General features: G+C 61.3%; 44 protein-coding genes (1 of these 44 running past the window's edge). 28 read left to right on the forward strand and 16 right to left on the reverse strand.

Annotation, left to right across the window (positions count from 1 at the left end; all coding sequences use genetic code 11):
• The first annotated feature begins 540 nt into the window (after positions 1-540).
• Positions 541-3,087, forward strand: coding sequence for an HWE histidine kinase domain-containing protein (locus AC3WJP_RS23200; RefSeq protein WP_493723220.1), 2,547 nt, complete (start codon positions 541-543; stop codon positions 3,085-3,087).
• Between the two features lie 24 nt (positions 3,088-3,111).
• On the opposite strand, the gene AC3WJP_RS23205 is transcribed toward AC3WJP_RS23200, so the two are convergent.
• From AC3WJP_RS23205 to AC3WJP_RS23215, 3 genes are all read right to left on the reverse strand, one after another.
• On the reverse strand, positions 3,112-4,695 hold the full coding sequence (locus AC3WJP_RS23205) for a sensor domain-containing diguanylate cyclase (protein ID WP_493723219.1): 1,584 nt from the start codon (positions 4,693-4,695) through the stop codon (positions 3,112-3,114).
• Positions 4,696-4,880: 185 nt separating this feature from the next.
• Positions 4,881-5,609, reverse strand: a complete 729-nt coding sequence (locus AC3WJP_RS23210; RefSeq protein ID WP_493723218.1) for a CbtA family protein — start codon at positions 5,607-5,609, stop codon at positions 4,881-4,883.
• A gap of 15 nt (positions 5,610-5,624) precedes the next feature.
• Positions 5,625-5,837: a CbtB domain-containing protein gene (locus AC3WJP_RS23215; protein ID WP_493723217.1), complete on the reverse strand. Its 213-nt coding sequence runs from the start codon at positions 5,835-5,837 to the stop codon at positions 5,625-5,627.
• A gap of 506 nt (positions 5,838-6,343) precedes the next feature.
• Between AC3WJP_RS23215 and AC3WJP_RS23220 the strand changes: the two genes are divergently transcribed.
• The 7 genes from AC3WJP_RS23220 to AC3WJP_RS23250 all read left to right on the forward strand — a co-directional run bounded on the left by AC3WJP_RS23220 (position 6,344) and on the right by AC3WJP_RS23250 (position 16,707).
• Entirely contained in the window at positions 6,344-6,796 is a 453-nt protein-coding gene (locus AC3WJP_RS23220) for a (2Fe-2S)-binding protein (RefSeq protein ID WP_493723216.1), read from the forward strand.
• Between the two features lie 9 nt (positions 6,797-6,805).
• Positions 6,806-9,010 carry a xanthine dehydrogenase family protein molybdopterin-binding subunit gene (locus AC3WJP_RS23225; RefSeq protein ID WP_493723215.1) on the forward strand — a complete coding sequence of 735 codons (2,205 nt, stop codon included), beginning with the start codon at positions 6,806-6,808 and terminating at the stop codon, positions 9,008-9,010.
• Positions 9,007-10,227, forward strand: coding sequence for a c-type cytochrome (locus tag AC3WJP_RS23230; protein WP_493723214.1), 1,221 nt, complete (start codon positions 9,007-9,009; stop codon positions 10,225-10,227). The genes AC3WJP_RS23225 and AC3WJP_RS23230 overlap by 4 nt, the downstream gene beginning before the upstream one ends.
• A gap of 54 nt (positions 10,228-10,281) precedes the next feature.
• Positions 10,282-11,250 carry an XdhC family protein gene (locus tag AC3WJP_RS23235; RefSeq protein ID WP_493723213.1) on the forward strand — a complete coding sequence of 323 codons (969 nt, stop codon included), beginning with the start codon at positions 10,282-10,284 and terminating at the stop codon, positions 11,248-11,250.
• Positions 11,251-11,856: 606 nt separating this feature from the next.
• The gene (locus AC3WJP_RS23240; RefSeq protein ID WP_493723212.1) at positions 11,857-13,386 is read left to right on the forward strand and encodes an N-6 DNA methylase; all 1,530 of its coding nucleotides are present in this window, start codon (positions 11,857-11,859) and stop codon (positions 13,384-13,386) included.
• The gene (locus AC3WJP_RS23245; RefSeq protein WP_493723211.1) at positions 13,386-15,608 is read left to right on the forward strand and encodes a sensor histidine kinase; all 2,223 of its coding nucleotides are present in this window, start codon (positions 13,386-13,388) and stop codon (positions 15,606-15,608) included. The genes AC3WJP_RS23240 and AC3WJP_RS23245 overlap by 1 nt, the downstream gene beginning before the upstream one ends.
• Positions 15,598-16,707, forward strand: coding sequence for a hypothetical protein (locus tag AC3WJP_RS23250; protein WP_493723210.1), 1,110 nt, complete (start codon positions 15,598-15,600; stop codon positions 16,705-16,707). Before AC3WJP_RS23245 ends, AC3WJP_RS23250 begins: the two co-directional genes overlap by 11 nt.
• Positions 16,708-17,671: 964 nt before the next feature.
• On the opposite strand, the gene AC3WJP_RS23255 is transcribed toward AC3WJP_RS23250, so the two are convergent.
• From AC3WJP_RS23255 to AC3WJP_RS23290, 8 genes are all read right to left on the reverse strand, one after another.
• The gene (locus tag AC3WJP_RS23255; protein ID WP_493723209.1) at positions 17,672-19,150 is read right to left on the reverse strand and encodes an APC family permease; all 1,479 of its coding nucleotides are present in this window, start codon (positions 19,148-19,150) and stop codon (positions 17,672-17,674) included.
• A 114-nt stretch (positions 19,151-19,264) separates the two neighbouring features.
• Positions 19,265-20,689 (reverse strand): gamma-aminobutyraldehyde dehydrogenase, encoded by a 1,425-nt coding sequence (locus AC3WJP_RS23260; RefSeq protein ID WP_493723208.1) that lies wholly within the window; start codon positions 20,687-20,689, stop codon positions 19,265-19,267.
• 24 nt (positions 20,690-20,713) lie between these two features.
• Positions 20,714-21,523 (reverse strand): ABC transporter permease, encoded by an 810-nt coding sequence (locus tag AC3WJP_RS23265; RefSeq protein WP_493723207.1) that lies wholly within the window; start codon positions 21,521-21,523, stop codon positions 20,714-20,716.
• Positions 21,513-22,463 carry an ABC transporter permease gene (locus AC3WJP_RS23270; protein WP_493723206.1) on the reverse strand — a complete coding sequence of 317 codons (951 nt, stop codon included), beginning with the start codon at positions 22,461-22,463 and terminating at the stop codon, positions 21,513-21,515. The genes AC3WJP_RS23265 and AC3WJP_RS23270 overlap by 11 nt, the downstream gene beginning before the upstream one ends.
• 1 nt (position 22,464) lies before the next feature.
• Entirely contained in the window at positions 22,465-23,505 is a 1,041-nt protein-coding gene (locus AC3WJP_RS23275) for an ABC transporter ATP-binding protein (protein ID WP_493723205.1), read from the reverse strand.
• A 215-nt stretch (positions 23,506-23,720) separates the two neighbouring features.
• A complete protein-coding gene (ydcS, locus tag AC3WJP_RS23280; protein WP_493723204.1) occupies positions 23,721-24,872 on the reverse strand; it encodes a putative ABC transporter substrate-binding protein YdcS in 1,152 nt (383 codons plus the stop codon).
• Positions 24,873-24,951: 79 nt separating this feature from the next.
• Positions 24,952-26,412, reverse strand: coding sequence for a gamma-aminobutyraldehyde dehydrogenase (locus AC3WJP_RS23285; RefSeq protein ID WP_493723222.1), 1,461 nt, complete (start codon positions 26,410-26,412; stop codon positions 24,952-24,954).
• Between the two features lie 135 nt (positions 26,413-26,547).
• Positions 26,548-27,462 carry a LysR family transcriptional regulator gene (locus AC3WJP_RS23290; RefSeq protein WP_493723203.1) on the reverse strand — a complete coding sequence of 305 codons (915 nt, stop codon included), beginning with the start codon at positions 27,460-27,462 and terminating at the stop codon, positions 26,548-26,550.
• A 230-nt stretch (positions 27,463-27,692) separates the two neighbouring features.
• Between AC3WJP_RS23290 and AC3WJP_RS23295 the strand changes: the two genes are divergently transcribed.
• The gene (locus tag AC3WJP_RS23295) at positions 27,693-28,370 is read left to right on the forward strand and encodes a GntR family transcriptional regulator (RefSeq protein WP_493723202.1); all 678 of its coding nucleotides are present in this window, start codon (positions 27,693-27,695) and stop codon (positions 28,368-28,370) included.
• Between the two features lie 69 nt (positions 28,371-28,439).
• Here AC3WJP_RS23295 and AC3WJP_RS23300 read toward each other — a convergent pair whose 3' ends face one another.
• Entirely contained in the window at positions 28,440-28,766 is a 327-nt protein-coding gene (locus AC3WJP_RS23300) for an NIPSNAP family protein (protein ID WP_493723201.1), read from the reverse strand.
• Positions 28,767-28,936: 170 nt separating this feature from the next.
• On the opposite strand from AC3WJP_RS23300, the gene AC3WJP_RS23305 reads away from it, so the two are divergent.
• The 11 genes from AC3WJP_RS23305 to AC3WJP_RS23355 all read left to right on the forward strand — a co-directional run bounded on the left by AC3WJP_RS23305 (position 28,937) and on the right by AC3WJP_RS23355 (position 39,207).
• Positions 28,937-29,818, forward strand: a complete 882-nt coding sequence (locus tag AC3WJP_RS23305; protein WP_493723200.1) for an NAD(P)-dependent oxidoreductase — start codon at positions 28,937-28,939, stop codon at positions 29,816-29,818.
• A 13-nt stretch (positions 29,819-29,831) separates the two neighbouring features.
• Complete coding sequence (locus AC3WJP_RS23310; protein ID WP_493723199.1) at positions 29,832-31,259, forward strand: aldehyde dehydrogenase family protein; 1,428 nt, start codon at positions 29,832-29,834, stop codon at positions 31,257-31,259.
• 87 nt (positions 31,260-31,346) lie between these two features.
• The gene (locus AC3WJP_RS23315) at positions 31,347-31,742 is read left to right on the forward strand and encodes a carboxymuconolactone decarboxylase family protein (protein WP_493723198.1); all 396 of its coding nucleotides are present in this window, start codon (positions 31,347-31,349) and stop codon (positions 31,740-31,742) included.
• Between the two features lie 51 nt (positions 31,743-31,793).
• The gene (locus AC3WJP_RS23320) at positions 31,794-33,134 is read left to right on the forward strand and encodes an MFS transporter (protein WP_493723197.1); all 1,341 of its coding nucleotides are present in this window, start codon (positions 31,794-31,796) and stop codon (positions 33,132-33,134) included.
• Positions 33,135-33,148: 14 nt separating this feature from the next.
• On the forward strand, positions 33,149-34,081 hold the full coding sequence (locus tag AC3WJP_RS23325; protein WP_493735698.1) for an NAD(P)-dependent oxidoreductase: 933 nt from the start codon (positions 33,149-33,151) through the stop codon (positions 34,079-34,081).
• Entirely contained in the window at positions 34,078-34,467 is a 390-nt protein-coding gene (locus AC3WJP_RS23330) for a cupin domain-containing protein (RefSeq protein ID WP_493723196.1), read from the forward strand. Before AC3WJP_RS23325 ends, AC3WJP_RS23330 begins: the two co-directional genes overlap by 4 nt.
• 8 nt (positions 34,468-34,475) lie before the next feature.
• Positions 34,476-35,243, forward strand: coding sequence for a carboxymuconolactone decarboxylase family protein (locus AC3WJP_RS23335; protein WP_493723195.1), 768 nt, complete (start codon positions 34,476-34,478; stop codon positions 35,241-35,243).
• Positions 35,244-35,289: 46 nt separating this feature from the next.
• Entirely contained in the window at positions 35,290-36,132 is an 843-nt protein-coding gene (locus AC3WJP_RS23340; protein WP_493723194.1) for an N-acyl homoserine lactonase family protein, read from the forward strand.
• Positions 36,129-36,896 carry an SDR family NAD(P)-dependent oxidoreductase gene (locus AC3WJP_RS23345; RefSeq protein ID WP_493723193.1) on the forward strand — a complete coding sequence of 256 codons (768 nt, stop codon included), beginning with the start codon at positions 36,129-36,131 and terminating at the stop codon, positions 36,894-36,896. Before AC3WJP_RS23340 ends, AC3WJP_RS23345 begins: the two co-directional genes overlap by 4 nt.
• Before the next feature lie 59 nt (positions 36,897-36,955).
• Positions 36,956-38,296, forward strand: coding sequence for an MmgE/PrpD family protein (locus tag AC3WJP_RS23350; protein ID WP_493723192.1), 1,341 nt, complete (start codon positions 36,956-36,958; stop codon positions 38,294-38,296).
• A gap of 17 nt (positions 38,297-38,313) precedes the next feature.
• The gene (locus AC3WJP_RS23355) at positions 38,314-39,207 is read left to right on the forward strand and encodes an NAD(P)-dependent oxidoreductase (RefSeq protein ID WP_493723191.1); all 894 of its coding nucleotides are present in this window, start codon (positions 38,314-38,316) and stop codon (positions 39,205-39,207) included.
• 102 nt (positions 39,208-39,309) lie between these two features.
• On the opposite strand, the gene AC3WJP_RS23360 is transcribed toward AC3WJP_RS23355, so the two are convergent.
• The 4 genes from AC3WJP_RS23360 to AC3WJP_RS23375 form a co-directional block, all read right to left on the reverse strand.
• Positions 39,310-40,602, reverse strand: a complete 1,293-nt coding sequence (locus tag AC3WJP_RS23360) for a cytochrome c (protein ID WP_493723190.1) — start codon at positions 40,600-40,602, stop codon at positions 39,310-39,312.
• Positions 40,603-40,612: 10 nt separating this feature from the next.
• Entirely contained in the window at positions 40,613-42,385 is a 1,773-nt protein-coding gene (locus AC3WJP_RS23365) for a GMC family oxidoreductase (RefSeq protein WP_493723189.1), read from the reverse strand.
• 57 nt (positions 42,386-42,442) lie between these two features.
• Positions 42,443-43,168 (reverse strand): gluconate 2-dehydrogenase subunit 3 family protein, encoded by a 726-nt coding sequence (locus AC3WJP_RS23370; RefSeq protein WP_493723188.1) that lies wholly within the window; start codon positions 43,166-43,168, stop codon positions 42,443-42,445.
• Positions 43,169-43,381: 213 nt separating this feature from the next.
• On the reverse strand, positions 43,382-44,389 hold the full coding sequence (locus AC3WJP_RS23375) for a LacI family DNA-binding transcriptional regulator (protein ID WP_493723187.1): 1,008 nt from the start codon (positions 44,387-44,389) through the stop codon (positions 43,382-43,384).
• 198 nt (positions 44,390-44,587) lie between these two features.
• Here AC3WJP_RS23375 and AC3WJP_RS23380 point away from each other — a divergent pair, with 198 nt between their 5' ends.
• From AC3WJP_RS23380 to AC3WJP_RS23415, 8 genes are all read left to right on the forward strand, one after another.
• On the forward strand, positions 44,588-47,563 hold the full coding sequence (locus tag AC3WJP_RS23380; RefSeq protein ID WP_493723186.1) for an ATP-binding protein: 2,976 nt from the start codon (positions 44,588-44,590) through the stop codon (positions 47,561-47,563).
• Positions 47,564-47,591: 28 nt separating this feature from the next.
• On the forward strand, positions 47,592-48,242 hold the full coding sequence (locus AC3WJP_RS23385; RefSeq protein ID WP_493723185.1) for a response regulator: 651 nt from the start codon (positions 47,592-47,594) through the stop codon (positions 48,240-48,242).
• Positions 48,243-48,639: 397 nt separating this feature from the next.
• Positions 48,640-49,575: a helix-turn-helix domain-containing protein gene (locus tag AC3WJP_RS23390; protein ID WP_493723184.1), complete on the forward strand. Its 936-nt coding sequence runs from the start codon at positions 48,640-48,642 to the stop codon at positions 49,573-49,575.
• Between the two features lie 251 nt (positions 49,576-49,826).
• Positions 49,827-50,384: a fimbrial protein gene (locus AC3WJP_RS23395; RefSeq protein WP_493723183.1), complete on the forward strand. Its 558-nt coding sequence runs from the start codon at positions 49,827-49,829 to the stop codon at positions 50,382-50,384.
• Positions 50,385-50,430: 46 nt separating this feature from the next.
• Positions 50,431-51,171 (forward strand): fimbrial biogenesis chaperone, encoded by a 741-nt coding sequence (locus AC3WJP_RS23400; protein ID WP_493723182.1) that lies wholly within the window; start codon positions 50,431-50,433, stop codon positions 51,169-51,171.
• A 271-nt stretch (positions 51,172-51,442) separates the two neighbouring features.
• The gene (locus AC3WJP_RS23405) at positions 51,443-53,914 is read left to right on the forward strand and encodes a fimbria/pilus outer membrane usher protein (RefSeq protein WP_493723181.1); all 2,472 of its coding nucleotides are present in this window, start codon (positions 51,443-51,445) and stop codon (positions 53,912-53,914) included.
• Entirely contained in the window at positions 53,911-54,957 is a 1,047-nt protein-coding gene (locus AC3WJP_RS23410) for a fimbrial protein (protein WP_493723180.1), read from the forward strand. Before AC3WJP_RS23405 ends, AC3WJP_RS23410 begins: the two co-directional genes overlap by 4 nt.
• 232 nt (positions 54,958-55,189) lie before the next feature.
• Positions 55,190-57,671: the 5' portion of an autotransporter outer membrane beta-barrel domain-containing protein gene (locus AC3WJP_RS23415; RefSeq protein WP_493723179.1), read on the forward strand. Its footprint extends 731 nt past the window's final position; only the first 2,482 of its 3,213 coding nucleotides appear in the window; its start codon is at positions 55,190-55,192; its stop codon lies beyond the right edge, outside the window.

Genomic DNA, 57,671 nt, shown 5'->3' on the forward strand with positions numbered 1-57,671 from the left:
GGCCCGCTGGGAACGATGCCGTCGGCTATTGCCCACAGGGGCTGCCAGAACAGGACATTGGCCAGCAGCCACGCCAGCCCGCGCTTGGGCAAGCCCCAGAACCGCTGCCTGGCTTGCAAGCGTGCCGAGGGTTGCCTGGCGAGGAACTCGAGGTGTTTGGCGTCCAAGTCGAGACTCCTGTCGCGAATGTCAAAAACGATTCGGGCAGAAGTAGAACAGGGGGGGTATTCGATAAAAATCGGACACTTCCTAGGCTTGTGTAGGACGTGTCCGAAGCTGTGTCAGAAGGTCAGATCAAGGTGGAAATAGCGCGCCGATGCCTTGGTGTAGGTCGAGGTCGAGGTCGAGGTTGACCAAAGCGCCGCCGAGACGTCGGCGATGGTTGATGCCGAATTGCGCTCCGGGTGGCGAGGCCTGTCTGCCGTAATAAAACCCAGGCGGTGACGTAGGCCAGTTCGAGGGATAGAATGCACCCTTTGTGGGTCCTAATACCCTCGGCAGTCATTCGGACGGCCGGTCTTTCGTCTGTCGGCAGGGCCAATGACTTCTGAAACGCGCGTCAACCTGAGCAACTGTGATCGCGAGCCGATCCAGATCCCGGGCAGCATCCAGCCACATGGCTGCCTGCTCGCCTGCGACGCGTCGGCGAGCATTGTCCTGCGCCACTCCGTCAATGCCCCGGACCTGCTGGGTTTGCCGAGGGATTTGAACGGTCGTCGGCTCGATGAGCTGTTCGGCGAAGAAGTCGCCCATACCTTGCGCAACTCGCTGGCGCGGACCAAGGAGGCATCGCGGCCGGCGTTGACCTTCGCTCTGACGCTGGCCACGGGACAGGTGTTCGACGTCGCCGCCCATCTGTTCAAGGGTACCGTCATCATCGAATTCGAGCCGTGCGGCGCCAGCGTCGCCGAGCCGATAGAACTGGCCCGCACCGTCATCGCTCAGGTTCGCGAGATCGATCGTACCGACAAGCTGTTCCGCGATGCCGCGCGGTTTGCCCGGGCCATGCTCGGCTACGATCGGGTGATGATCTACCAGCTCGGCCCCGACGGCGCCGGCAAGGTCATCGCCGAGGCCAAACGCGGCGACCTGGAGAGTTTTCTCGGACAATATTTCCCGGGCTCCGATATCCCCCAGCAGGCACGGGCGCTGTACCTGCGCAATCAGATTCGGGTCATCTCGGACGTCAGTGTCGCGACCGTCGCCCTGGAACCTGTGCTCGATCTGTCCGGCGAGCCGCTGGACCTGTCCTACGCGCACCTGCGCAGCGTGTCGCCGGTGCACTGCGAGTACCTGAGCAACATGGGCGTGGGCGCCTCGATGTCGATCTCGATCATCGTCAACGGCGCGCTCTGGGGCCTGATCGCCTGCCACCACTACGCGCCAAGGGCCTTGACCATGGGCCAGCGGGTCGCGGCCGAGATGTTCGGCGAGTTCATCTCCCTGCATATCGAGACCTTGCGTGCCCGGCAAACGCTGGAAGCCGCCGCCCACGCTCGACTGGTGCTAGACGGCGTGTTGCGCGACGCCAACCGGGCCACGGATATCGACGAATTCTTGCGTTCGCGGCTGTCCGATTTCAAAGCGCTGATCCCCTGTGACGGTATCGGCATGTCTTTGGAGGGGCGCTGGTCGGCCGAGCAACTGACGCCGCCCAAGGGCGCGATGCCGGATTTGCTGCGCTTCGCCGAGAGCGTCGCCGAAGGCCGCACTTGGGCGTCCCATCACCTGTCGATGGCCCATGCGCCGGCCCGCGACTATGCGGTCGACGTCTCGGGGATGCTGGTCATTCCGATGTCGCAGCACCCCAGGGACTACCTGCTGCTGTTTCGCAAGGAGGTGGTCGAGACCCTCGACTGGGCCGGCGATCCGAACAAGACCTACCAGAGCGGCGCGCTCGGCGAACGCCTGACCCCGCGCAAGAGCTTCGCGATCTGGAAGGAGACAGTCCATCAGCAGTCACAGCCCTGGACCGAGCAGGACCGGCAATTCGGCGAGGCCATTCGCGCGGCGATCGTCGAGGTGGCGCTGCACAACAGCGAGCTGCTGGCCAGCGAGCGCGCCAAGGCCGACGTACGCCAGCGGATGCTCAACGAAGAGCTCAACCATCGGGTCAAGAATATTCTCGCGCTGATCGGTGCACTGGTGGCCCATCCCACCGCCGAGGGCCAGACCCTCAATGGCTACGTAGCCACCTTGAAGGGGCGCATCCAGGCGCTGTCGCTGGCCCACGATCAGGTGGTGCGGGGTGACGGCGGTGGCGGCCTGTCGGCGCTGCTGGACGCCGAACTGCTGCCGTACCGCACGCCCTCCAGCAGCATAGAAGTCAGCGGCCCGAACGTCGTGCTCGATGCCCGTGCCTATTCCGTGCTGGCGCTGGTGCTGCACGAATTGGCGACCAACGCCGCGAAGTACGGCGCGCTGTCCCGGGCCGGCGGCAAGCTTTCGATTACCTGGACCACCGATGCTGGTGGTGGCTGCGATATCGCCTGGCGCGAGAGCGACGGTCCGACGGTTCGCCCGCCGAGCCGCAGCGGCTTCGGCTCGGTGCTGATCGACCGCAGCATTCCCTTCGATCTTGGCGGCACCAGCACCGTCAAGTACCTGCCCGAAGGCATGCAGGGGTTCTTCAGGATCCCGGCCAGGCACCTTACCGTGGCTGAACCGCTCGAAGCCGTGGCCCCGGAATCGGCAATCGTTCAGTTGGCCGAGGATTTCGGTGATCTGGCCGATGCCTGCGTGCTGATCCTCGAGGACCAGTTGGTCATTGCAGTCGGGCTCGAGCAGATGCTCGCCAGTGCCGGCATCGAGGATGTCATCACCACCAGCTCCGAGGTCGAGACGACCAAGGTGCTGGCGACCCGCAGGCCCGATGTCGCAGTGCTGGACGTCAACCTGGGGACGGGCACCTCCATCGCCGTGGCCGAGGCGCTGATGCGACGCAATATCCCGTTCCTGTTCGCCACCGGTTACGGCGACAGCGTGATCATTCCCGGCCACCTGAAGCACGCCCCCGTGGTGCGCAAACCCTACGACGCGGCGTCGATTCTCACCCACCTGCAGCAGCTGATTCGTCCACGGGCCTGATCGCCTGGCAATCCTGGCGCCGTGTCAACCCAGGGTGCGCGGTCGCACGAACACTTCCAGCGCACTGTTGCCGATCGCCGAATGCCAGCGGTTGCGGCCGCTGTTCTTCGCCAGATACATGAAGGCATCCGCGGCCTTGATCAATCCGCCCGCGGTGACATCGTCGGACGTCGGCAAACTGGTGGCGATGCCGGCACTGACAGTGACGAAGCCCAGTGGCTGGTCGTTGTGCTCGATGTTCAATTCACGGATCGCGGTGAGGATTTCCTCGGCCAGCAGATTGGCGCCCTCACTAGTGGTATTGGGCAGCAGCACGCAGAACTCTTCACCGCCGTAGCGCACCGCCAGATCCGCCGGGCGCTTGAGGCTGTGGCGAATCGCGCCGGCAATGCTGCGCAGGCAGTCGTCGCCCGCAGCGTGGCCGTATCTGTCGTTGAAACGCTTGAAGTAGTCGACGTCGAGCATGATCAGGGCGATGGCCGCACCCTCGCGCCTGGCCCGGCAGATCTCCTGGCTCAGCACCATGTCCAGCTTGCGCCGGTTGCCCAGCCCGGTGAGGCTGTCCGTCAGCGCCATCTCCTGCATCGCCAGATTGGCGCGGCGCAGATCGTCTTCGGCGCTGATGCGCTTGCGCAGTTGTTTGATCAGGACCAGCCCGAAGGCCAGCAGGGTGGCTATCAGCACCAGCGAATACATGCTGGTCTTGAGTACATCCTGGCGCCAGGGCCCGATGATCGATTCGCGCGACAGGCCCGCTTCGGCGACCAGGGGATAGCTGGTCAGCGCGCGAAAGCCGTAGAGGCGATCGACGCCGTCGATTATGGCCCGGGCTTCGGCGGTGCCGGTGTCGGAGGTCGGCAGATAGCGCTTGAAGATGTCTCCCTCGGCCAGGCTCTTCTCGGTGACGCTCTTGATGAAAGGGCGTCTGACCAGTATCCGGCCGTTACGCAGGGCCAGCACCAGCGTGCCCTTGCCATCGATCTTGAAGTCGCCGTAGTAATCGACGAAATAGCTGACCTTGATGGTGCCCAGCAGGACGCCGGCGAACGACCCGTCGGGGTTGTCCAGGCGCCGTGATACCGGAATGACCAGCTCGCCCGTGGAACGGCTGGTGATCACCTCGCCGATGCGCACGCGGCGATCGCTGTGGGTACGGTGATAGATGAAGTAGTCGCGGTCGGCGTTGTTCACCCCGGCTGGTGTGGCGGTTTTGTCGGTGACTATCCATTGGCCGTCCGGGCCGTAGACGAACAGGCCATTGAGCTGCGGCATGATCCTGGCTTGCTGGACCAGCAAACCATGGGTGCGCACCACATCCAGATGGGTCAGGCCGTCGCCTTCGATCCGCTCCGCCAGGGCGTCGGTGAGTACATCGACCTGGCGCACGGCGTCCTCCGCGTGCTGCGCGGTGGCACGCGCCAGATTGGTCACCGAATCGTTGGCCGTGGCGAAGGCCTGTTGGTAGTCCCGCCAGGCACGCCAGCCCTCGACACCGACGAACATGAAGATCACCAGCGCGATGAACCATACGGTCGGCCGAATGATCGCCGTGGGGCTGCCCGTGGGCGCGTGAGCGTCTTGTGCGGCTTCGGGGGGGCGTCCTGGCATGCAGATTCTCCTGGGGCAGTTGTTTACCGCCGTAACGCCTGAGAGTCTAATTCGGCAGGATTGCCGGAGCCAAGTGAGATGTCAGGCGTTCTCTCTCTGAGGGGCGCCAGGTCAGGAAGTTTTAACGGATCGACGACCGTCACGAGGCTGCATTGCGCAGCCTCGCGATACTTGCCGGCCCGGGATCAGGCGCTGACTGCCTTGCCGGCCGGGTACAGCGCACGCTCGGCAACGCTGCCGAAGATCAGCCCCAGGCTGGTCCACAGCACCAACTGGATGCCCAGCGCGGCGGTGCGGAATTTCCACAGCAGCACAGCGGAAAAGTGCTCAGGAACTTCATCGATGACCGGGAACAGATAGCCGGCCACCGCGACGATCAGCAGATACAGGGCCACACCGGCGATAGCGCCGTTCCACAGGCCGGAACGGGCGATCACCTTGCGCGCGGTATTGAAGGCGATCACCGCTGCAGCCACCGAGACCAGAATCATCAGAAAGAACAGCTTGGTGCGCTGGCCGATGGTGTCCGGATCGCCGACCGAAGGCGGGTTGGGCGGATAAATCAGGCCAGGGACGACGAACACCACCACAAACGCCGCCAGTGCCAGCAGCGCGGCCAGGCCACGGGGGCCGACCCTGCCGATGCGGCCCAGGGCGTACGCGAACACCAGGGCGAAGATGCCGCCCAGAGCGACGCTGTACACCACGACCCCGGTCAGCAGGCCGAAGCTGGCCTGGACTTCGCGGCTGACCAGTTCTGGCTCTTCTGCTTCACCGTGCATGTGCGCCATGCTGCCTTCGAAGGCGATGGCGCGATCCACTTGCGGCTCACCGAAGACTTTGGCAAAACCGAAAGCCAGCAGGCCGGCGATCAGACCAACAAGCATGCCCCTGACGAGTAAACGACCAGTCATGTCTTTTACTCCGAATCAGTGGCAAGGAAAGCCGAGCAGGTGGCGACCGTCGTGCACGAATTCGTGAACGTACATGCCTTTGAACAGGGCGGTAGCACCTTGCTCGGCGCCGACGAAATACAGCGCCAGCATCAGCAGCAGGCCGCCGAAGATCGCCCAGGGCAGAATTTCGCCCAAGGGGATGGCAGGGATGGAAACGTCGGTAGATGACGAAGCGGTATAAGACATGATGACCTCTGGGGATTGCGCGTCCCGGCTTGGGTGTAAGGGGCGGAGGAAGGTCTGGCTTTCGGCAGGGAGCCGACTACAGTGGCGCGACCGCGTCGGTTTTTGACCGACTTCTTTCTCCGTAACATTTTGATAAAGCGCGCCCAGTGTACGCGGTCGTCCAGCGGATAGCGATTGGCCGCACTGGGTGGGTCGCAGCAGTGCTTTGGCCGATTGCTTCAGGGGCGTGCGTTACCCCAACGATTCACTTTCGCCGCCTGCCGACGGGCAGGCTGAAAAGGTTGCGTTGCGCCTGTTCGAGTCGGTCGATCAGGCGCGTGCCAGCGACGTTGCGATCCCCTTGCGCACGAAATTTTTGGTTGTATATCCTTTGCGACCGTTACATCATTCCCACCAGTAACCAAATATTTCAAGGCTGATCCGCACGTACGGGTCGGCCATCGTTCGTGCTGGTGGCGTTGTTGCAGCCCCAGGCACGAACCCCGTGATTCACGCTTGAGGCTGACATGCAGACACTATCGATCAACGGCCAGGACCAGGTCGTGGATGTCCCTGAGGACATGCCGCTGCTGTGGGTACTGCGCGACGTGCTGGGTTTGACTGGCACCAAATACGGTTGTGGTATCGCCCAGTGCGGCGTGTGCACGGTGCATCTGGATGGCAAGGCGGTGCGCTCCTGCGTATTGCCGGTCAGCGATGCCGTCGGGCACCAGATCACCACCATCGAAGCCATCGGCCAGACGCCGGTCGGCCAGGCCGTGCAAGGCGCATGGTTGGCTCACGAGGTGGTGCAGTGCGGTTACTGCCAGTCCGGTCAGATCATGGCCGCGGTGGCGTTGCTGCAAACCCATCCCGAGGCGGACGATCAGCAGATCGTCAACGGCATGTCCGGCAACATGTGCCGATGCGCCACCTACACGCGCATTCGCGCGGCGATCAAAAGTGTCAGCAAAGCCTGAGGATTACCCATGTCGACAGTCAACAAGACGCCTGGCGGTGTATCCCGTCGTGGCGTGCTCAAAGGTGGCGCGACCTCCTTCGCCGGCCTGCTGATCTCGGCCTGGTTGCCGCCGTTGGTGCCGCGCAGCGCAGCCGCCGATGCAGCTGCCGCCGGGCGCGGTGCGGCGGCTGCCGGCAGTGGCTTCGGTGCTTTTGTACGGGTCGGTCAAGACGGTCACGTCACCGTGATCTCACCCAAGATCGAGATGGGCCAGGGCGTGCAGACCGGCATCGCGATGATGGTCGCCGAAGAGCTGGAAGTCGGCATGGATCAGGTCAGCATCGAAGAGGCACCGCCCAGTGCGCTGTACATCGATTCGCTGTTGCAGTTCCAGGCCACCGGCGGTTCGTCCTCGACCCGCTTCACCTGGGAGCCGCTGCGCAAGGCCGGCGCCAGCGCGCGGATGGTGCTGATCCAGGCGGCGGCGATTCGCTGGAATGTCGCCCCCAGCCAGTGCCTTGCCGAACGCGGCGTGGTCTTCGGCCCTGCAGGACAGCGAGCCGACTATGGCTCGCTGGTCGAGGCGGCGGCTGCTTTGCCGCTGCCGACCGAGGTGCCGCTCAAGCGCATCGAAGATTTCAAACTGCTGGGCAAGCCGACCCAACGCCTCGATACCCCGGACAAGGTCAACGGCAAGGCGCGCTTCACCATCGATCTGCAGATCCCCGGCATGCTGATTGCCTCGTCGCTGACCTGTCCGGTCTACGGCGGCACCTTGCGCAGCGTCGACGAAGGCGCGGCGCGGCAAGTGCCTGGAGTGCGCGATGTGATCAAGCTGGCCAACGCGGTGGCGATCACGGCGAGCAACTTCTGGGCCTGCCAGCAGGGTCTCAAGGCGCTGCGCATCGACTGGGACCTGGGTGAACACGCCACAGGCGACTCGCTGCAACTGGACAAGGCGCTGCTGGCGGCCAGCTCCGGCGACGGCGTGGTGGCCAAGCACGAGGGCGATATCGCCGCTGCGCTAGGCAGTGCCAAGAGCCAGTTCGAAGCTGTCTATGAACAGCCGTTTCTGTCGCATTCGCCTCTCGAACCGATGACCTGCGTCGCCCATGTGCGCAGCGATGCCTGCGAGCTGTGGGTCGGTACCCAGGCGCCGATGTTCGCTCAGGCGGGCGCGGCCAGGATCAGCGGCCTCAAGCCTGAGCAAGTGATCATCCACAACCAGCTCATCGGCGGTGCCTTCGGGCGCCGGCTCGAGTCGGACTTCATCTTCCAGGCGGTGGATATCGCCCGCCAGCTGGACTACCCGATCAAGCTGATCTGGAGCCGCGAAGAGGACATGACCCACGACCGCTACCGGCCGCACTACGTCGATCGCCTCAACGCGGCGCTCGACGATGAGCTGCGGCCGGTCGGCTGGGATCACCGCATCGCCGGCGCCTCGGTGATCGCGCAATTCATCGGCAAGCTGCCGGACAGCGGCATCGATGCCGACGCGGTGGAAACCTCCATCGAGCCGATCTATGCCCTCAAGCACCTGCAAGTGCGCTACGTGCGCGAAGAGCCCAAGGTCATTCCGGTTTCCTGGTGGCGTGGTGTCGGTCCGCTGCGGGCGACCTATGCGCTGGAAAGCTTCATCGACGAGTTGGCGCACAACGCCAAGGTCGACCCGGTGGCCTATCGCATGGGCCTGCTGCAGGCGCAGCCGCGCGCCCAGGCGGTGCTCAAACTGGTGGCGGAGAAGGTCGGCTGGGATAACCCGCTGCCCGCCGGTACCGGTCGCGGCGTCTCGGTCGCCAACGTGTTCGGCAGTTACATCGCCACCGTGGTAGAGCTGCAAATGCACGGTGAACGCGGCTTGCGCATCAATCGGCTGGTGTCGGCGATCGACTGCGGTTTCGTCACCAACCCGACCTCGGTGCACTCGCAAATCGAAGGCGGCACCTTGTTCGGCCTGTCGGCGGCGCTGTTCAACGAGGTGCTGATCGAAAAAGGCCAGGTCATGCAGAACAATTTCCACCACTACCGGCAGATCCGCATGAGTGATGCGCCGCCGGTGGAGGTGCATCTGATCAACAGCCTGGAAAGCCCTGGCGGCGTCGGCGAGACCGGCGCCGTGCCGGTCGCCGCCGCGCTGGTCAATGCCCTGCACGCGGCGTCCCATGCGCGGGTGCGGCGTTTGCCACTGAGCCGTTCCGGCTACTTCACCGTACAAGGAGCGATGGCATGAAGGCCTACAAGATCGCCCTCGCGCTGTTCGGTGCCAGCCTCTGGCATGCCGCCCAGGCTGACGACGGCACCGCGATGAGCAAAGGCGAGTACCTGACCCGCGCCGCCGACTGCGTCGCCTGCCACACCACCGTAGGTGGCAAGCCTTTCGCGGGCGGCCTGGCGTTCAAGCTGCCGTTCGGCACCCTGTATTCGCCCAACATCACCGCCGACCCGGACACCGGCATCGGCAAGTGGAGCGATGACGACTTCGTCAGCGCCGTGCAGCGGGGCGTGGGCAAGGACGGCAAGCATTATTACCCGGCGTTCCCGTACACCTCCTACAGCAAGATGCCGCGCGACGAGATCCTCGCCATCAAGGCCTATCTGTTCAGCCTGCCGCCGGTCAAGCAGGCGCCGAAGGACAACGACATTTCGTTCCCCTTCAACCAGCGCTGGGGCATGTGGTTCTGGAACACGGTGTTCCTGGACAACAAACCCTTCGTCGCCGACCCCAAGCAGTCGGCACAGTGGAACCGTGGTGCCTATCTGGTCGAAGGGCCGGGCCACTGTGGCGAGTGCCACTCGCCGCGCAACTTCGCCCAGGCGGTGGATCAGAGTCAGTCCCTGGCCGGCACCATGTTGGGCAACTGGCGCGCCTACAACATCAGCTCCGATGCCCAGTACGGCATCGGCGCCTGGCCGCAGGAAACCCTGGTCAAGTACTTCGCGACCGGCCAGGCACCTGGCTACGGTATGGCGGGTGGGCCGATGAGCGATGTGATCGAGCACAGCCTGCGCTACCTCACGCCTGAAGATCAGCTGGCGATGGCGGTGTACCTCAAAAGTGCTCCGGCACGGGCCACGGGTGTGGCCAGGCCGAGTCTTGAAGTGCGCGAGCCGGCAGCCGTGGCCGGCGACGGCCTGGGCTTGAAGGTGTTCAACGATGCTTGCGCGGCGTGTCACCGGGCAGACGGGCAAGGGAACAATAGCCCGATCGCGACACTCTCAGGCCTTAAGACGCTGAACGATCCCGAGGGCTCCAATCTGATCGGGGTGCTGCTCAGCGGCCACAACGATGCAGTGCGCAGCGATCAACGCATGCCTGACTTCGCCAAGGGTTACAGCAACCAAGAGCTGGCGGCAGTCAGCACCTACCTGCTCAACCGCTTTGGCCAGTCCGGTGCACGCATCACGCCACAGGATGTAGCCAAGAGTCGCGAGCTGGGGCTGCACTGATCACGGTCAGGGTTCGTCCGCTCCGGCCTTATGTCGACTTGAGGGTTTGAGGTAATGAAACAGCTTGATCTTCAAGTCATACAGCAGGCCCGGGCATGGATCGCCGAGGGCAGGCCGGTCTGGCTTTCCACCGTCATCACCACCTTCGGCTCGGCGCCACGTGGCCCGGGGGCGATGCTGGTGTGCCTGAGCGATGGCCGGCATTGTGGTTCGCTGTCGGGCGGCTGTGTCGAGGAAGACTTCCTCGCCCGGGTGGGCGAGGATTTCTTCCGCCCGGTCAGTCAGGTGGTGCGCTACGGCGAGGGCGGCCTGGCGCCGACGCGGGCATTGCCCTGCGGCGGCGTGCTGGATGTGCTGGTCGAGCACCTGGCGCCGAGCGCCGAAACCGATGCCCATCTTGAGGCCATCGAAGCGGCCTTTGCCGGTGCCTCACTGATTACTCGTCAGGTGCTGCTGGGCTCCGAGCATCGGCGTGTCAGGCCGGCGGACATGGACGTGCCCAAGGTCGAGGTCGGTAGCGAGCAGGTCACGATCCGCATCGGTGCTGTCCAGCGCCTGCTGCTGGCCGGGTTATCGCCGGTCGCGCAGTTCTGTGCCAGCTTCGGCCTGGCGTTGGGTCATGAAGTGATCGTCTGTGATCCGCGCAAGGAGTTGCTCGCCGGCTTTACCCTGCCTGGTGTAGAAGTGCTCGAGGTGCTGCCGGCGGTGTACATCGCCAACGGTGGCTGCCATGCCTCCACGGCAGTGGTGGCCTTGACCCACGATCCGCGCCTGGACGACTTGACGCTGATCGAGGCGGTGCGCACGCCGGCGTTCTACATCGGCGCCATGGGCTCGCAACGCACCAGCAGCAAGCGCTTCGAACGCCTGGCGCGTATCGGCGGGCTTGACGACGCGACCCTGCAACGCATTCATGCTCCCATCGGCTTGCGCCTGGGCAGCAAGACTCCGGCCGAGATCGCCATGGCGGTCATGGCGGATATCCTGCGAGTGTCCAACGGGATCGAACGTCACGCGTTGTGATCTCGCTTCAAGCTGACCAGCGGTCGCTGGGTGCTCCTTGCGCAAGTCCGAGAAATTTAGCGTAGGACCATGAGGAGGGGGATCATCTAGCCGACTAATATTCCGATGGTCGTGCTGAGCGCCCACCGCCTTTTGAGATTCGATCCACAGCGGAGCGCCGCATCTCTATGCGCTCGCAGTAGTAGCTTCCTGCCGACTAGTAAGCGCTTAGCAAGAGCTCCGGCCTGTTGATGCCAGGCAGGCTTCTAGCATTGCTGTGGCGCAGGTGAGTCCCCGAAACCTTGTGCCGGGATTCATCCTCAGGTCGAATGAGTGCTTCGTCGCAAGGCCTGCACTGGTATCGTTGGTTTGGTTACGCCTGGTGACACATGGGTGACATGGGGTAGAAAATCCCCTTTTTAGCTTACATCAGGCTCCGCTCAGAGAATTTTTTGAGGATTGGCGGGGAAAAATGGACTAAAAATCTCGACCCGAGCGAGTTCGTTGCTGAGAACCGCCCCCCAGAGCTATGGTACCCTTCTACTAGGTACCTGATAACAGTGCGTATAACCGGTTTATACTGATATGAGTTTGGATGCAGCTTCAATACAGGACGATATACCAAAAATGTCCCGTACTAAACTTTTAGGAGCGTTCTACACACCGACCCAGACTGCGGAGTCGTTGGCCCGCTGGGCTATTAGGACAGGCTTCGAGTCTGTATTAGAGCCTAGTGTTGGATCAGGGGCGCTTATAAAGGCGGTTATAAACCAGGCTGATCGTATAAACGGCCAATCAAAATGCAAGGTTCTTGCGTTTGATATAGATCCTAAGGCGGTAAGCTTAGTCGTTTCTCAGCGGTTATCCGCAACTATGGTAATACATGCGGATTTTCTTTTGCAATGTGCGACGGACTTCGAACAGGTCGACGTCGTAATTGCAAATCCTCCATTCATACGACATCACGCCATTGAGAAAAAACTAAGGGAGAGCCTTAGGCGCAGATTCGATGTTCCGGGTATGGCAGGTCTTTGGGCCTCCTTTATTCTGCATTCATTAAGTTTTCTGAAGCGAGGTGGACGCTTAGCAACTATTGTTCCTCGATCTGTACTTTTTACCAAGCATGGTGAAGAGTTTATGCAGAAACTGTGTAGTCACTTTAAACAAATCGGGATTTATGAATTTATTGATCGCCCGTCTTGGAGTACGCATGCAGAAGAGGCAGGAGCGGTAATCCTCGGGGAAGGGTTTGGGCTAGGGCGGACTGATAAGTATTTAAAAGGAGTTGTTGCCGAAAACGGTATACCAATGGTTAAGGTAGTCGATGACAGCTCGGAGTTCTCCAGGATAAGTACTTATGCGTGTTTGCTGGGAGCTATCGCGAAAATCTCAATCGGTGCGGTCACTGGTAGGAATAAAATATTTTTGATCTCTGAGCTTGATAGGGTGGCTGCCGGTATCAGTAGAGATGATGTAATGCCTGTGGTTTCTCGGTCAAAGCATGTATTTGGCACGAAGGTTACGAAATCAGATCTTTTGTCTCTTGCCAAAGGCGGCGAGCGAACATGGTTGCTCAAGCCCAGAAAACTGACCCCTTCCTTGAACTTGTATCTTAGTGCAATCTCAGTGCACGAGCGCGAGTCTGTAGTTTGGTTTAAAAAAAGACGCCCTTGGTGGCTGGTTCAGACAGACATTGATTATGACGCCGTTTTGACATATATGAACGATACTGGTCCTCGCATTGCGTTGCTAGATCCGTGCATTGTGTGTACTAATACTTTGCACAAGTTGACCTTTTTGGAGGGGGTATCCGCCGCTCAAAAGCGATCTGCTGTATTGGGGTTGTTGTCAACATTCGGGCAAGTTGCCGCCGAGAAAATAGGTCGAGCTTACGGTGGCGGCGTTCTTAAATTCGAGATTGGCGAGGCTAGGCGGTTGCCGGTGTTATGCGAGGGAATTGAGTTTGATGAAAATACTTTTTCTGTAGCTGATCAACTCATGCGCCTCGGTAAAAAAGAAGAGGCTCGCGAGCTAATAGACGAGGTTTTTATGCCAGTCATATTTGGTGATGAATGGAAACATGCGCAAGCTAAGCTGCTTGATGAGCTGACGCTACTTCGCATTGGCAGACGTGGCACCCGAAGCAAGGAGCTATGATGGAAGGAATTCACAGATTTTACGCGGATGCAGCAATCATAAACCGGCTTGGCAGGGAGCTTGTAGCTAAGCAAGAGACCGCGCTTATAGAATTAGTAAAAAACAGCTACGATGCAGACGCCTGGCAGGTAACGGTATTATTCGGACAGGGCGTTTCAGGAGAGTATCTAGAGATCACTGATAACGGCGCCGGAATGTCTCGTGATGAGTTGGTCGACGGGTTTTTAAGACTTGCAAGCGATCTAAAAGTAAAAAATCCGCTTTCTCCTATTTTCGGCCGCCAACGTGCCGGTCGCAAAGGCATAGGGCGCTTTGCAACCCAGCGTTTGGGTGACAAACTTGTACTTTTAACAAAGAAAGATGGTAGTGTCGGCCTTAAACTACAGGTTGACTGGAAAGAGTTTACTGCAGGAAGAGAACTTGGTGATGTCACGGTTGAAGTTTCGGAAGTAGATCTGGAACATGCAGGCACAGTTCTACGGATTGAAGAGCTTCATGACGAATGGACTGAGTCTCAGTTTAGGCGGTGCTGGCGCGGTGTATTGGCACTTCAGCAACCATTCCCTGTCGCGCCCATTCAAACTATGTCATCTAATCCAGCGTTATTGGTTAATGATCCAGGTTTTTCGGTGCGTTTCTTAAAAGGGAATAATCTCTATTCCGATGATGTAGTTGTAGCAGATTTACAGACAGAGATATTAAATCATCTCCATGCCGTTATCGAGTTAAAGGTAGAGGGCGATGGGTATGCTTTTTGGAGGATATCGAAAAGTAAGTTTGGTGATAGTACTGAATGGACAGCGATTAATACTGATTTCCGAGACAGTATAGATCCTCCCCCTTATAAGTATTTGAGAAATGCGTGGATGAAGGCGCACCATGTGATTCTAGATCCGAATTTATTGCCGTCTTTAGTATACTCACGAATCAGGGATGAACTTGGTAAATATGGCGGGATAAAATTATACCGCAATGGCTTCAGGGTTGTACCATATGGAGATTCTGGAAATGATTGGCTAGGGCTCGACGAGATATATTCACGCAGGAGTTTGCTTGGCCCTTTTGCAAATCGAAATTTCTTTGGGGTTATAGAAGTCCGAGATGTTGAAGGGGATCTTTTCGATGAGCACACTTCCCGTGAGGGATTGATAGAGACGCCAGCCTTAGTTGAATTAATTGAGCTAGCTTCTTCGGTTCTAATAACGGCAGTAAGCCGAATTCAAGAGGAAAGGGGACGAAAAGTTAGGGCGGGCTCACGCTCGCCGGTCCTTAATAATGATCCTATTTCTGAAATAAATAGAATTGAAACTGCCATTCTGTCCACCCAAAAAGCCGTACAGAAAGCGGCCATCGAATCTCCATCAGTTGCAGCAACCGAAGCAGCTGAAAATGTCGCCAATGCGGTTGGAATAGTAGCCTCGGCGAAAAAACAGATAGAAGTAGCGCATGCGCAATTAGCAGACGAATCTTCTATGCTTCGTTTTCTCGCCACACTCGGAATGACTACTGCGGAATTTAGCCACGAAACTGGTATGACGTTTGATGCATTTCGTTTTGACTTTGAGCGGGTGTTTGAAGTTGCAGTTATGTCAAGTTCCGATGTAGTGTTTTTAGAGCAGGCAGGCCGTGCAAAAACTATGCTTGCTAGACTAGATACTTTGACATCCTATCTAAATGCATTAGCCGGTGCTCGCTCGGCCCGAGGTATGACTTCGTTAAGCCTCTGCAAAGCCGTTGAAAGCTTTGCGCTCGGGATAAAGTCTCAGGCAGAAGCAACGGGCATACGTCTTGAGGTCAGCGTTCCACCTTTTGATCCGCTATATACTAAGCCTATTCATGAGGCCGAGCTGGCTTCAATGCTTTTGAATTTTTATACGAATGCAGTGAAGGCGTTAAAAAGGTCAAGCAATGAGCGCAAGATACTCGTAATTGCCGATCGCGATCCAACTAAAGAGTCTTATCTTCGTCTAAGATTTTGCGATAGCGGGGATGGAGTGCCAGTTGAAAATAGAGAGCGTATATTTGAAGCTTTCTTCACCACTCGATCTGCGCCGCCTAGTAGTGCGTCTGATGCGGAACATGCAAAAGGTACTGGGCTTGGTTTGTGGATAGTTCGCCAAATTGTAGAAAATTCGAACGGCGAAATATATCTTTCTGACGCGCCGAGCGGTTACTCAACATGTATTGAATTAATTCTGCCGAGTGAAGAACATGGACTATGAAGATGTCTGGATTTTTGTTGACGATGCTCCTCTGGAGGCTGAAGCTTTTGCTGCTCAATTACGCGATGCAGGTATCGGCAAGATAGAGGTTATGTCCCCTGCGGATGCTAGAGTTAATATTTTATCTGCCCTTCGGCGCCCTGCTGGAGTGTTAATGGATGTGGATTTATCTGCAGCAGCGGGAGAGACTGGAACTGGCCCCGGTATCGCACAAGATATACGTGTTAAGCAAAAATCCCGGAAGGTGTTAGAGTTTCCCGTAGTTAGGTTTGCGAGCCTTCCCCGGGTCTTGGATAACGTGACAGGTGATCCAAGTAGTGATGATTTATTTGATCTTAAAATCCAAAAAGAAGAAGTTAAGGGTGATATCGAAAATATTATCCAGCGGCTACGCGGTGTCAGGGAAATTTATGATGTGCTTGAGAGCTTTTCTACGGGTGATGAAAATGCAGTGGAGAGCATTTTAGACTGTACTCTCGAGCAAGCAAGCATGTGGGGGCATGAGGGGTTTAATTCCCGCCTGATGTCGTCGTTTACCGTTTCATCCCACGTTTCAGCAGCAGTAATTATTAGGTCATTCATAATGCCCATTGGTTTGCTGATTGATGAAAATGCTCTTGCTATTAGATTGGGTGTTGATGCTCTTAGATCTGGAGTGTATTGGTCGCAAGTACTTGAGTGTTTGGACTTTAAGTTTACGGGCATCGCTTCAGATTATTTTCCTCGGTGGTGGGCTCGCGGGTTAGAAGATTGGTGGTACAGTTCCATAAGCACGAAAGCCCCTTTAGTTGGATTGGAAATATCAGAGCGTTGTCGGCTCTTGCAGGAAGGGCTAAATATAAAAGGTCTCGTCCCTTTATTAATGCCTGATGGTAGTCCTGGAGAATGTCCTTGGCGGATGTGCGCTTTGAGCCTGGAGCATAATCCTGCCAGCATAGTCCCCGTTGATCCTATGTACGGTGTAAGGTTTACTCCACGTATAGATATCCCTGTATGGGTGGATCCTATGCAGGTTTCATTGAAGGAAGCGATGCAAAATAAATATGATTATCGCCTGAATCGATCTGACTTGGTGCGTATTCCAGCTAAGGTGAAATAGCTATGCCATGGAGCGAGTTTTCCAATGATCTTACCCTGTTCGCGGAGTCACTTGAGCGTTGCAGTGCAACAGAGAGGACAGCGTCGGATCTTCATGGTTTACTGACTTATTTTCGGAAGACATGGATAGCTGAGAGGACGGTCGATACTCAAGGAAAAGGGATATATATACCTCCGCCTAAGAAAAAGGGTCTATTTCCGAGACTTTCGTGTATTGAAGAGGCCGACATAAATTTTCATTTTTGCTTGGGCTCGGACTTTGAACTAGAGCATCTCCCGCGGAGGGCAGATTTCCAAGTTGCTGTTAAGGGAAGTCTTGAGCTGGAGAATAGCCTAATGCTTTTGGAGGATCATTGGAGGGTAGATAGCCACGACTTTCCAGATCCGCCGCCAAAGGAGCCGCACCCATATATCCACTTTCAGCGCGGCGGGCATGCCCTTGAGGCGTTTGCAAGTGCCCCGACTTTTGTTCCGGGAAAAGATCTACCCGAAATGGAAGGAGATTTATGGAAAGGTTCTATGCAGTCTCCTGGTCCTCGGATACCATTTCCTCCGCATTGTCCGATTCTGGCTATTGATTACGTGATAGGGCAGCACAATGGAGATACATGGAATACACTTAGATCCCTGCCTGAATATAGGCGTATAGTTAGCCATGCTCAAGCGCGTTTGTGGAATCCTTTTTTTGATGGACTAACGAAGCAGTCAGTTCGGGAGAGATGGATGGGGCCGGTATTCATATAATTGTGGAGTGATCTGGTTTTATTTGTGCGACCTATTTAAAAGGATAGCGCAAGTATTGGTTGTCTTAGTTTTTTGATTTAATTATTGTGGTGGTTATAAATTATCCATGCGATGGCTAAGGAGGCCTCCGCCTGCGGGAGCTCCTATCTGAGATATCAGCCTATAGCGGTACCGACCAGAGTCGGGGAAGGCACCGCTATTTCAACTATAGAATTAGCTATTCACTTCCAGATGGTCCAGGCATCCCCCGCCGGTGCAGTGCCCTTGTCATACGGCTTGGCCAGCCACATGTACAGCAGCCCCATACCTGTCACCACCACCGTGGTCACTACCATCGCGTAGTTCACGTACCAGGGCGCATCCGGCGTGCGCGGCCAGGCCATGTTGATGATCGCGCCGATGCCGTATAGCAACGCGCCGATGTTCACCGGCAGGCCCCAGGCGCCGAGGCTGAACTGGCCGCTGGGTTTCCAGCCGCGGGTGCGGGCGTAGAGCGCGGCGAGGACGATCATCTGGAAGGCCAGGTAGATGCCGATGGCGGCGAAGCTGACGATGGTGGCCACGGCGTCCTGCAGGAAAAAGCCGAGGATGATGATCAGCGCGGGCAGGATGCCGGCCACGAACAACGCGTTGACCGGCACCTGGGTGCTGGCCGACAGGCGTTTGAGCAGGCCGCTGCCGGCCACCATTTCATCCCGGGCGTAGGAGTACAACAGGCGGCTGGCGGCGGCTTGCAGGCTGATCACGCAGGAGATGAACGAGACCATCACCACGGCCATGATCACCCGCGAGCCGACGCTGCCGAAGGCGTTGTTGAGCACGGTGGTGACCGGGTCCTTGTCGGTGCCATTGATCACTGCTTGCATGTCCGGCACGGCGAGGATCAGCGCCAGGCAGGCGAACATCGCCGAGATGCCGCCGATCCAGATGGTCATGCGCATGGCCACCGGGATCTTCTTGCTTGGGTTGGGGGTTTCCTCGGCGACGTCACCGCAGGCTTCGAAGCCGTAGTAGAGGAACATCCCCGCCAGCGAGGCGGTCAGGAACGCCGGCAGGTAGGAGCCGTTGACGCTGATGTCAAAGGTGTTCAACAGCACGCTGAACGGCTGATGACGTTCGAAGATCAGCAGGTAGATACCGACGATCAAGGCGCCCACCAGTTCGCAGATGAAGCCGAACATGGCGATGCGTGCCAGCACCTTGGTGCCGCTGAGGTTGACCAGGGTGGCGAACAGGGTCAGCACCAGGGCGATGACGATGTTGGTGTCGTTGCTCGGCTCGAAGCCCAGCATCACCGCCAGATAAGGCCCGGCACCGACGGCCACGGCGGCGATGGTCACGCACAGGGCGATGGAGTAGATCCAGCCGACCATCCACGCCCAGCGCTTGCCCACCAGGCGTCGCGCCCAGGGGTACACGCCGCCGGAAATCGGAAACTGCGACACCACTTCGCCGAAGATCAGGCACACCAGCATCTGGCCGATGCCCACAAGCAGGTAGGCCCAGAACATCGGCGGGCCGCCTGCGGCCAGGCACAGGCCGAACAGGGTGTAGACGCCCACCACGGGAGAAAGGTAGGTGAAGCCCAGGGCGAAGTTTTCCCACAGGCTCATGCTGCGGTTGAAGTTGGAGGTGTAGCCCAGTTGCCTGAGCTGTTCGGCGTCGCGCTCGGCGGCGGCCATGTCCGGGGTGATGCTCATAAAGGTCTGTCTCCGCAGGATCGGCAGATTCTGGTTGTAGTGGTCCTGGGGCGCGCCGTGGGGGCGTCCCTGATTATTGTTCTGGGGGTAGGGCGCGAGGCCCCTGGCATCACATCAGTGCTTGAACATCACGTGCCGCACGGTGGTGTAGTCCTCCAGCCCGTACATGGACATGTCCTTGCCGTAGCCGGAGAGCTTCTGCCCGCCATGGGGCATTTCGCTCACCAGCATGAAGTGCGTGTTGACCCAGGTGCAGCCGTATTGCAGGCGGGCGGCCAGGCGGTGGGCGCGGCCGACGTCGGTGGTCCAGACCGAGGAGGCCAGGCCGTAGTCCGAGTCGTTGGCCCAGTCCAGCACCTGGGCTTCGTCGCTGAAGCGGGTCACCGACACCACCGGCCCGAATACCTCGCGGCGCACGATCTCGTCATCCTGCAGGGCATCGGCCAGTACCGTTGGTTCGAAGAAAAAGCCCTCGCCGGCCACGGCCTTGCCACCGGTGACCAGGCGGATATGCGGCTGCGCCACGGCGCGCTCGACGAAGCCCGCGACGCGGTCGCGGTGCTGGGCGGTGATCAGCGGGCCCAGTTCGGTACTCGGATCATCCTGCAGGCCATGCTTGAGGGTGCTGACGGCTGCGCCCAACTTTTCGACAAACCGGTCGTAGATACCCGCCTGGGCGTAGATGCGGCAGGCCGCGGTGCAGTCCTGGCCAGCGTTGTAGAAGCCGAAGGTGCGGATGCCTTCGACCGCGGCATCGATGTCGGCGTCGTCGAAGATGATCACCGGCGCCTTGCCGCCGAGCTCCATGTGCATGCGCTTCACGCTGTCCGCAGTGCCGGCGATGATGTTTGCACCGGTGGCGATGGAGCCAGTGAGCGACACCATGCGCACGCGCGGGTGGCTGACCAGCGGCTGGCCGACGCTCGGGCCACGGCCGAACACCAGGTTGAGCACGCCCGCCGGGAAGATATCGTTGGCCAGTTGCACCAGGCGCAGGGCAGTCAGCGGGGTCTGCTCGGAGGGCTTGAGCACCACGGTGTTGCCGGCGGCCAGGGCCGGGGCGATCTTCCAGGCGACCATCATCAGCGGGTAGTTCCAGGGCGCGATGGAGGCGATCACGCCCACCGGATCGCGGCGGATCATCGAGGTATGGCCCGGCAGGTATTCGCCGCCGGCCGAGCCGCTCAGGCAGCGGCTGGCGCCGGCGAAAAAGCGGAACACGTCGGCGATGGCCGGGATCTCGTCGTTCAGCGCTGCGCTGTAGGGCTTGCCACAGTTGTCCGACTCCAGCCGGGCCAGCTCCTCGCCATGGGCTTCGATGGCGTCGGCGAGCTTGAGCAGCAGCAACGAGCGATCCTTGGGCGTGGTCTGCGACCAGCTGGCGAAGGCGTGGTCGGCGGCACGCACGGCGGCATCCACCTGGGCTTCGCTGGCTTCGTTGATTTCCACCAGCACGCGGCCCAGTGCCGGGTTGAGCACCGCTTGCGCAGGGCCTTCGCCGGTCACCAATTGGCCGTTGATCAAGAGTTGGGTCTGCATGTCGTTGTCCCCGTAACGGTTGGTTTATTTGCCGCCACTGCCGGCCACGCTTTCGCCGCCGCGTGTCAGGTAGTAGGCGCCCAGGATGGGCAGCATGGTCACCAGCATCACCAGCATGGCGACCACGTTGGTCACCGGCACGTCGCGCGGCCGGCTGAGCTGGTTGAGCAGCCAGATCGGCAGGGTGCGTTCGTGCCCGGCGGTGAAGGTGGTGACGATGATCTCGTCGAACGACAGCGCAAACGCCAGCATGCCGCCGGCCAGCAGCGCCGAGCCGAGGTTGGGCAGGATGATGTAGCGAAAGGTCTGCCAGCCATCGGCGCCCAGGTCCATCGACGCCTCGATCAGGCTTTGCGAAGTACGCCGCAGGCGCGCGATGACGTTGTTGTAGACGATGACCACGCAGAAGGTGGCGTGGCCGACGATGATGGTGAACATGCCCGGCTCGATGCCCAGGGCCTTGAACGCCGACAGCAGGGCGATGCCGGTGATGATGCCGGGCAGGGCGATCGGCAGAATGAGCATCAGCGAGATGCCTTCCTTGCCGAAGAAGTTGCGCCGGTAGAGGGCCGCCGAGGCCAGGGTGCCGAGCACGATGGCGATCAGCGTGGCGACGCAGGCGATCTGCAGCGACAGCTTGATCGACTCCAGCACGTCGGGCCGCGCGAACGCGACGCTGAACCACTTCAGGGTGAAGCCCCGGGGTGGAAAGCTGAACGCCGCGTCTTCGGTGTTGAAGGCGTACAGGAAGATGATCAGGATGGGGAAGTGCAGGAACACCAACCCGCCCCAGGCGGCGAGGCGCAGGCCCCAGGAGGCTTTTTCAGAGTGCATCGAAGGCCCCCAGACGTTTCACGATGGACAGGTACACCGCGATCAGCACGATGGGCACCAGGGTGAAGGCCGCGGCCATCGGCATGTTGCCGATGGCGCCTTGCTGGGCGTAGACCATGCTGCCGATGAAGTACCCCGGCGGGCCGATCAGCTGCGGCACGATAAAGTCGCCCAGGGTCAGCGAGAAGGTGAAGATCGAACCCGCGGCGATGCCCGGCACCGACAGTGGCAGAACCACCTGCATGAAGGTCTGTCGCGGTTTGGCACCGAGGTCGGCGGAGGCTTGCAGCAACGAGGGCGGCAGGCGTTCCAGCGAAGCCTGGATCGGCAGGATCATGAACGGCAGCCAGATGTAGACGAACACCAGAAAGCGCCCCAGGTGCGAGGTCGACAGGGTGCTGCCGCCCACCCCAGGGATTTGCAACAGCCACTGCAACAGCGGCTCAAGGCCCAGGTGCTGGACGAACCACTGGGCCACGCCGCCCTTGGCCAGCAGCAGCGTCCAGGCATAGGCCTTGACGATGTAGCTGGCCCACATTGGCATCATCACCGCGATGTAGAAGAACGCTTTGCCGTTGCCGTGGGTGTGGCGCGCCATGTAGTAGGCGATCGGAAAAGCCACGATGGCGCTGGCGATCGATACCGCCACGGCCATGACCAGGGTGCGCACGATGATGTCGAAATTGGCCGGGTTGAACAGCGCGGCGAAGTTGGCCAGGGTCAGGTCCGCCGTGACCGCCATGGTGAAGTCGTCGAAGGTGTAGAAGCCTTGCCATAGCAGGTTGAGCAGCGAGCCGAGGTAGATCGCCCCGAACCAGATCAGCGGCGGCACCAGCAGCATCGCCAGGTAGAGGTTGGGCTTGCGGTACAGCAGATTGGAAAAGCGCCGCAATGCTGAAACGCTGGGCGTCGGCAGGTGTTTTTCCAGGGCCAGGGTCATGTCACAGGCCCTCGCTCAGGGCGGTGTCGCGCAGGGCGGTCATGGCCTCGCGGGGCCAGCGCGCGTTGAGGCGCTGGCCGGGCTGCAGAGCGCTGTCGTGAGCCTGCCATTCGCTGTTGGCCTGGCTGATGGCGAGGGTCTGGCCACCGTCGAGCTTGAGTTCGTAGCGGGTCGAACTGCCTTGGTACTGGATGTCGTGCAGCAGGCCGCTGACGCTGACTTCGTGGCTGGCGACGGCGCTGTCGCCCAGACGGATATGTTCCGGGCGGATCGAGAAGGGCAGGTCGCTGCCGCTCAGTTGTCGCGCCAGCTCGCCGCGCAGCACGTTGGAGGTGCCGACGAACTCGGCGACGAAGGTGGTGGCCGGCTTCATGTAGAGGTTGCGCGGGGTGTCGACCTGTTCGATGCGGCCCTTGTTGAACACCGCTACGCGGTCGGACATCGACAGCGCTTCGGTCTGGTCGTGGGTGACGAAAATGAAGGTGATGCCCAGCTGGCGTTGCAGCTTTTTCAGTTCGCCCTGCATCTGCTCGCGCAGCTTGAGGTCAAGGGCGCCGAGGGGTTCGTCCAGCAGCAGTACCCGCGGGCGGTTGACCAGCGCGCGGGCCAGGGCCACGCGCTGGCGCTGGCCGCCGGACAGCTGCACCGGCTTGCGCTCGCCATAGCCATCGAGCGCGACCATGGCCAGGGCTTCCTGGGCACGGGCCAGGCGCTCGGCCTTGCCCACGCCTTTGACTTTCAGGCCGTAAGCCACGTTGTCACGCACGTTCATGTGCGGGAACAGCGCGTAATCCTGGAACACCGTGTTCACGTCGCGCTCGTAGGGTGGCAGGCCCGCGGCCTCTTCGCCATGGATGCGGATGGAACCGGCGCTGGGTTGTTCGAAGCCTGCGATCAGGCGCAGGCAGGTGGTCTTGCCCGAGCCCGACGGGCCCAGCATGGAGAAGAACTCGCCGTCCTGGATATCGATGGAAACCCGGTCAACGGCCTTCACTTCACCGAACAGACGGGAGACGTGGGTGAACTGGACTGCAAGCGTCATGGTGCGGTGCTCCGAAAAGACAAGATGCGATCGCGTGGCTGGGCAACGCTGTGGCGTGCCAATACGGGCCCTTTCGCAGGCAAGCCTTGCTCCCACAGATGTACACCTGTGGGAGCGAGGCATGTATCCCACAGGCGCACACCTGTGGGAGCGAGGCTTGCCCGCGAAGAGGCCGGTAGCGTCGACGCAGGTATTGCAGTTAACCGCAGAGCATTTCAGCGCCCGCCCATGATCGCGATGTAATCCTGGGTCCAGCGGCTATACGGCACGAACTTGCCGCCCTCGGCCTGCGGAGTGGTCCAGAAGGCGAGCTTGTCGAACTGATCGAAGCCGTTGCTCTTGCACCCCTCGGCGCCCAGCAGTTCGCTGCCCTGACAAGCGGCGGGCACTGCGGGCAGGGAGCCGAACCAGGCGGCTACGTCGCCCTGCACCTTGGGCTGCAACGACCAGTCCATCCACTTGTAGGCGCAGTTGGGGTGCTGGGCGTCGGCATGCAGCATGGTGGTGTCGGCCCAGCCGGTGGCGCCTTCCTTGGGAATGGTCGAGGCCACAGGCTGGTTGTCGGCCTTCAGGCCGTTGACCATGTAGCCCCAGGAACTGGACGCCACCACGCCTTCGTTCTTGACGTCGCTCATCTGCACGGTCGCGTCATGCCAGTAGCGATGCACCAGCGGATGCTGGGCGCGCAACAGGTCAAGCACGGCCTTGTACTGGGTTTCGGTCAGCTCGTAAGGGTTGTTGATGCCCAGTTCCGGCTTGGCGCTCTTGAGGTAAAGGGCGGCGTCGGCGATGTAGATCGGCCCGTCGTACGCCTGGACCCGGCCCTTGTTGGGCTTGCCGTCGGGCAGGTCCTGGGGCTCGAACACCACGCCCCAACTGGTGGGTGCGGTCTTGAAAGTATTGGTGTTGTACAGCAGCACGTTGGGGCCCCACTGGTACGGGGTGCCGTAGGTCTGCTTGTTGACCACATACCAGGGGCCGTCCTTGAGGCGCGGATCGAGGTTCTTCCAATTGGGGATCAGCGCGGTGTTGATGGCTTGCACACGCTTGCCGGCGATCAAGCGCAGCGAGGCGTCGCCCGAGGCGGTGACCAGGTCGTAGCCGCCCTTGGCCATGAGGCTGACCATCTCATCGGAGGTGGCGGCGGTCTTGACGTTGACCTTGCAGCCGGTCTCCTTCTCGAACCCGGTGACCCAGTCGTAGGCCTTGTCGCTTTCGCCCCGTTCGATGTACCCGGGCCACGCCACGATATCCAGTTGACCTTCACCGGCGCCGACCGCTTTGAGCGGTTCGGCGGCCTGCAGGCTGACGCTGGTCAGCAGGGCGGTGGTCAATGTGCTGAGCAGTGCCGTCTTGTGCACGTACATGGTTTTCCCTCTTCTTTAATTATGGTCGGGGCAGTGGCGAACGGGTGCGGCGGTGCAGCTCGTTATTGGAATGTGTGCATCAATTCAGGTGATCGCCGTGGCGCGCCATGATGTGGCGCACCACGCTGTAGTCCTGCAACGAATCGCTGGACAGGTCCTTGCCGTAGCCCGAGCGCTTGAGACCGCCATGGGGCATCTCGCTGGTGAGCATGAAGTGGCTGTTGATCCAGGTGCAGCCGTACTGCAGCCGCGCGGCCACCTGCATGGCCTTGTCCAGATTCTGCGTCCAGATCGAGGAGGCCAGGCCGTATTCCGAATCGTTGGCCCAGTCCACTGCCTGGCTCAGCTGCTCGAAGCGGGTCACGGTGACCACTGGGCCGAACACCTCGCGTTGGACGATCTCGTCGCTCTGCCGGCAGCCCGCCAGCAACGTTGGCTGATAGAAGAACCCGGGCCCGGAATGCACCGCCGCGCCGGTGATGCGCTCGATATGGGGCTGGCCCAGCGCGCGCTCGACGAAGCTGGCCACCCGGTCACGCTGGCGCGAGCTGATCAGCGGGCCCAGTTCGTTGTCGGCGTCGCGCTTGCCGGCGAAACGCAGGCTGCTGACCGCCGCGCCGAGTTCGGCCACCAGCTTGTCGTGGATGCCGGCCTGGGCATAGATGCGGCAGGCGGCGGTGCAATCCTGGCCGGCGTTGTAATAGCCGTAGCTGCGCACGCCCTGGACCACCGCGTCGAGATCGGCGTCGTCGCAGACGATTACCGGCGCCTTGCCGCCCAGTTCCAGGTGAGTGCGCTTTACGGTCTTGGCGGCGGCCTGGAGGATTTTCTGCCCGGTGACGATATCGCCGGTCAGCGACACCATGCGCACTTTCGGGTGGCTGACCAGGTGGCTGCCGACGCCTTCGCCGCCGCCACAGACGATGTTCAGCACGCCGCGCGGCAACAACTCGTTAAGGACCGGCGCCAGCGCCAGGATCGACAGCGGGGTGTGTTCGGACGGCTTGAACACCAAAGTGTTGCCGGCGGCCAGGGCCGGTGCGATCTTCCACGCGGCCATCATGATCGGGTAGTTCCAGGGCGCGATGGAGGCGACTACGCCGATTGGATCGCGGCGCACCATGCTGGTGTAGCCCGGCACGTACTCGCCCGCCAGTTGCCCGGTCTGGCAACGCACGGCGCCGGCGAAGAAGCGAAACACGTCGACTGTGGCGTTGAGGTCGTCCTGACGCGCCAGGTGCAGCGGCTTGCCGCAGTTCAGGGCTTCGAGGCGGGCCAGGTGGTCGGCGTGCTTGAGCACCGCGTCGGCGATCGCCAGCAGGATGTTGGCCCGCTGCTGCGGCGTGGTCCGTGACCAGTCGGCGAACGCGCGGTGGGCGGCGAGGATAGCGGTCTCGACCTGCTCGGGGCTGGCCTCGGCGACATGCGTCAGCACCTCGGTGGTGGCCGGGTTGATGATGGCTTCGGCGACACCCTGACCGGCGACCAGTTCGCCATCGATCAGCAACAGGGTGGACAGGGGAGTCGGGGCACCGGCCATTTTGCGTATTCTCTTGGATGCGGTAGGCAAGGTCAGGCTCCTGGAAGCCGCCCTCGCGCCCTGGCGTCTGGATGCACAGAGACTAGTGCGCGAGCGGGCGCTCGACAAATTCTAAATACTGAACGCAGCATTCGATTAAATCGATAGCCGGCGTCCGCCATTGGGTTGTTCGCGTGCCACGGTCAGAAAGGGGTCGACCAGCGCCGGTCGCGCCGTGCCGCGGCGCCAGGCAAGGCCGACGTCCAGTGTCTGGCTCAGGTCGGCCAAAGGCCGCGCCTCGATGATGTCGCCTTCCAGCGACCAGGGCCGGTAGGTCATGTCCGGCTGGATCGAAACCCCCAGCCCCGCCGCCACCAGGCTGCGCACCGCCTCGGTGGACGCCGTGCGCAGGGTGATGCGCGGCGCCAGCCCGGCACCGGCCCAGATGCGCTGGGCGTTGCGGTCCATTTCATCGACGTTGAGCTGGATCAGCGGCTCCCGGGCCACGTCCGCAAGGTTGATGCTGTCGTGTTCCAGCAGCGGATGCTGCGCCGGCAGCCACAGGCGGTGCGGGGAATGGGTCAGCACTTCGGTCTGCAGGGCGTGACGGTCTTCGAGGTTGGAGAGGATCAACACGCCGACATCGATTTCGCCGCTGACCAGCAAGTGCTCGATATAAGGCCGCTCGTCCTCCAGCACGCGAATCTCGACATTGGGATAGGCGCGCTGAAAGCGGGTCACCAGGTCGGCCAGGTAATACCCGGCCACCAGGCTGGTGACGCCGACGATCAACTGCCCGGCCACCTGGTCGGTGCTCTGTTGCAGGCTGCGCTTGGCGTTGTCGACGGTGGCCAGGATCAAGTGTGCCTGGCGCAGAAACTGGTGGCCCTGGTGGGTCAGGGTCATGCCCTTGGCGTGGCGGTTGAACAGGCTGACGCCAATCTCTTCTTCCAGTTGCTGGATGGCCAAGGTCAGGGTCGACTGGGAAATGAACACCGCCTGGGCCGCAGCGGAGATGGAGCCGGTTTCAGCCACGGCGATGAAATGACGGATCTGGCGAAGGGTCATCATGATCGGCGCTACTCGGTGAACGTTTTTATGGATGACCGGGAGTGTATATCTTTTTAATCGATGGGCCTGCCATGAGGCCACGGGCGAGATTTAAATTTCCGTGAGAGGCTGTAATACAATACGATCGCGTTTGCCGGGGCCGAACCATGAAGGTCGCGCCCTGGCCTTCGATCTGGCGGCTTGCGCTCCCCAAGTCCCGCCGTGAATTTTCAGGTCAACAGGAATACAGAATGAAAGTACAACGCCAGGCGTCGTCTTTGCGCCACCAAGTGCAGGATGCATTGCGCAATGAAATCATCTCGGGGCGCTTCAAGCCCGGGGATCGGCTGGTGGAACAGCAGCTGTACACCGCGTTGGATGTCAGCCGCACTTCACTGCGCGAGGCGTTGCGCCAGCTTGAAGCCGAAGGACTGGTGGAGCAGGTGCCGCATCGGGGTGCCTACGTCGCCTCGGTGGATGCCAAGGATGCCATTCAGATCTACGACGTGCGTGGCGCGCTGGAGGTCCTGGCGGTACGCAACTTCGTGCGTTACGCCAGCGACGAAGATATCCGCGAGCTGGATCAAGTGTTCGGCGAGTTCGTCGAGCAGTCCCACACCGAGACCCTTGGCGCCGCGCTGCTGGACATCAAGCGGCGCTTTTACCATGTGCTGCTGGACATCGAACAAAGCCGGGTGGTTGGCGGCATGCTGGAGCAGTTGAACAACCGTGTCAGCCTGTTGCGCGCCTTGTCACTGGGGCGCGAAGGGCGGATGCCGCATACCCTGGCCGAACTCAAGGAGATCGTGCGCAATATCCAGCTGCGCGATGAGGAGGGCGCCTGCGCTGCGGCGCTGCGGCATGTCGAGAATGCCTCGAAGAACGTTCTCGAACTCCTGGCCCTCAGCGATGGACATTCAGTCCGATAGCGCTCAGACGCAAACGAGTGCGCCCGTCCTGAACGGGCGCACTCGGTAGCCATCAGCTCATCAGGCACTTCAGCGCAACGCTGAATAAGCCGTCGGCGTCAGGATCTGGCTCTCGATGCGCTCGACGATGATCGTCTGCGCTTCGCTCGCCGCCCGCTTGGCGATCCATTCGGCATCGCTCTGAAAGGCATTCCACTTGGTTTCCCGCTCCGCCAGGCTTTCCCATTGCAGCAGATAGGTCAGCGAATGGTTGCTGGGGCCGATCAGTGTGGTCCAGAAGCCGATCTGGCGAATGCCGTAAGTTTCGAAAAAGCCCAAGGTGGTGCCGCTGAAGCGCTCGTGCAACGCCGGCAGCCTGCCGGGTGCGCAGTGGTAGGTACGCATTTCAACAATCATTCCGTAACTCCTCGAAGGTGCCGCTGGTAGGAACCTGGAGATTATCCTATTGACCGATTGTATGACAGTAATATAGTTTGATTTCCATTGCAGGCAAGCTCATGTCGCCGTTTTGCATGATGCGCCTCGACCCGAATTTCAAGAATCATAAAAACCAGTAGGGGACAAACATGACGCAACCTCGACGGATCGGCTTCATAGGCCTGGGGATGATGGGCCTGCCGATGACCACCCGCCTCGCCAAGGCCGGCTTCGAACTCTTCCTGGCGGATGCCGACGCCGGTCGTTTGCACGATGTGCAGAGCACCCTGAACGCCGCCGCGCTGACGGCCGACAATGCCGCCGAACTCGACATACTCATTACCATGCTGCCCAATTCGAACATCGTCGAAGCCGTGCTGCTTGGCGCGGATGGTTGGGCTGGGCGGTTGAGCGCCGGCGCTGTGGTGATCGACATGAGCTCCTCGGAGCCCGCGCGTTCTCGCGAACTGGGGCAAAAGCTCAAGGCCGTGGCGCTCGAATACCTCGACGCCCCGGTGTCCGGCGGGGTCAAACGCGCGGTGGATGGCAGCCTGGCGATTCTGGTGGGCGGCAGCGAGGCGGTGATGCAATCCTGCCGCCCGGTGCTGGACGCCATGGGCAAGAACATCCTGCACATTGGCGACGCCGGCGCCGGCCACGCGGCCAAGGCGCTGAACAACTTCGTCTCGGCGGCAGGCTTGATGGCCACGGTCGAAGCGCTGCATGTGGCCAAACGCTTCGGCATCGACCCGGGGGTGATGGTCGATGTACTCAACGCCTCCAGCGGCGGCACCAATACGTCGTTGAACAAGGCCCGCCAATTCATGCTCAGCGGCACCTTCGGCTCGGGCTTTTCCATGCTGCTGATGAACAAGGACCTGAAAATCGCCAAGGGCCTGTCCGACGCGCTGGACTATCCGCTGACGTTCGGTCAGCGCGCGATCGAGGTCTGGGGGCAGGTGGCCGAAGCGGCCACGCCGACCACCGACCACACCGAGATGTACCGCATGCTGGCCAACGAAGGCGAGTGAAGGAGCCTGCCCCATGTCTCACGCCGCCTGTTTTTACATCGATGGTCGCTGGGTCGAGCCGGCGTCGCCAACATGGTTCGAGGTCATCGATCCGGCCACTGAAACGGTGGTCGAGCGCCTGGCCATGGGCGCTGCGACCGACGTCGACGCTGCCGTGGCCGCCGCCCGTGCCGCCTTGCCTGGCTACGCGCGGACCAGCGTTGCCGAGCGCATCGCCTTGCTCGAACGCATCGTCGCCATCTACCGCCGTCGTCAGGAAGAGTTCGCCCAGGCCATACGCATCGAAATGGGCTCGCCGATCAGCTTCGCGCGCAACTTCCAGGTGCCCCGTGGCTGGCTGCATTTGAATCAGATGATCGAGGTGCTGCGTCACTTCGAATTCGAGCAAGCGCTCGGCAGCACCTTGATTCGTCACGAGCCGGTGGGCGTCTGCGGGCTGATCACCCCCTGGAACTGGCCGATCAATCAGATCGTGGTCAAGGTCGGCCCTGCCTTGGCGGCCGGCTGCACCATGGTGCTCAAACCCAGTGAATATTCGCCCCTGAGCAGCCTGCTGTTCGCCGAAGTGCTGGCCGAAGCCGGGGTGCCGAAGGGCGTGTTCAACCTGGTCAACGGCGACGGCCCAGGTGTCGGCGCGGCCTTGGCGGCGCATCCCGACGTCGACATGCTGTCGTTCACCGGTTCGACCCGCGCAGGCGTGCTGGTGGCCAAGACGGCGGCGGACACGGTCAAGCGCGTGGCGCAGGAGCTGGGTGGCAAATCGGCGAACATCCTGCTCGACGATGTCGACCTGCACGATGCTGTGACCCGCGGTGTCGCCGCCAGCTTCACCAACAGCGGCCAATCGTGCTCCATCCCCACCCGCATGCTGGTGCCGCGCGCGCTGATGGCCGAGGCGATGCAGATCGCGAGGACGGCCGCCGAGGGCTACCAGGTCGGCGCGACCAGCGACGAAGCCACTCAGCTCGGCCCGCTGGTCAACCGCGCGCAATTTGATCGCGTGCAGGCCTTGATCCAGAGCGGCATCGAGCAGGGTGCGCAGTTGCTCACCGGTGGCCTCGGCCGCCCGGCCAGCCTGACCACGGGCTACTACGTCAAACCCACAGTGTTCGCCCAGGTGACGCCGGAGATGAGCATTGCCCAGGAAGAAATCTTCGGCCCGGTGCTGTCGATGATCGCCTACGACAGTGAGGCGCAAGCGGTCGCCATCGCCAACGGTACCCACTATGGCCTGGCCGCCTATGTGCAATCGGCCGACCCGCAGCGGGCCCGTGACATGGCCCGGCAACTGGTGGCGGGCACGGTGCACCTGAATTATCCGCCTGCCGACTTTGCCGCGCCCGTGGGCGGTGTCAAACGCTCGGGCAATGGCCGCGAGTGGGGCGAATACGGATTGCGCGAATATCTGGAAGTGAAATCCCTGGTCGGCTATGGCAGCTGACGAAGGCGCGGGCGTCCTGACACAAAAAAATTTACCCGTTTTAGTTGTATGACAATCAGTCGATCGTACGAATGAGGTAACTCCACAATGGAAGACAGCGACCGTTTCAATCAAGGCTTCAACAACCGCAAGGAAGTGCTCGGCGACCGCCACGTCGAGAAATCCTGGGCCGCGGCGGACGACTTCAACCGGCCCATGCAAAAGCTTGTGACCGAGTACTGCTGGGGCGAGATCTGGGGTGACCCGACGCTGTCGTTCAAGACCCGCAGTCTCATCAACATCGCCATGCTCACCGCCATGAGCCAGCACCATGAGCTCGCCGTGCACGTGCGCGGCGCGCTGCGCAACGGCGTGACCACCGAGGAGATTCGCGCGGTACTGATGCAGGCCGCAGTGTATTGCGGCGCGCCCTTGGGCCTGGCGGCCTTTCGGGTGGCCTCGCAAGCGATCAAGGCCTACGAGGACGAAACCGCCGCCACCTGACCCGACTCACCCCTCAACGCTTGCGTCCGACAATAACTATAAGGAAACGTCATGAGCACCTACTCCCCGGCCAGATCGGTGGCTGAAACCGATCAGTCGATCGAGAAGAAAAGAAGAAACGCCATCAAGGGCGCGTTCTTCTCCGAATACATCGATATGTTCGACATCTATTTGCCGGTGGTGGTGTTGTCGCCGGTGCTGTTCTTCTTCCAGCCCGCGCAGCTGTCACCGGGCATGGCGGCGATTCTGGCCTCGCTGGTGTTCATCACCACGCTGCTGGGGCGTCCCATCGGCGCGTTGCTGTTCGGCATGATCGCCGACAAGACCGGGCGGCGCATGGCGTCGATCTACTCGGTTTCCGGCTTCGGCGTGGTGACCCTGCTGATTGCCTTGCTGCCGGGTTACGAGAGCATCGGCATCGCCTCCTATTGGGCGCTGGTGCTGCTGCGTTTCGTCGACGGCATTTTTCTCGGCGGTGGCTATACAGGCGCCATGCCGCTGGCCATCGAGTACTCGAAAAAGCATCAGCGCGGCTTTGTCGGCGGGCTGATCATCGCCGGCTTTCCGCTGGCCTACGTCAGCATCAACCTGGTGGCGATGCTGATGTTCATGCTGTTCCCGCTGGACGGCCCGGGCTCGCCCTACGTGCAATGGGGCTGGCGGATTCCGTTCGTGATCGGCGCGGTGCTGGCGGGCGTGCTGGCGTTGTACTACGTCTACGCGGTATCGGAATCGGAAATCTGGGAGAGCGAAACCGGCAACAAACCGCGGGACAAACTGCCGCTGTCCGATCTGCTCAAGGGCAAGAGCGGACGCAACCTCCTGCAAGTGTTGGTGATGATGACCGGCTTCTGGCTGACCCAGAACATCATCACCATCTTTTTGCCCACCGGCCTGCTGAGGAACACCTTGCACCTGTCCGGGCTGGAGGTCACCGGCACCTTGCTGATCGCGTATGCGGTGCTGTTCTTCAGCTACATCGGCGCGGGGATGATCGGCCAGAAAATCGGCCGACGCCGGTTCTTCCTCATCATCGGGCCGATCATCGCCACCCTGGGCGCGGCGATCATGTACGTGCTGGCCAATGTTCCTGGGCTGTCGCTCCCGGTGGTCATGGCGTTGGTGTGCGTGCTCTCGGTGCTGGTGACCGCGCCCTGGGGCGTGATCGTGACCTACATCAACGAGCGTTTCGTGACCGACGTCCGCGCCACCGGTTTCGGCGTCGGCTTCAGCCTGTCGGTGATCATCCCGTCGTTCTACGCCTTTTACATGGCCTGGTTGGGCAACTTCATGCCGTTCACCGTAACGCCCGTGGTGCTGCTGGTGATCGGCGGGGTGATCGGCACCCTCGGTGCCTACATGGGGCCGGAAACCAAAGACGTGGATTTCTAGCATCCGCCGCCCCACTGCATAGGAGGAGAACATTCGTGAACAACACAACCCTGGGTTTCATCGGGCTCGGCAACATGGGTGGGCGCATGACCCGCTGCCTGGTCAACGCCGGCCTCAACGTGCTCGGTCTTGACACCGACAGCACACGCGTCCAGGCCGCAGGCGCACAGCTGGCAACCTCGCTAGGCCAGGTCGCCGCCGAGGCGGGCGTGGTCTTGCTGTCGTTGCCCGACAGCAAGGTCGTCGAGGCCGTGGTCGAGGGTCCGCACGGGCTGCTGGCGCACTGCCGCGAGGGGCAGGTGGTGGTGGATCTGAGCACCGCAGCGGCCAGTTCGACCATGCGCCTGCACGGCCTGTTCGCCGAGCGTGGCGTGCAGTACATCGACGCCGGAATCTCCGGTGGTGCGGCCGCCGCGGAAAAAGGCGCCTTGACCCTGATGGTCGGCGGTGATGCGGCCACGGTGGAGGCGCTGGCCTGGGTGTTCAAGCCCATTGCCAGCAAGGTGTTCCTCATGGGCCCCAGCGGTGCCGGGCACACCACCAAGCTGCTCAACAACTTTCTCAATGCGGTGAGCCTGGCCGCGACCGCCGAGGTGATGGTAGCGGGCAAAAAGGCCGGGCTCGACCTGCACCGCCTGCTCGATGTGCTCAACAGCAGCAGCGGGGTGAATTTCGCCACGCTCAACCGCTTCCCGCACATCGTCGATGGCAACTACCTCGAAGGCGGCCTGACCGGCAAATTGATGAGCAAGGACGTGGTGCTTTACCTCGACCGCGTGCGCGAACTGGGTGTTGCCTCGCTCAACGCTTCCGGCCCGCTGGCCAGTTTCGGCCTGCAGGTGGCGCTGGGTTACGGCGATCAGATCAGCAACAGAGTGGTGGATGCCATCGGCGATATGTCCGGCGGCGTGCGCCTGCATGAATCGACAGAAGAGGGCAAGCCATGAAGGTCTTTTACGGTAGCGTCGAAGGCGCAGTGTCCGAACAGCGCGGCGCCACTTTTACCGGGGTGGTCTGGGCCGACCCGGTGATGCCGACCACTGACGGGGTGACGATCAACAACGTATCGTTCAACCCAGGCGCACGCACCCACTGGCATCACCATGAGGTGGGCCAGGTGCTGTACGTCACCGCCGGCAGCGGCTGGATCTGCCTGGAGGGCAGCCAGCCACGAGCGATCCGCCAGGGCGACACGGTGTGGATCGGCCCCGGAGAACGCCACTGGCACGGCGCCAACAGCCAGCACTTCATGGTTCACACGGCGACCTCCATCGGCCAGACCGTATGGCAGGAAGCGGTCACCGACGCCGATTATCTGCGCAGCGCAGGTTGAGGAGCGCCATGAACCTTACAGCCAGACAACAACAGGTAAAAGATGCCTTCGAGCACGGTGGCGGCCGCTGGAGTCCGGCCTGGGACAGCCTGCTGCGCCTCGACCCCGGCTTCGTCGCAGCCTATGCCGGCTTCGCGGCCGTGCCGTGGCGCAAGAACCACCTGCCCGACAAGGTCAAGGCGTTCATCGCCCTGGCGGCCAGTGCCGCTGCGACCCACCTGTATCGCCCCGGCATCGACCAGCATCTGCAGGCGGCGCTGGCCCATGGCGCCACCCGTGAAGAGCTGGTGGAGGTGCTGGAATTGATCAGCACCGTCGGCATCCATGCGGCAAATGTCGGCGTGCCGGTGCTGCTCGAAGTGCTCGAAGAGGAGGGCCTGCGCGAAGGGGCTGCGCCACTGGACGCTCGGCGCGAAGCACTGAAGAGCAGCTTTGTCGGCAACCGCGGTTACTGGCATTGCTCGTGGGAGGGTTTGCTGGAGCTGGACCCGGAGCTGTTCGAAGCCTACGTCGAGTTCTCTTCGGTGCCTTGGCGAACCGGCGTGCTGGAACCCATGGTCAAGGAATTGATGTATTGCGCCTTTGATGCCGCCGCCACCCATCTCTACGTGCCGGGCCTCAAATTGCACATGCGCAATGCGCTGCGCTACGGCGCCACCGCAGAGCAAATCATGGAAATGCTCGAGATCGTCAGCGTCATCGGTATCCATGGCGCGCTCGAAGCGGCGCCCTTGCTCGAACAAGCGCTTGATCGGCAACCCCGAGGCGCTCAATAGCGCCGTCCCTTGTCGCCCCGATAACAATAACAATGGAGTTCCGCCCATGAGTACGCCATCCACGGCAGCCAGCCCCGACTGGACCGACGCTGAAGTGATAGTGGTGCGTTACGGCACCCGCCAGACCAGCAAAAGCGAGTGCTACTACAACTTTCGCGCCTACCACGAGCCCGACGCGCAGATCACCATGGATTACTTCTTCTGGATCTTTCGCAACGCCGAACAGACCATCGTCATCGACACCGGCTTCAGCCCCCAGGCCGCCATGGCCCGGCGTCGACAGCCGGTGGTAGCGCCGGCCGATGCACTGACGCGCCTGGGCATCGATCCGCTCGACGTCAAACTGCTGGTGCTGACCCACGCGCACTACGACCATGCCGGCAATCTGGGGCTGTTCCCCAATGCCCAGATCGTCATGTCGCGGCGCGAGTTCGAGTTCTGGAACTCCGACATGGGCCAGCGCCCGCAGTACCTGCACCATGCCGACCCGCTGGACCTGGCGTTCGTTCAAGCGCTGCACCGCGAGGGCCGCGTCACCTTGCTCGACGCGCCGCGCAACACGTTGATCCCGGGTATCGAACTGCATGAGCTCGGCGGCCATACTCCGGGGCAACTGGCGGTGGTCGTGGAGATGCCCCAAGGCCCGGTCATTCTGGCCTCGGACGCCATTCACTATTACGACGAGCTGGAGCAGGACCGGCCCTTCGCGGTCATCGACAGCCTGGCCGACATGTACCGCGGCTACGAGCAGATCCGCGAGTGGCTGCAACGCCCCGGCGCCGTGGTGATCCCCGGCCATGACCCGGACGTGATGCAGCGTTTCGCCGCAGTCGATGCCGGTGATCCCTCGTTCGCCGTGCACATCCAGGCGAGCGGAGCGCAGCCATGAAGGACCGCGTTGCGCTGATCACCGGGTCATCCGACGGCCTCGGCCTGGCCATGGGCAAGGCCCTGGCCGCTGCCGGCTGTGAGGTGGTCCTGCACGGGCTGGCGGCGCCGGACGAGCTGCGCCAGACCTGCGCCGAGTTGATGCAGGCCTACGGCGTAAGGGTGCGCTACGTGCAGGCCGACCTGTCGCAGGCCGCGCAGATCGACGAACTGATCGAGGTAGCGGGCCGGGTCGACGTGCTGGTCAACAACGCCGTGGTCCGGCATTTCGCCCCGCTTGAAGACTTGCCCCTGGCGCGCTGGGAGCAGGCGTTGGCGGTGAACCTCACTGCCGCGTTTCGGGCGAGCCAGTTGGTATTGCCCGGCATGCGTGAACGGCGCTGGGGACGCATCTTCAATCTGTCTTCCGCTTATGGCTCACGGGCCATCGCCAATCGCATCGACTACGTCACCACCAAGACCGCGCTGCTGGGCCTGACCCGGGCGATCGCCGTTGAAACCCTGGGCCAGGGCATCACCTGCAATGCCGTCTGCCCAGGTTCGGTGCTCACGCCCAATATCGACAGCCGCCTGACCGAGCTGATGGCGCAACAGCAGCTGGATCGCGAGACCGCCACACGGGTGTTCCTGCAAGGCAAGCAGGGCACCGGGCGATTCATCGACGCCAACCATGTGGCGGACCTGATCGTGTTTCTGTGCAGCGAGTCGGCGCAGTCGATCACCGGCGCGACCTTGCCGGTGGATGACGGCTGGATGGCCAACTGACGATCGAAGGCCAGCCGAACATCAATGCGTCCCTCCGACGAACAGAATGGACAAGCACCATGACCCAGACCCTGAGCCTGCAGCTGGCCGAGTTCATCCAGGCGACCCGCTGGTCCGACGTGCCCGGCCCGGTGCGCCATGAAGCCCAGCGGGCGCTGATCAATTATTTCGCGGTGGCGCTCGCTGGTTGCAGTGACCCGGACGTGATCAAGGCGATCCGGCTATTCGGCCGTTTCAACGCTGGCGGGCAGGCGCGGGTGATCGGCCGTGGCGAAGCGCTCGACCTGCTCAACGCCGCCGCCTTGAATGCCATGAGCGCCAACGTCTTCGACTACGACGACACCCATATCCCGACCATCCTGCACCCGACGGCGCCGGTGGCCGCCGCGCTGTTCGCCCTGGCACAGACCCGGCCGGTGAGCGGTGAGCAACTGCTGTTGGCATTCGTGCTCGGTGTCGAGATCGAGTGCCGCCTGGCCATGGCGATCTCCCCGGAGCATTACCGCCGTGGCTGGCATATCACTGCCACCTGCGGGGTGTTCGGAGCGGCTGCGGCGGCTGGCAAGATCCTCGGCCTGGATGCCCGGCAACTGGTCTGGGCCTTCGGCAATGCCAGCGCCCAGGCCTCGGGGTTGGTGGAAACCCTGGGCAGTGCGGCGAAAAGCATCGGCGTCGGCAATGCCGCGCGCAATGGCCTGTTGTCGGCATTGCTCGCGCAAGACGGCTTTGCCGGCCCAGACCAGCCGCTGGAGGGCGAGCGCGGCTTTCTCAAGGTCTTCGGCGAAGCGCCGCGCCTTGAACCGCTCGGCGCCGACCTGGGCCAACGTTGGGAATTGCTGGCCAATACCTATAAGCCCTATCCCTGTGGCGTGGTGCTTAATCCGGTGATTCAGGCATGCCTGGAACTGGCCCAGGACCGCGATTGGCAGCTGGACGACATTCAACGCATCGAACTCACCGGCCATCCGTTGCTGCGTCAACGCACCGACCGTCCGGCTATCACGCTTGGTCGGCAGTCCCAGGTCAGCGCGCAGCATGCCGTGGCAGTGAGCCTGGCAACCGGACGCGCCGGGCTGGCCGAATTCAGCGACGCCGCCGTCGCCGATCCGCGCCTGCGGGCGCTCTACGGGCGGGTGCACTTCATCGATGACGCAACCTGCTCGGTGGAGTCGGCGCAGGTGCGCGTTCTGTTCCGCTCGGGCCAGGTCCTCAGCAGTTTCATCGAACGCTGTACCGGCAGCTTGCAGGCGCCTCTGAGTGATCGGCGCCTGGAGGACAAACTGCGTGAACTCTGCGCGTATGGCCGATCCGGTTGTGCCCCCCAACCGCTGATCGATGCGCTGTGGCGGCTTGAACACGCAAACGATGCCGGCGCCCTGATGCGCCTGGCCAGTCTCTGATCAACAGGAGTTCGAACATGGTCGACACACAACTGGGTTTCATTGGCGTGGGCGTCATGGGCCGTCCGATGGCGCGGCGCCTTGTGCAGCAAGGGCATGCGCTGACGATCTACGATACGGATCGCGGTGCACTGGAGGAGCTCGCAGCGCTAGGAGCGCGGGTGGCCGAGAGCGTGCGCGAGGTCGCCGACCACGCCGAGGTGATATTCACCAGCCTGCCGAGCCCGGCGATCTTCAAGGCGGTGACGCTGGGCGCTGAGGGTATCGTCGAGGGCCGCGCGGTACGCATTCTGGTCGACCTGTCCACCGTTGGCTCGCGGGCCGAGCAGGCGGTTGCCACTGGCCTTGCGGTGCGGGGAATCGCCACGGTGGATGCGCCCGTCAGCGGTGGCGCCGCCGGTGCCGAAAAAGGCACCCTGGCGCTGATGGCCGCCGGTAGTCCCGAAGCGATCGAGCGCGTGCGTGGACTGTTGGAGGTATTCGGCAAGGTGTTCATCGTCGGCGAGCAACCGGGGCAGGGACAGTTGCTCAAGCTGCTCAACAACATGCTCTCGACCACCGCCTTCGCCATCACCAGCGAGGCCTTTGTCGCGGGCGTCAAAGGCGGGCTCGACCCGCAGGTGATGCTGTCGGTGATCAACGCCGGCAGCGGCAAGAATGGCGCAACACTGGATAAATTCCCCAGGCACGTGCTGCCCGGCACGTTCGACTTTGGTTTCCCGATGTCCAGCGTGTGCAAGGACATCGGCCTTGCGGTCGAGGAATGCCAGGCGCTGGGCGTGCCCATGTGGCTGGGCAACGCCGCGCGCCAACTGTGGAATGTCGCGGCGCAGCAGGACGGCGCCGGGCGGGATTTGACCGAGCTGGTGCGTACAGTGGAGAGCTGGTCGAATTCCACTTTCGGCGGTTGATCACTGCGCTCGCACGAGCGGCGATCACGCTGGATCGTCGATGCCGGGGCGCCAAGGCCCCGGCATGGTCAGCCACTCACGTACCGGCGCGGGCAGGACCCATCAGTGGCCGATCCAGGCGCGAGCGCCCAGTTCCCCGCGCGCCTTGTGCACCTGCTCGGCACTGACTCTGGACGCGCTGTTGCCCCAGCTGTTGCGGATATAGGTCTGCACCGCGGCGATATCTTCATCGCCTAGCTTCCAGTCGAAGCACGGCATGCCCGCAGCGGTCGGGTTGCCCGCGGTCAGTGGTCCGTCCGCACCCTTGAGCACCACGTTCAGCAGGCTGGAAGGGTCCTTGGCGTTGACCTGCGCGTTGTCGCGCAGTTGCGGGATCATCTGCCGCACACCGGCGCCGCTGGAGGTGTGGCAGGCCTCGCACTGGCTTTCGAACACCAAGCGTCCCTTGATCATCTGCGGGTCGGTTGCCGCAACGGCTGCCGGCACCTCGTTCTTGCTGGCAGGCAGTTGCTGCAAGTAGGCGGTGATGGCGTGCAGGTCATCGTCAGTCAGGTGCTGGGTGGAGTTTTCCACGGCTTCGAGCATCGGCCCGGCAGCGGCGGCCTGGCGGCTGGTGCCGGTTTTCAGGTAGCTGACGATGTCTTCGCTGTTCCATTTACCCAGGCCGGTGTGCGGGTTGGAGGTCAGGTCGGGCGCGTGCCAGCCTTGCAAGGTGCCGCCCTGGAAGGTCTCGGCGACATCGCCGCCGAGCAGGTTCTTCGCGGTGTGACACGCCGCGCAATGGCCTGGGCCGTTGACCAGATAATCCCCGCGCGCCACCAGCGGTGTCACGCCCGGCACGGCACTGAAGCGCTCATCCTTGAAGAACAGCAGGTTCCAGCCGGCCAGCAGCATGCGCTGGTTGAACGGGAAGGGCAGCGCGTTCTCCACCACCTTTTGCTTCACGGCCGGGACGGTCTTGATGTAGGCGTAGAGGTCGGCGATGTCCTGATCGCTCATTTTGCTGTACGCGTTGTAGGGCATGGCCGGGTACAGGTAACCGTGATTGCCGATGCCGTGGCGCACGGCCTTGTCGAACTGCTCCAGGGTCCAGCCGCCGATACCGGTATCGGCATCCTGGGTGATGTTGGAGGCCTTGATGGTGCCAAACGGCGTTTGCAACGCATAGCCACCGGCGTAGCTCTGGCCGCCGGGGGCGGTGTGGCAGGCGGCGCAATCGCCCGCCGCCGCGACGTATTCACCGCGTTTGAGCTGGGCTGCGTCGTTGCTTGTCAGGCGGCTGTCGATGGCAGCGAAGCGCTTGTGTTCGCCGTACTGGGCGAAGCCGATGAAGCCCGCACCGCCGATGATCGCGCAGCCCACAATGGCCGCGGCAATAGTCTTGAACTTGCTCATGGCGATCTCCTTATCGTGTCAGCAAGCCAGGCTGGCGGATGTAGTCGTTGATGATGGCCTTGGCCGTCCAGAGGGTCAGGGCGCTCAGGGTCCCGGTGGGGTTGTAGCCGCCGTTGTTGGGGTACGAAGACGCCCCGCAGACGAACAGGTTGTGCACGTCCCAGCATTGCTGATAGCGGTTGAGCACCGAGGTGGCCGGATCGAGGCCGATGACTGCGCCACCGATGGTGTGCGAGCTGTCGTAGCCGCGCATCGGCGAGTTGGGCTGGTCGGGGAACGACACGGTTTCCCAACTCTTGGCGCCGCTCTTGTGGCAGATCTCGTCGATCTTGCCCCTGACGAAGGTCGACATGCGTCGATCATTGTCGTTGTAGTCGAAGGTCATGCGCAGCAGCGGCTGGCCGTTGGCGTCTTTGTAGGTCGGGTCGAGCGACAGGTAAGAGTCAACGTGGGAGTACGAGGTGCCCTGGCCCTGGATCTTGGCGTAATTCTGGTAGCTCTGCTGGAAGGCTTTCTTCCACTGCGAGCCCCACAACCGGGTGCCGGTCGGTACGCGATCGGTCATGCTGATGGGCGTGCCCTGGTCCGACAACGCCTGGATGCCCGCGCCGCCAATGAAGCCCAGACCGGTGTGATCGAAGTTGTCGCCGTTGAAGTCATCGATCTGGGTCGACAGGGCGCCGGTGGAGATGAACGGGTTCATCTGCTCGTTTTCGTAGTACAGGAACCCGTACGACATGGTCTGGTAGTTGTAGGCACGCCCCACGGTGCCGGTGCGGGTTGCCGGGTCGTAAGGAGTGCCGATCTGCGACAGCAGCAACAGGCGCACGTTGTCCAGCTGATACGCCGAGAACACCACGATGTCAGCGGGTTGAAACCCCAGATTGGCGTCCGAATCCTTGAAAGTCACGCCGGTGACCGTCTTGCCGTCCGGGGCTTTCTCGGCCTTGAGCACGGTGCATTCGGTGAGCAGGGTGAAGTTGCGACGCTGCACCAGAGCCGGGATCACGCAGGCGTTCGGCGAGGATTTCGACCAGTTGCCGCAGCCGTAGAAACCACAGAAGCCGCAGTAGGTGCAGGGGGCGAGGTTGACGCCCAACGGATTGGTATAGGGCGCACCGATGGTGCCGGCCGGGATCGGGAAGGGGTGCAGGCCCATGGTCTCGGTGACCGCGCGGAATTTCTCGTTCCAATGCGAGCGGGCCATGGCCGGGGTCGGGTAGTCGCTGGTACGCGAGCCTTCAAAGGGGTTGCCGCCAGCCTGGACCTGGCCGTTGATGACCCCGGCCTTGCCGGCGATGCCGGCGATTTTTTCCCAGCGATCGTAGTGGGGTTCGAGGTCGTCATAGGTCACGCCCCAGTCCTGCACGATCAAGCCGTCGGCCAGTTTCATGTTGTGGTAACGATCCTTGACTCGGGTGGCCATGGTGAAGTCCGACGGGTTGAACCGCCAGGCGTTGGCCGCCCAGTGCTTGCCGGCGCCGCCGACGCTGAAACCCATCTGCCAGATGTTGAAGTCCCGGCCGGGCAGGGCGGTCTGGCGCGGATTGTTGCGAAAGGTCAGGGTTTCGACGCTCGGCGGCTTGAGCGCCTCGCGCCGGGCGCCGTAGCGCAGTTCGTCGGCGGCGATGCTCGGCGGATAGTTCTTGTTGGCCTCTTCCCAGACGCCGCGCTCGATCGCGACAACGTCGAGGCCGGCGCGAGTGAGTTCTTCGGCCATCAGCGATCCGGCCCAACCCAGGCCGACGATCACGACATCGGCTTTCGGTCTTGTATAGGTCATGTGTGTACTTCCCAATCAGGCTACGCCTTGGTGGCGTTATATGTTTTCACGGGCTAATCAGACTCGGCCGACGATGCTCACCGGGATGATGTTCAGCTTCTGTCCACGCTGTTCGACGTAGTCGCGGTAGTCGTAGCGCGAGCCGGGGAAACCGATCATCTTCCAGCCGACCATGTCCTTGTTGCCACCGTAGAGCGGGTCGGCGAAGTAGCCTTCCTGGACGTTGGCCAGCATCTGCTTGAACAGCAGCTCGGACGGCGTCGAGGCGAGCTTCACCTGGCCGTGCTCCATGCGCTCGAGCAGTGCGTCCTGCTGCTCGGGCGACAAGCTTTCGAAAGCGCCTTGCAGCTCTTTGAGGCAGTAGGCGTCGAGTTCGGCGAGTCCTTTGCGGTAGAGGTCGGCCGGGCCGTCCAGGGATTGGTCGCCTTGGGCGGCGGTACCTTGTTGCTGCGGGCCAGCGCGATAACGCCAGGTGCCTTTGCCGTAGTCGCCGGACAGCTGGTGATCGATGAACACCACGCAGCCGGCCGCGGAGGCACTGACGCTGATCTCGTCGGCGGGAATCAGACGGTCGAAGATGGCCGTGATCTGCGCGACTTCCTTGTCGGTCAGAAACATGCGGCGGCTCGGATCTGCCGGAATCGGTGGCTGGGTTTCTTTGGCCAGCCAGCGGCCGCCACCGTTCAGTACCCGCAAGGCGGCGCCGGCCGGGCGATACACCGCGGCGGCGGCACTGGTGGCGATCAGCACCAGACCTGCCTTGATCACGCTACGTCGTTTCATGTGTGCTCCTGTCGTATGCCCATGGCTGGAGGATTCCAGTCAGCCGCGGCCTCATGCCCATGAGAGCGGTCTCATTTGGCCCGAAAAAAATTCCAGCGATCTCGAGGCACGAGTGCGAGCACCGGCCGTCGGATCCACTGGAAGGGGCGCATGTTATGTGCGGCTATTTGCCACGTCAAATGAATGAATGCGCAGGAATCCCGGGCTAGAGCCTCAGGCAGGTTTGGGCGCGGCGCAGGAACGACGCACGATCAGCTCTGCAGACATGAGTCGGCGCCGTACCGGTTTGACTTTGCCGGCCAGAATCACCTTCAGCGCATCGACGGCTGCCTTGGCTTGCTGATCGGTGTCCTGGCGTAGGGTCGAGAGCGAAAATACCTCGTTGGCGGCCTCGGGAATGTCATCGAAACCAATCACCGACACGTCCTGCGGTACCGCCAGCCCCATGGCCTTGAGACGGTCCATGACGCCCAAAGCGATGAAGTCGTTGGAGGCAAAAATGGCAGTCGGCGGTTGCGCTGCGCTGAACAGTTGATCGACACCCCGGCGCCCGGACGCAGCGTCGTGCGAGCCGCGCAGAAACACCGGCGCCAGCCCGGCTTCGTGCATGACGGTGCAGTACGCCTTGGTCCGCTGGCGCGCCGACGCCTCGGACCCGCCGCCCAGATGGGCGATGCGCGTGTGGCCGAGCGACAGCAGATGGTGCATGGCGGCCCGCACAGCGGACTCGTCATCGACGGCGATCGCCGTGACGTTCGGGTGGGCGATGGTTCGGCTGCCGATATAAACGCAAGGCAGTTTATCGGCGATATTGATGACCGTCCTGGTCGAATGCGGGGTAGCGATCATGATCACTCCGGCCGCACGCAGGCGCAGCAGCCGTTCGGATTCGCGCAGCGCGCTGGCGTCTTCGAGCGAGCGCAACGAGGTCACCGGATCGAAACCGGCATCCGACAATTCGCGATCGACGGCCTGCGCCAGTTGGATATGAAACGGGTTGTTAGGGTCGCCGATGACCAGGCCAACGATCGACGATCGCGCTTCGGCGAGGCTGCGCGCTGCCAGATTGGGGCGGTAATCGAGTTGAGCGGCGATGGCGCTGATGCGTTCGCGGGTCTGCGGGCGCACGCACTTGTCACCGCGCAGGGCTCGCGCTACCTGTGCTCGGGACATGCCGACGGCATCGGCGACGTCTTGCAAGGTAGAAAAATTTTTGCTCATCTCGATCCAATCTCTATACGGGGCATAGGCTGCGTGCGGGGTACAGTTTGACATAGAGCCGTGGGTGGACGTTAACGGCGGGCGGCACGCCGCTGATGAGGTGAAAGCCTTATGCCGGTGTGATAAACGCGCATAGACTTGAATGCGGCCAGCCTATGCTCAAGGCAGTGCCTTCGTTTCCCTACCGGACCCCTTTGCATGCCGGAATACAACTACCGCCTGATTCGCAAGCTGGCCAATACTTCGCTGCGACTCAATGTCGTGCTGGTCTGTGCGATCGCGCTGAACCTGTTGATGGTCGCGGCGTGTTATTGGTCATTGAGTCGGCTGGTCGAGCAACAGCGCAGCAACGTCGACCTGCACTTCAAGCGGCTCATCGGCAGCCTGCATCAGCACGAGGATTTCCTCACGCGTATCGCGCGTCACGGCAACGAGTCGGCGCAGCGCCAAGACATGGGCGCGGTGACCGCCCAGCACCGGCTCGTTATCGATGAGGCCGGTGCGCAGCTTCATGAAGGCAGTCAATACAGCTTCTCGATGCCCTTCACGGTCGCGCAACGGCATGGGCAGTCAGGCCTGCACCCAGGCAATTTCGTCCTTGGCGTGATGCTGGCCGATTTCTACAGCCACTACTGGAGCACATCCTTTTATGTGGCCCCCCAGGTGTTCATCATCGGAGCGCAGGGCAATACCAGCCTGGCGGTGCCCGCGATCGGCCATTTTCCGGGGCAGGGGGCGCTGACTCAACGCAGCTATCTGGCCGTGGTAGATATGATCTACAGCACTGTCCACGACGCCCTGTCGGCCCCCGCTGGCGCGATGGTGCGCTGGCAGCGCGCGCGGCCCCTGGACCCGGGGCAACCCGCCGAGCTGATCGGTTATCTTGGTTTTCAACTGCCGGACGCGCTGTGGTGGGCGCCCGATGCAAAGCGTCAGGTGCTGGCCGTGACCCTGTTGAACCTGGATCGGATCTACGACCCGGAGCAGTTGATCGACAGGCCGGTCTACGACCATCTGCAATTGATGTCGCCGCAAGGGGACTCGTTGATCGAGTCGGTTGGCGCGCCTGATGACTTGCGGCCAGATTTGAATCTCACCACCCACGGCCTGGTGTTCAAGGTCGGTGGAGCCACCGCGGGCGGGTGGACGGCGCTCTATCAAATGGGCTACCAGAGTTTTTTCGGCTATGCCAAATGGCAACTTCTGGGCGCGGTGCTGGTGCTGCTCGCTACGCTGATGGCCAGCTGGGCGGCGATGCGCTGGTATTCGCGCAGGGTGATACTGCCAGCACGCCAGGCGCATCAGGAAATCGTCGAAAGCGATACCTTCAGTCGTGCGGTGCTCCAGACCGCTCCGGTGGCGCTGTGTGTGCTGCGGCGCGCCGACGGGCGACTGCTGATGCACAATCCGCTGGTCGAGCTGTTGCTTGGGGACGCGCAGCGGGTCGAGCAGATGAGCGCCGCCTGGGGCCTGGCAGCGGATCAAGGCCCGCCGCTCACCGAGCTGAACTTCGAAAATCCCGACGGCAACACGTTGCACGCCAGTTTTGCCCTGGCCCGCTATCAAGGTGAGGAAGTTGTACTTTGCGCCTTCAATGACATCAGCGCGCACAAGTCGGCCGAGCGCATATTGGCCGCCGCGAAGCGTGACGCCGACGCCGCCAGCGCGGCCAAGTCGCGGTTCCTGGCGACCATGAGTCACGAGATTCGCACCCCGCTGTACGGCGCCTTGGGCACCTTGGAGCTGTTGGCGCTCACGCCGCTGTCCCGGCAGCAGCGCAACTATCTCGAAACCATCGAGCAGTCCTCGGCGCTACTGCTGCAATTGGTCAGCGATGTGCTCGACGCGTCAAAGATCGAGGCGGGGGAGATGACGCTCAGCGGCTCGGCATTCGATCCGGTGGCGTTGACCCAGACCATCGCCGCGGGATATGCCGGCGTAGCCGAGCGCAAAGGCCTGCGACTGGATGTCTGCATCGATGTGCAAACTGCGAGCAGGGTCGAGGGCGATGCCCTGCGTATTCGTCAGGTGCTCGGCAATCTGCTTGGCAATGCCTTGAAGTTCACCGAGCAGGGCGTGGTGACGGTGTCTCTCGGTACCGAAAGCGTCGGATCCCGTCTGGTACTGAATTGGCAGGTCGCGGATACCGGCCCCGGCATCGCCGCAGACCAGCAGCAGCGTTTGTTCGAACCCTTCTATCAGGCCCATCGCAACGACCACCGCGTCAATGGCACCGGCCTGGGCCTGTCCATCTGTGCGCGGCTGGCCGAGTTGATGCAGGCGCGGTTGCAGGTTGCCAGCGAGCCAGGCGCAGGTAGCTGTTTCAGCTTCTGTGTGAGCCTGCCGGTCTCGCCCCCGCAACTTTCGGAGCCGACCGCGCTCCCCGCACCTGGGCAGGCATCTGTACCCGTGGCGCTGCCGGCGCAACCGCTCATGCCAGGCCAGCTCGCATTGCGCGTGCTGGTGGTGGAGGACAACCCGATCAACCAGGCCTTGCTCGAAGAACAACTGCAGACCCTCGGTTGCCACGTCACTTTGGCGAGCAATGGTCACGAAGCGCTGCAGGGTTGGTGTGGGGATGTCGATGCCGTGCTGACCGATCTCAACATGCCGGTCATGGGCGGGCTCGAGTGGGTGCGGGCGTTGCGAGGGCAGGGCGCTACCGTGCCCATCGTGGGCATCACCGCCAGCGCCGCCTTCGAGCTTGCCGATCCAGCGGCCGGCGCCGGTCTGGACGCCTGGCTGGTCAAACCTGTGAACCTGGCGCAGTTGCATGAAGTGCTGCAACGTCTTTGCCCGGCCGGTGCCTTGCCGCCCCGCAGCGACGGCGCTCAAGACGTTCTCGATGAAATCGACGTTTCACCGCGCATGCGGGCTTTGTTCATCAAGACCCTGCGGGTGGATATCCAACGCTTGCGGGGCGCCCTGCAAGACGGTGACAAAGCGGCAGTCGAAGGCCAGCTGCATCGCCTGAGAGGCGCTCTCGAGGTGGTGCAAGCACGCCATCTCGCCCAGGCCTGCGAACGCCTTGAGCGGCTGATGCCTGGCGAGCACATCGAGCGTGGTTTTGCCAATGAGCTGGCCGGCCTGTTGAATACGCTCGAGGGGTTGCTGGAGCGGCTGATCGGGCGTGATTCTGCGCTCGATATCGATATCGATGACCTGACCTCATGACCCATGACCGAAAGTGGATTGCACAACCTTGAATAAAACGACCGTGGTCATCGCTGACGATCACCCGATAGTGCTGTTGGGTGTTCAGGAAATAATCGAGCGCGACGAGCGCTACCGTGTGCTGGGTACCGCTCAGGGGCCGAGTGATCTGGTTAGGCTCTGCGAGGCCTGCGCGCCTGACGTCGTCATCACGGATTACTACATGCCGGGCGATGAAGCCTATGGCGATGGCCTCAAATTCGTAGAATATCTACGCCGACGTTTCCCTCGCACGCGCCTGCTGATTCTGACCATGCTGTCCAATCCCCTGGTACTCGCCAATCTGTACGACCTGGGAGTGTCTGGGGTCATCCTCAAAAACGGTGACCTCAAGGAAATCATGCTTGCGCTCAGGTCGTTGCCGGGCGGCGGGATCTATCGCGCGCCAGCATTGGCACGGGCCCAGGTGCCGTCCCCTGGTGGCGATGAGGTACAAGCGCGTATCGCCCGCTTGTCCGGCAAGGAGTATGAAGTGCTCAGACACTTTGTGGCAGGCAAGAGCGGGATTGAAATAGCCTGCGCCCTGAACAGAAGTACTAAAACAGTCAGTGCGCAAAAGATCTCGGCACGGCGCAAGCTTGAAGTGGACAGCGATCAGGATCTTTTGGCGTTTTGTGTGCAGGCCAATCTTTTTCAATAACGATCGTCTATTCAAGGGTATGCAGATTGTGCTGGCGGTGGTGGTCAATGGTTGGCGCCGTGGACTCGGAGCGCCATGATTCAATAACTGCAGCGCAGGTGTGGGTGATAAAGCTGCACAGCAAAAAAAGTGCGGTGCTTTCAGATTTATCTCAAAGACAGCACGCCGCGTCGACTGCAAAATGGATCAATACAGGCTCAGCCAATAACAGCGCTGGCGGTCAGCGATGAATCGTCAGGGGCGACCGCAAGTTATAAATGTCACTCAAAGCGTACATCGCTCATACAAGTTGCTGATGAGTGCTGATCACCCGTTTGCTTAAACCACCTGATGCCGTATTTCCGATTGATTTTGTCTCTTGATGACTTGAGGCAATAGCACATTTTGGGTCTATGTCATGCCGCAGTTTCGAAGTAATAATGAATTCCGCCGACACGAGACATGCCTGGCGGATCATCAAGATATCTACCCGATTCGTTCCAGCGAGGGATTGGGCTGGGCGAATGTCTATGCTGAAGTCACCCACGAGCAGCCCCACCAAGCGACTTACCACGCGACCAGGGACATCTGGTTCGTCGTGCCGCTGAGACCGTTGAAGGTCAGGCTGTCCAATGATTACCGCCATCGCTGTGCGTTACTACCGACGGACAGTGTGGTGCTGATCGGCCCCAAGGACGTAGTGCATCTGGAGCTTGGCAATACTACCAAGGTGCTCCATGTGTTCATTCGTGCCGAGTTGTTCCGTGAGGCCGCCTCTAGTGCCATGAGCGTGGGTAAAAACGTGCATTCGCCGATCGTTTCCACTTTTGGCCTGCATGACCGCGGCCTGAGCTTGATGCTGCGCAGCCTGAAACTGGCGTTGGAGCAACCCGGTGCAGTAGCCGCGTTGAAAGCCGATTGCCTGGCGCGGGCGATCGCCTTGCATACATTGGCGCTGCGCGGCGGACGCAAACAGTATACGACCAGCGCGCGGCAGATCCGGGTGTTCGAACCGGTCATTGAACATGTGAAAAGCAACTTGAGCAGCGCGTTGCGCATTGAGGACCTCGCAGCGATCGCCGGGTTGGGGCGATCTGCGTTTATCAATCAGTTCCGCGCCGCCATCGGTCAGACGCCTCATCAGTACGTCATGTTGGAAAGGGTCAACAAGGCCTGCGAACTGCTGCAGCGCAGCGAGTTGGCGCTCAGCGATATCGCCTACAAGTGCGGGTTCTCGGACCACGCGCATATGTGTTCTTGCTTCAAGAGTCTCATAGGCGTCACGCCCTCCAATTACCGTGACGAAGTATGCCTGGATTTGTCACGCGCTGAATCAGACTCAGCATCGATATAAGGCTTGGCGACACATTTTACAAAAGTGGCATTTCTTTAAAGACGTCCGTATTGACGCTGTCGATAATGGGTTCAGCGCTGCAATTAACAGTGCTGCCGGTATCTCTGTCGTGCCGCAGAGAGCTGTTTCAGTTCAGGGAGCCAATCAAAAGGAGGATGCACGACGCCAAATCAGCAAATGAGAGTTGAGTTTGCCTGACGCAGGCAAAGTAGTGTACTTGGATTATCTAAACTGGTTGATGGGTAGGATTTATGAATAAGCGTTTTATGTTGTCTGTAGGGGCAGCCGTCTGGACCACCTTCGGATTGGCAATGATGCCGAACGGTGCCAATGCGGCCGAATCAGGGACTATTACCTTCAACGGCAAAGTCACCGATGAAACCTGTGAAGTCACTACCGGTTCGACCGGGGATTTCACCGTGGACCTGGCCACCGCAAAGGTCGCGGATCTGAGTCAGGCCGGCGCCACCGCCGTGCCCTCGAACTTCCGCATAGCGGTGGATAACTGCTCGGCCTCGGTAAAGAATGTGCGCGCTCAGTTTCTGTATGACGCCAGCCAGGTGGACCTGAGTTCGGGCCTGCTTAAAAATCAGCTGAGTGGTGCGACCGCCGCGACTAACGTCGGTCTGCAACTGTTCAATACTGACGACAACAGTGCCATCAAACCCGGTGATGCTGGCGGGGCAAAAAGCTTCACGGTACAGAATAACGCCGCAGAAATGATCTACGGCGTTCAGTATTACGCGACCGGAACGTCCACTGCGGGCCTGGTAAAGAGCCAGGTAAAATATCAACTGAGCTATAACTGAGAATGACCCTCCGCGCATTCTTTGCGCGGAGGGTATTACCCCTATTATGCGCATTTATAGTCTGTTTATCGGTTGCCTTGCCAGTTATGTACTGAGCTTCAGCGCGCATGCCAACATCGTGCTGGGAGGCACACGCCTGGTGTATCCGCAAGGCGAGCGCGAGGTCACTATTGCACTGTCCAATAAAGGCACCGCCCCGGCGTTGGTGCAAGCCTGGATGGATGACGGATCGACCGGTTCCACGCCGGAGAACAGCACCGCGCCATTCTTGATCAATCCTCCGATCACCCGCATCGAAGGTCAGGGGTCGCAAACCTTGCGGATCTTCTTTGAGGGGGCGGTGCTGCCTGCGGATCGCGAGTCACTGTTCTGGCTGAATGTGCTCGAGATTCCGCCGGTCCCGCAGACGTCGAAAGACAAAAACAATCTGTTGTTGGCGGTGCAGAGCAGGATAAAAGTGTTCTATCGGCCCACAAAGATGGCCACGACCTTGCACGACGCCGCAAAAAACCTGAAGTGGCGTTTGCAAAAGCAGGGGAATGTCTGGCAGTTGCACTGCCGCAATACATCACCGTTTTATATCTCTTTCGCCGAGGTCAACACCCAGGAAGGTGGGGAAACGTTAAGCAACCGCGACGGTACCCATATGATCGCCCCGTCTGGCGAAAAGGTGTTCGATCTCACCCGCGGCAGTGCGTTGCACGATCCGCTGCACGATGGCGAAGTGAGATTCGAATACATCAATGATTACGGCGCACTCAAGGTCGTCGATTCACGGATTGAATAGGGCGGCTCGGCATTGCCTGAGCGCGCTCATCGTCGAAACAATCGCCTGCACACATTGAGATCTGGCTCCGAGAGTCGGTGAAACGCCATCGGTTGGCTTTCTCCGAGCGGGCCAGCCGTGGGCGAAGTTACTGAAGTGGTCAGGGTATATGAGGCACTCTTCAAACAAGTCACGATTGTCGAGGACGTATCTAACGCAGCGGCGGCAAAGCACTATTGTTCGCGCGTGGGCGGTGGTGTGTCTGTTTGTCAGCGGCGCGGAGCAGCGCCTGATGGCCGCAGAGTCGCCGTTGCCACCTGCCGCCGAGCACAACGATCAGCAAGACGCTGAGTTCAACAGTTCATTTCTGGTAGGCAATGCAAAACGCCTGGATATGTCACGCTATCAAAAAGGTAATCCCATCTTGCCCGGCCGTTACGATCTGGATGTGTATATCAATGGCAAACAAGTGACCCGCGCCAAGGTCAAGTTCATCGATGCCGGAAAGAAGAATCTGGCCCAGGCCTGTCTGTCCACCGATGAGTTGCGCCGCTTCGGTGTCGATACCCATCAGTTGCTCGACTACAGTGGCTGTCGCACGGTGGAAAGCGCGATATCAGAGGCGCGTTCCTATGCCGACCTTGCGCAGCAGAAACTCTATCTGCAACTGCCACAGGCGAGTTTGCGTCATATACCCCGTGGCTATGTCGAGCCCGAGTACTGGGATGCCGGTATTTCGGCGGCCAAGGTCGATTACAACTTCAATTATTTCGACAGCAAGAGCGACTATGCCGGCACTCGCGACTCGGCTTACCTGGGCCTGCGCGGCGCATTCAACATAGGTTTATGGCAGTTTCGCCACAACGCCAACATCAGCTGGAACAACGGCTCGAAAGCGCAATGGAACAGATTGTCGACCTATGTTCAGCGGCCGCTGGCAAGTATCAAGAGCCTGGCCACGCTGGGAGAGATCAATACCCAGGGTGCCGGCTTCGACAGCATCGCCGTGCGAGGCGTCAGCCTGGCCTCTGATGAACGTATGTATCCGGACTCGCAAATCGGCTTTGCCCCGACCATCCGCAGTTTCGCGCGAAGCAATGCACGCGTAGAAGTTTGGCAGAACGATATCAAGCTGTATCAAACGACGGTGACGCCGGGGAATTTCGTCATCGATGACCTGTACCCCACCGGCTATGGCGGCGACCTGGATGTGGTAGTGACAGAGGCCGACGGCGATGTGCGGCGGTTCAGCGTTCCCTATGCGTCGGTGAGCAATCTGATGCGGCCGGGGCGCAATAAATACGACGTGGTCGCCGGCAAGCTGTACAACCTTTCGGCGGCGCACGACGCTCATCTTCTGCAAGGCACCTGGTACCACGGCCTCAATAATTACCTTACCGGCTACGGGGGATTCCAGCTCAGCGAGGGCTTCAGGTCCGGGTTGATAGGCGCGGGTTTGAATACCCCGTTAGGGGCTTTTTCGCTGGATCTGATCCAGGAACAAACCGAATTGGCCAGCGGCCTGGGTACGGCAGCCGGCAAAAGCGTCAAGCTCGCCTATAGCAAGCGCCTGGTCGAAACCGGCACCAACTTTACCTTGGCGGCCTATCGCTACTCATCGTCCAGATACATGACCCTCTCGCAAGCGGTCTACACCCGGGAACGGAGCAAGCTGCCAGTGGCGCGCGACGACCTCTGGTATAACAGCGAGCGTGACCGCTTCGACATCAGTATCGATCAGCCGATCGGTACCTATGGCTCCCTGTTCCTCACCGGCTCCACCAGCCAGCGCTGGGGCGGGGAAGACAGCACCAGCCGGCAGTTCGAGTTGGGCTTCAACGGCACTGTCGGCGATGTCAGTTACAGCATCAGCGCCAGTCGTAACAACGATGAAATGATCGGCGCCCAGACCCAATATTTTCTCAGTTTCAACATCCCGCTGGGCAACAGCGCCAGATCGCCGACCTTGAGTACCCAGTACACCACGGCGCGTGGACGCGGCAGCTCGCTGCGCAACTACCTCAGCGGGGTTGCCGATGATGCCGGGCGCTTGAGCTACGGGGTGACCCAAGCCAGCGATACCTCCAGCTCCGACTCGGGCAGCGTCAATGCGCAATATCGCGGGACACGCAGTACGGTGCGCGCGGCCTACGAACAAGGCGGCGATTACAAGTCGTTGTCCCTGGGCAGCGATGGCAGCCTGGTCGCCCACAGCGGCGGCGTGACCTTTTCACCCAATACCGGGGACACCATCGCCCTGGTCTCAGCGCCGGGCGCCGCGGGAGCGAGCGTTGGCGGGTTGTCGGGGCTGGTGCTCGACAAACAGGGCTATGGCGTCATGCCGTACCTTTCGCCGTATCGCATGAACACGGTCAGCCTTGATCCGAAAGGCAGCTCGATGGATGTGGCCTTCCAGAACACCACCCAGCAGGTCGCACCCTTCGCCGGCGCGATAGTGCAGGTCGATTTTGAGACTCGGGTCGGCAAGTCCGCGGTCATTCATATCTCCAACGGCAAAAGCCTGAAATTGCCTTTTGGCGCGGACGTCCGCGATGTCAGCGGCAATGTGGTGGGAGTGGTGGGGCAGGGCGACAACGTGTTTGTACAAGGGATCGGTGACAGCGGCACCCTGAAGGTGAGCCTGGGAGGGGATGGCAGTTGCCAGGTCGATTATCGTCTGGCCGCAATGGTCGACGGCGACGCGATGCAACGCGCGCAAGCACCCTGCGTTCCACGAGGCGGCGCAAGCCTGAGCAGTCGATGAAAAATACAAGTGCACTTCTTTCGTTATATGGGTTGCTGCGCGTCATTGCGCTGATGTTGTTTCCATCTTCGGTCTATGCCGCTTACTGCGGCATGATGCCCAATTATCAGGAAGGCGCTGTGGTCGATATTGCCATGGGCCCGGTATCGGTTCCGTCAGGTACCAGGGTAGGCGAAGTGTTTTATAGCCAGGAATATCCAATCGCCGGTTCGTTCTTTGCGATTCTTTCGTGCAGGCCGGGTGATATCACCGATTGGCGAGTTGCCAAAGGAACACTGACGGCAATACCCCATGTCTATACGACTAATATCGCCGGTGTTGGCATGAGAACATCCTGGATACCCGCCAAGTCCGCCGCACCTTTTTATGCGGGAGAGCAGACGACCTGGCAACTGGGCATGCCTGGCGTGAGCGGCTCCGTTGCGCAGAACACCCTGGTGGTGAATGTTGGCGGCTCGGTGGTGGTGGAACTTGTAAAGCTAAGTGACACTATCGGTTCCGGGGCACTCGCCAGTGGTACCTATACCAACAATATTTCTCAGTCTGTTTATCCCTTCAACAGTGGGATCTTTCTGACTACCCGAATCAGCGGCGGCGGCAGCGAAATAATCCCACAGACGGGTACCTGTTCCATCAGTGATTCGTCTGTGACCCTGGCGCCGGTACCCATTGGCCGATTCCGGGCCCTGGGAGCCACCAGCGGCGATACTGCGTTTCCCATCACCTTCACCTGTTCAGGCGCCAATGGCGCAGTGACCATGAGCATTGATGCCGACAAGTTGTTGGCGGACGGTAGCCAGGGATTGATCAAACCGCAGAGTGGCGCCAACAGCGCTTCCTGCATCGCTTTACAGATAGTGGGCGCCGATAACACGGTCCCGGTGATATTAGGCACGACGAACGTGATCGGATCGGTATTGAACGGTTCCGGATCTTTCAATCTGCCTTATCTGGTCCGATATTATCAGAGCGAAGCGGGCCCCAATTGCGTAACGGCCGGGCTGGTCAAAGGCACTGCAACAGTGACTGTCAGCTATCAATGAATACAACCGATGCATCGATCGACAGTGCCATGGTTTTAATGGGGGCTTCAGAACTTAAAAGACTGAAGCCATCACTATCCTGCATTGTTTGACAGGTTGGCTGGCAAATAAATAACTGCATTTGATGAACTCAAACGCACGCTTCCATGTGGGCGCTGAATCCTGACGACAACTGTGTCGCGATCAGTATTGCCCTGCCATGTTTTTGTCATAGTTGTACAAGGAGTCATGAATGACACGTTTGCGCAAACAGCCGATCAGCCTGGCCATCAGTTATGCGTTAGTGGCGGCGTTATCGCCAGCGGACGCGGCCCAGTATGATCAGATCGACCTGTCGTCCCAGGCGGGCGAGTCGCTCACCCTGAACGGTGACCACGTCACCCATACCGGAAAGGGAGCGGCCATCAGCGTCAGCGGCGAGCGCAATCAATTCGTCGGGCTCGCACTCGGCGTCCGCGCCAACGCTGCCAGCGACAACGACGCTGTCACGGGCGTGCAGGCAGTGTCCGGGGGGCAGGCGCGTTTGGAACATTCCACGATCATCGCCACCGGCTATTTCGGCGATGGAGCGAATGCACGCGGTACAGGCTCGCTGCTCACGCTTCAGGACAGTGACATCGTCGCCAGTGGCAGTCGTGGCCGGGGCGTGCTGGTCGACAGTGGCGCCACGGCGCAACTGGTCGGCGGGACGGTGAGTACCAGCGGCTTGGTCGGTGATGGCTTGTCGGCAATGGGCGCGGGCTCACTGCTGCGCGCCAACGGCACGACGGTCGCCACCACCGGCAACTCGGCCTACGCCGTCAGGGCCCAGAGCGGCGCGGCCTTTGAGTTGGCCAACGTCACCGCGCTGACGTACGGACGGTACGCAGCGGTCTTTGCGATAACCGGCGCCGACAGCCTCATCAACGCTGATGGCGTGACGGCCGAATCCTTCTACTCGCAGGGTGTGGATCTGCAGGACGGCCGGCTGTATTTCAGCAATGGCAGCATCACCGCCAACGCCGACGGCATCTTGATCCGGCCCAGCTCCCAGGCCGTGGGCGGCCAGGCGTTCGTGCGCCAGTCGCGCATCGTCTCGCAGGCTGGCAATGGCATCAACCTCAACGCCAGCGGATCCTTCGCCGATCTTGAGGGCGTTGAGGTCACGACCCAGGGCAAGTATGGTTCGGCGATCTGGATGCCGGGCGATCACAGCCGCGCCGAGGTCCGCGACAGCACCCTTGAAACCTGGGGGGCTCAGGCGCCCGCGGTGGACAACCGTGCGGGCGCGTTCCTGATGCAGGGAGGCAGCGTGATCACCCATGGCGATTCCGCCCACGCCTTGTATGCATCGACCGACATAGTCGGTCAACAGGGCGATGATCCCGCGGCAACTTTCGATGTGCGCAGCGTCGACATCCAGACGTTCGGCACCGGCTCGATGGCGGCGGTGGCACGCTTGCCCAAGGCACGGATCGCCCTGCAGGACAGCCGCGTCACGACCCACGGCGAACTGGGCCATGCCTTGTTCGCCTCCGGCGCAGGCGCCTCGATTCAAACCAGCGCGACAACGGTGCAGACCGAGGGGACCTCGGCCTATGGTCTGTCGATCAGCAACAACGCCGTCGCCAGTCTGGCTGACACGCGCCTGGAGACCAACGGGGCCAAGGCCTATGCGCTGGTCAGCCAGGCGACGGGCGAAGCGGTAGTCAATCAACTGACCATTACCGACAGCCAGGTGCAGGCGCACAACAGCGGTGCGTTGCGGGTCGCGGGTGGCGGCTTGAGCGCAGTGTTGGATAACAGCAGCCTGATCGGTGGCAGCAGCAGTGCCGATCAACCCGCGCTGGCGTTATGGCTCACCGACGCGGCGAATGGCGTCGCCGCCGAGACGGTCGATATCGACAGTCGCCAATCGCGGATCAAGGGCGACATCAAGGTGGACGCAGGTTCGCTGCAGATGAACTTGCGCGAACACTCGCGGCTCGACGGCGCGGTCGAGGATGGCGCTGCGGCGTCGCGCCTTGATATCGACGGCTCCAGTCAGTGGACGCTGCGCGGCGACTCCGCAGTCGGCCAGTTGAGCAACCATGGAAGGGTGCAATTCGCTGCCCCGTCGGGCGATGTCTTCCTGCGCCTCAAGGTCGCTGGCGATTTGCAGGGCGATGGCGACTACCACATGAACACTAACCTGGGCGCCCTGCGCGGCGACCGTCTTGACGTCGGCGGGCAGGTGACGGGCAACAATCGGATTCTGGTGCACGACAGCGGGTCGGAACCGTCCACCAGCGGTGGCCGTTTGACCTTGGTACAGAGCCAAGGTGGCAAGGGCGGCTTCGTTCTGGCCAACCGTGGCCAGGTGGTCGACGCGGGGACTTATCGCTACGCGCTGGAGCGGCTCGATAGCGGCGCCACCGATTCACGCTGGAGCCTGGTGAACGTCGGTCAGACCCCGGTCGTGCCGGATCCGAGCGAACCATCGCCCGCGCCGCAGCCGTCGCCCGAGCCATCATTGCCTGGGCCACAACCGCCCCGGCCTGCGCCAGGGAATCTTTCCACCACCGCCAGCGCGGCGATCGACAGCAGCGCCCTGGCAACCCTGCGCGACACCTGGGACGCCGAACGCAACAGCTTGATCCAGCGCCTCGGTGAGGTGCGCAAGGACAATGGCCAGGCAGGTGTCTGGCTGCGCAGCTACGGGCAGAAACAGCTGATAGACAACGGCGTCGGGCGTA

It is taken from the genome of Pseudomonas sp. GW821-FHT01A09 (assembly GCF_058986725.1).

Coding starts and splice junctions, on each gene's coding strand:
- AC3WJP_RS23200 (WP_493723220.1), top strand. CDS start 541: ATGACTTCTGAAACGCGCGTCAACCTGAGCAACTGTGATCGCGAGCCG.
- AC3WJP_RS23205 (WP_493723219.1), bottom strand. CDS start 4,695: ATGCCAGGACGCCCCCCCGAAGCCGCACAAGACGCTCACGCGCCCACG.
- AC3WJP_RS23210 (WP_493723218.1), bottom strand. CDS start 5,609: ATGACTGGTCGTTTACTCGTCAGGGGCATGCTTGTTGGTCTGATCGCC.
- AC3WJP_RS23215 (WP_493723217.1), bottom strand. CDS start 5,837: ATGTCTTATACCGCTTCGTCATCTACCGACGTTTCCATCCCTGCCATC.
- AC3WJP_RS23220 (WP_493723216.1), top strand. CDS start 6,344: ATGCAGACACTATCGATCAACGGCCAGGACCAGGTCGTGGATGTCCCT.
- AC3WJP_RS23225 (WP_493723215.1), top strand. CDS start 6,806: ATGTCGACAGTCAACAAGACGCCTGGCGGTGTATCCCGTCGTGGCGTG.
- AC3WJP_RS23230 (WP_493723214.1), top strand. CDS start 9,007: ATGAAGGCCTACAAGATCGCCCTCGCGCTGTTCGGTGCCAGCCTCTGG.
- AC3WJP_RS23235 (WP_493723213.1), top strand. CDS start 10,282: ATGAAACAGCTTGATCTTCAAGTCATACAGCAGGCCCGGGCATGGATC.
- AC3WJP_RS23240 (WP_493723212.1), top strand. CDS start 11,857: ATGTCCCGTACTAAACTTTTAGGAGCGTTCTACACACCGACCCAGACT.
- AC3WJP_RS23245 (WP_493723211.1), top strand. CDS start 13,386: ATGGAAGGAATTCACAGATTTTACGCGGATGCAGCAATCATAAACCGG.
- AC3WJP_RS23250 (WP_493723210.1), top strand. CDS start 15,598: ATGGACTATGAAGATGTCTGGATTTTTGTTGACGATGCTCCTCTGGAG.
- AC3WJP_RS23255 (WP_493723209.1), bottom strand. CDS start 19,150: ATGAGCATCACCCCGGACATGGCCGCCGCCGAGCGCGACGCCGAACAG.
- AC3WJP_RS23260 (WP_493723208.1), bottom strand. CDS start 20,689: ATGCAGACCCAACTCTTGATCAACGGCCAATTGGTGACCGGCGAAGGC.
- AC3WJP_RS23265 (WP_493723207.1), bottom strand. CDS start 21,523: ATGCACTCTGAAAAAGCCTCCTGGGGCCTGCGCCTCGCCGCCTGGGGC.
- AC3WJP_RS23270 (WP_493723206.1), bottom strand. CDS start 22,463: ATGACCCTGGCCCTGGAAAAACACCTGCCGACGCCCAGCGTTTCAGCA.
- AC3WJP_RS23275 (WP_493723205.1), bottom strand. CDS start 23,505: ATGACGCTTGCAGTCCAGTTCACCCACGTCTCCCGTCTGTTCGGTGAA.
- ydcS (WP_493723204.1), bottom strand. CDS start 24,872: ATGTACGTGCACAAGACGGCACTGCTCAGCACATTGACCACCGCCCTG.
- AC3WJP_RS23285 (WP_493723222.1), bottom strand. CDS start 26,412: ATGGCCGGTGCCCCGACTCCCCTGTCCACCCTGTTGCTGATCGATGGC.
- AC3WJP_RS23290 (WP_493723203.1), bottom strand. CDS start 27,462: ATGATGACCCTTCGCCAGATCCGTCATTTCATCGCCGTGGCTGAAACC.
- AC3WJP_RS23295 (WP_493723202.1), top strand. CDS start 27,693: ATGAAAGTACAACGCCAGGCGTCGTCTTTGCGCCACCAAGTGCAGGAT.
- AC3WJP_RS23300 (WP_493723201.1), bottom strand. CDS start 28,766: ATGATTGTTGAAATGCGTACCTACCACTGCGCACCCGGCAGGCTGCCG.
- AC3WJP_RS23305 (WP_493723200.1), top strand. CDS start 28,937: ATGACGCAACCTCGACGGATCGGCTTCATAGGCCTGGGGATGATGGGC.
- AC3WJP_RS23310 (WP_493723199.1), top strand. CDS start 29,832: ATGTCTCACGCCGCCTGTTTTTACATCGATGGTCGCTGGGTCGAGCCG.
- AC3WJP_RS23315 (WP_493723198.1), top strand. CDS start 31,347: ATGGAAGACAGCGACCGTTTCAATCAAGGCTTCAACAACCGCAAGGAA.
- AC3WJP_RS23320 (WP_493723197.1), top strand. CDS start 31,794: ATGAGCACCTACTCCCCGGCCAGATCGGTGGCTGAAACCGATCAGTCG.
- AC3WJP_RS23330 (WP_493723196.1), top strand. CDS start 34,078: ATGAAGGTCTTTTACGGTAGCGTCGAAGGCGCAGTGTCCGAACAGCGC.
- AC3WJP_RS23335 (WP_493723195.1), top strand. CDS start 34,476: ATGAACCTTACAGCCAGACAACAACAGGTAAAAGATGCCTTCGAGCAC.
- AC3WJP_RS23340 (WP_493723194.1), top strand. CDS start 35,290: ATGAGTACGCCATCCACGGCAGCCAGCCCCGACTGGACCGACGCTGAA.
- AC3WJP_RS23345 (WP_493723193.1), top strand. CDS start 36,129: ATGAAGGACCGCGTTGCGCTGATCACCGGGTCATCCGACGGCCTCGGC.
- AC3WJP_RS23350 (WP_493723192.1), top strand. CDS start 36,956: ATGACCCAGACCCTGAGCCTGCAGCTGGCCGAGTTCATCCAGGCGACC.
- AC3WJP_RS23355 (WP_493723191.1), top strand. CDS start 38,314: ATGGTCGACACACAACTGGGTTTCATTGGCGTGGGCGTCATGGGCCGT.
- AC3WJP_RS23360 (WP_493723190.1), bottom strand. CDS start 40,602: ATGAGCAAGTTCAAGACTATTGCCGCGGCCATTGTGGGCTGCGCGATC.
- AC3WJP_RS23365 (WP_493723189.1), bottom strand. CDS start 42,385: ATGACCTATACAAGACCGAAAGCCGATGTCGTGATCGTCGGCCTGGGT.
- AC3WJP_RS23370 (WP_493723188.1), bottom strand. CDS start 43,168: ATGAAACGACGTAGCGTGATCAAGGCAGGTCTGGTGCTGATCGCCACC.
- AC3WJP_RS23375 (WP_493723187.1), bottom strand. CDS start 44,389: ATGAGCAAAAATTTTTCTACCTTGCAAGACGTCGCCGATGCCGTCGGC.
- AC3WJP_RS23380 (WP_493723186.1), top strand. CDS start 44,588: ATGCCGGAATACAACTACCGCCTGATTCGCAAGCTGGCCAATACTTCG.
- AC3WJP_RS23390 (WP_493723184.1), top strand. CDS start 48,640: ATGCCGCAGTTTCGAAGTAATAATGAATTCCGCCGACACGAGACATGC.
- AC3WJP_RS23395 (WP_493723183.1), top strand. CDS start 49,827: ATGAATAAGCGTTTTATGTTGTCTGTAGGGGCAGCCGTCTGGACCACC.
- AC3WJP_RS23400 (WP_493723182.1), top strand. CDS start 50,431: ATGCGCATTTATAGTCTGTTTATCGGTTGCCTTGCCAGTTATGTACTG.
- AC3WJP_RS23405 (WP_493723181.1), top strand. CDS start 51,443: ATGGCCGCAGAGTCGCCGTTGCCACCTGCCGCCGAGCACAACGATCAG.
- AC3WJP_RS23410 (WP_493723180.1), top strand. CDS start 53,911: ATGAAAAATACAAGTGCACTTCTTTCGTTATATGGGTTGCTGCGCGTC.